Annotated in this window: 44 protein-coding genes; 7 read left to right on the top strand and 37 right to left on the bottom strand. The window is 73.8% G+C overall.

The genetic code is table 11. The features are described from left to right. The 3 genes from ACYVJ4_RS04650 to ACYVJ4_RS04640 all read right to left on the bottom strand — a co-directional run. The coding region (locus ACYVJ4_RS04650; protein WP_460458945.1) for an HNH endonuclease signature motif containing protein at positions 1 to 1149 on the bottom strand (1149 nt) is incomplete at its 3' end. Between the two features lie 102 nt (positions 1150 to 1251). Continuing rightward, entirely contained in the window at positions 1252 to 1551 is a 300-nt protein-coding gene (locus ACYVJ4_RS04645) for a hypothetical protein (RefSeq protein WP_460458944.1), read from the bottom strand. 13 nt (positions 1552 to 1564) lie between these two features. Beyond that, on the bottom strand, positions 1565 to 3343 hold the full coding sequence (locus tag ACYVJ4_RS04640; RefSeq protein WP_460458943.1) for a 3-hydroxyacyl-CoA dehydrogenase family protein: 1779 nt from the start codon (positions 3341 to 3343) through the stop codon (positions 1565 to 1567). A 99-nt stretch (positions 3344 to 3442) separates the two neighbouring features. Between ACYVJ4_RS04640 and ACYVJ4_RS04635 the strand changes: the two genes are divergently transcribed. Together ACYVJ4_RS04635 and nucS are read left to right on the top strand one after the other, a co-directional pair. Next, positions 3443 to 4165, top strand: a complete 723-nt coding sequence (locus ACYVJ4_RS04635) for a hypothetical protein (RefSeq protein ID WP_460458942.1) — start codon at positions 3443 to 3445, stop codon at positions 4163 to 4165. A gap of 16 nt (positions 4166 to 4181) precedes the next feature. Then, a complete protein-coding gene (gene nucS / locus ACYVJ4_RS04630; RefSeq protein ID WP_460458941.1) occupies positions 4182 to 4877 on the top strand; it encodes an endonuclease NucS in 696 nt (231 codons plus the stop codon). 36 nt (positions 4878 to 4913) lie between these two features. Here nucS and ACYVJ4_RS04625 read toward each other — a convergent pair whose 3' ends face one another. Next, on the bottom strand, positions 4914 to 6740 hold the full coding sequence (locus tag ACYVJ4_RS04625; protein ID WP_460458940.1) for an ABC transporter ATP-binding protein: 1827 nt from the start codon (positions 6738 to 6740) through the stop codon (positions 4914 to 4916). Next, the gene (locus ACYVJ4_RS04620; protein WP_460458939.1) at positions 6737 to 8449 is read right to left on the bottom strand and encodes an ABC transporter ATP-binding protein; all 1713 of its coding nucleotides are present in this window, start codon (positions 8447 to 8449) and stop codon (positions 6737 to 6739) included. Before ACYVJ4_RS04620 ends, ACYVJ4_RS04625 begins: the two co-directional genes overlap by 4 nt. Positions 8450 to 8557: 108 nt before the next feature. Here ACYVJ4_RS04620 and ACYVJ4_RS04615 point away from each other — a divergent pair, with 108 nt between their 5' ends. Continuing rightward, positions 8558 to 8995 (top strand): organic hydroperoxide resistance protein, encoded by a 438-nt coding sequence (locus ACYVJ4_RS04615; protein WP_460458938.1) that lies wholly within the window; start codon positions 8558 to 8560, stop codon positions 8993 to 8995. Between the two features lie 4 nt (positions 8996 to 8999). On the opposite strand, the gene ACYVJ4_RS04610 is transcribed toward ACYVJ4_RS04615, so the two are convergent. Next, complete coding sequence (locus ACYVJ4_RS04610; RefSeq protein WP_460458937.1) at positions 9000 to 10334, bottom strand: APC family permease; 1335 nt, start codon at positions 10332 to 10334, stop codon at positions 9000 to 9002. Positions 10335 to 10407: 73 nt separating this feature from the next. Between ACYVJ4_RS04610 and ACYVJ4_RS04605 the strand changes: the two genes are divergently transcribed. Further along, positions 10408 to 10899 carry a DUF6328 family protein gene (locus ACYVJ4_RS04605; RefSeq protein ID WP_460458936.1) on the top strand — a complete coding sequence of 164 codons (492 nt, stop codon included), beginning with the start codon at positions 10408 to 10410 and terminating at the stop codon, positions 10897 to 10899. Positions 10900 to 10923: 24 nt separating this feature from the next. Here ACYVJ4_RS04605 and ACYVJ4_RS04600 read toward each other — a convergent pair whose 3' ends face one another. Beyond that, on the bottom strand, positions 10924 to 11181 hold the full coding sequence (locus tag ACYVJ4_RS04600) for a hypothetical protein (RefSeq protein ID WP_460458935.1): 258 nt from the start codon (positions 11179 to 11181) through the stop codon (positions 10924 to 10926). Positions 11182 to 11296: 115 nt separating this feature from the next. Then, positions 11297 to 12679, bottom strand: a complete 1383-nt coding sequence (locus ACYVJ4_RS04595) for a GNAT family N-acetyltransferase (protein ID WP_460458934.1) — start codon at positions 12677 to 12679, stop codon at positions 11297 to 11299. Positions 12680 to 12712: 33 nt separating this feature from the next. Here ACYVJ4_RS04595 and ACYVJ4_RS04590 point away from each other — a divergent pair, with 33 nt between their 5' ends. Further along, on the top strand, positions 12713 to 13873 hold the full coding sequence (locus tag ACYVJ4_RS04590) for a MalY/PatB family protein (protein ID WP_460458933.1): 1161 nt from the start codon (positions 12713 to 12715) through the stop codon (positions 13871 to 13873). Here ACYVJ4_RS04590 and ACYVJ4_RS04585 read toward each other — a convergent pair. The 4 genes from ACYVJ4_RS04585 to ACYVJ4_RS04570 all read right to left on the bottom strand — a co-directional run bounded on the left by ACYVJ4_RS04585 (position 13860) and on the right by ACYVJ4_RS04570 (position 19697). After that, a complete protein-coding gene (locus ACYVJ4_RS04585; RefSeq protein ID WP_460458932.1) occupies positions 13860 to 15920 on the bottom strand; it encodes a protein meaA in 2061 nt (686 codons plus the stop codon). The genes ACYVJ4_RS04590 and ACYVJ4_RS04585 overlap by 14 nt on opposite strands. Positions 15921 to 15996: 76 nt before the next feature. Beyond that, positions 15997 to 16869 carry a GNAT family N-acetyltransferase gene (locus ACYVJ4_RS04580; protein ID WP_460458931.1) on the bottom strand — a complete coding sequence of 291 codons (873 nt, stop codon included), beginning with the start codon at positions 16867 to 16869 and terminating at the stop codon, positions 15997 to 15999. An 18-nt stretch (positions 16870 to 16887) separates the two neighbouring features. Beyond that, on the bottom strand, positions 16888 to 18762 hold the full coding sequence (locus ACYVJ4_RS04575) for a Na+/H+ antiporter (RefSeq protein WP_460458930.1): 1875 nt from the start codon (positions 18760 to 18762) through the stop codon (positions 16888 to 16890). 65 nt (positions 18763 to 18827) lie between these two features. Next, positions 18828 to 19697: a 3-hydroxyacyl-CoA dehydrogenase family protein gene (locus ACYVJ4_RS04570; RefSeq protein WP_460458929.1), complete on the bottom strand. Its 870-nt coding sequence runs from the start codon at positions 19695 to 19697 to the stop codon at positions 18828 to 18830. A gap of 80 nt (positions 19698 to 19777) precedes the next feature. Between ACYVJ4_RS04570 and ACYVJ4_RS04565 the strand changes: the two genes are divergently transcribed. Then, positions 19778 to 20104, top strand: coding sequence for a hypothetical protein (locus ACYVJ4_RS04565; protein WP_460458928.1), 327 nt, complete (start codon positions 19778 to 19780; stop codon positions 20102 to 20104). Between the two features lie 7 nt (positions 20105 to 20111). Here the strand turns inward: ACYVJ4_RS04565 and murA are convergent, their stop codons facing one another. After that, positions 20112 to 21398 carry a UDP-N-acetylglucosamine 1-carboxyvinyltransferase gene (gene murA, locus ACYVJ4_RS04560; protein WP_460458927.1) on the bottom strand — a complete coding sequence of 429 codons (1287 nt, stop codon included), beginning with the start codon at positions 21396 to 21398 and terminating at the stop codon, positions 20112 to 20114. 25 nt (positions 21399 to 21423) lie between these two features. On the opposite strand from murA, the gene ACYVJ4_RS04555 reads away from it, so the two are divergent. Then, positions 21424 to 22026 carry a cob(I)yrinic acid a,c-diamide adenosyltransferase gene (locus ACYVJ4_RS04555; protein ID WP_460458926.1) on the top strand — a complete coding sequence of 201 codons (603 nt, stop codon included), beginning with the start codon at positions 21424 to 21426 and terminating at the stop codon, positions 22024 to 22026. Between the two features lie 4 nt (positions 22027 to 22030). On the opposite strand, the gene ACYVJ4_RS04550 is transcribed toward ACYVJ4_RS04555, so the two are convergent. The 24 genes from ACYVJ4_RS04550 to ACYVJ4_RS04435 all read right to left on the bottom strand — a co-directional run bounded on the left by ACYVJ4_RS04550 (position 22031) and on the right by ACYVJ4_RS04435 (position 45335). Next, positions 22031 to 22474, bottom strand: a complete 444-nt coding sequence (locus tag ACYVJ4_RS04550; protein WP_460458925.1) for a DUF2550 domain-containing protein — start codon at positions 22472 to 22474, stop codon at positions 22031 to 22033. 13 nt (positions 22475 to 22487) lie between these two features. After that, entirely contained in the window at positions 22488 to 22757 is a 270-nt protein-coding gene (locus tag ACYVJ4_RS04545; RefSeq protein ID WP_460458924.1) for a F0F1 ATP synthase subunit epsilon, read from the bottom strand. Between the two features lie 62 nt (positions 22758 to 22819). Continuing rightward, positions 22820 to 23431, bottom strand: a complete 612-nt coding sequence (locus ACYVJ4_RS04540) for a hypothetical protein (protein ID WP_460458923.1) — start codon at positions 23429 to 23431, stop codon at positions 22820 to 22822. 190 nt (positions 23432 to 23621) lie between these two features. Then, entirely contained in the window at positions 23622 to 25079 is a 1458-nt protein-coding gene (gene atpD, locus ACYVJ4_RS04535; RefSeq protein ID WP_460458922.1) for a F0F1 ATP synthase subunit beta, read from the bottom strand. 11 nt (positions 25080 to 25090) lie between these two features. Beyond that, the gene (locus ACYVJ4_RS04530) at positions 25091 to 25999 is read right to left on the bottom strand and encodes a F0F1 ATP synthase subunit gamma (RefSeq protein ID WP_460458921.1); all 909 of its coding nucleotides are present in this window, start codon (positions 25997 to 25999) and stop codon (positions 25091 to 25093) included. A 2-nt stretch (positions 26000 to 26001) separates the two neighbouring features. Next, positions 26002 to 27639 (bottom strand): F0F1 ATP synthase subunit alpha, encoded by a 1638-nt coding sequence (atpA, locus tag ACYVJ4_RS04525; protein WP_460458920.1) that lies wholly within the window; start codon positions 27637 to 27639, stop codon positions 26002 to 26004. A 64-nt stretch (positions 27640 to 27703) separates the two neighbouring features. Beyond that, positions 27704 to 28519, bottom strand: coding sequence for a F0F1 ATP synthase subunit delta (locus tag ACYVJ4_RS04520; protein ID WP_460458919.1), 816 nt, complete (start codon positions 28517 to 28519; stop codon positions 27704 to 27706). Then, a complete protein-coding gene (locus ACYVJ4_RS04515; RefSeq protein ID WP_460458918.1) occupies positions 28519 to 29106 on the bottom strand; it encodes a F0F1 ATP synthase subunit B in 588 nt (195 codons plus the stop codon). The genes ACYVJ4_RS04520 and ACYVJ4_RS04515 overlap by 1 nt, the downstream gene beginning before the upstream one ends. Before the next feature lie 29 nt (positions 29107 to 29135). Next, positions 29136 to 29345, bottom strand: coding sequence for an ATP synthase F0 subunit C (gene atpE / locus ACYVJ4_RS04510; protein ID WP_056672920.1), 210 nt, complete (start codon positions 29343 to 29345; stop codon positions 29136 to 29138). Between the two features lie 58 nt (positions 29346 to 29403). After that, a complete protein-coding gene (gene atpB, locus ACYVJ4_RS04505) occupies positions 29404 to 30192 on the bottom strand; it encodes a F0F1 ATP synthase subunit A (protein WP_460458917.1) in 789 nt (262 codons plus the stop codon). A 103-nt stretch (positions 30193 to 30295) separates the two neighbouring features. Continuing rightward, positions 30296 to 30547, bottom strand: a complete 252-nt coding sequence (locus ACYVJ4_RS04500) for a hypothetical protein (RefSeq protein ID WP_460458916.1) — start codon at positions 30545 to 30547, stop codon at positions 30296 to 30298. Between the two features lie 24 nt (positions 30548 to 30571). Next, the gene (locus ACYVJ4_RS04495) at positions 30572 to 31135 is read right to left on the bottom strand and encodes a hypothetical protein (RefSeq protein ID WP_460458915.1); all 564 of its coding nucleotides are present in this window, start codon (positions 31133 to 31135) and stop codon (positions 30572 to 30574) included. Between the two features lie 100 nt (positions 31136 to 31235). Beyond that, positions 31236 to 32357 carry a glycosyltransferase family 4 protein gene (locus ACYVJ4_RS04490; protein ID WP_460458914.1) on the bottom strand — a complete coding sequence of 374 codons (1122 nt, stop codon included), beginning with the start codon at positions 32355 to 32357 and terminating at the stop codon, positions 31236 to 31238. 11 nt (positions 32358 to 32368) lie between these two features. Further along, positions 32369 to 33646 (bottom strand): serine hydroxymethyltransferase, encoded by a 1278-nt coding sequence (locus ACYVJ4_RS04485; protein WP_460458913.1) that lies wholly within the window; start codon positions 33644 to 33646, stop codon positions 32369 to 32371. A gap of 53 nt (positions 33647 to 33699) precedes the next feature. Continuing rightward, positions 33700 to 34347, bottom strand: a complete 648-nt coding sequence (locus tag ACYVJ4_RS04480; RefSeq protein ID WP_460458912.1) for an L-threonylcarbamoyladenylate synthase — start codon at positions 34345 to 34347, stop codon at positions 33700 to 33702. Between the two features lie 22 nt (positions 34348 to 34369). Beyond that, positions 34370 to 35233 (bottom strand): peptide chain release factor N(5)-glutamine methyltransferase, encoded by an 864-nt coding sequence (gene prmC / locus ACYVJ4_RS04475; RefSeq protein ID WP_460458911.1) that lies wholly within the window; start codon positions 35231 to 35233, stop codon positions 34370 to 34372. Further along, positions 35230 to 36309 carry a peptide chain release factor 1 gene (prfA, locus tag ACYVJ4_RS04470; protein WP_460458910.1) on the bottom strand — a complete coding sequence of 360 codons (1080 nt, stop codon included), beginning with the start codon at positions 36307 to 36309 and terminating at the stop codon, positions 35230 to 35232. Before prfA ends, prmC begins: the two co-directional genes overlap by 4 nt. Before the next feature lie 90 nt (positions 36310 to 36399). Then, positions 36400 to 36627 (bottom strand): 50S ribosomal protein L31, encoded by a 228-nt coding sequence (gene rpmE, locus ACYVJ4_RS04465; protein ID WP_460458909.1) that lies wholly within the window; start codon positions 36625 to 36627, stop codon positions 36400 to 36402. Between the two features lie 134 nt (positions 36628 to 36761). Next, positions 36762 to 38852: an ATP-binding protein gene (locus ACYVJ4_RS04460; protein ID WP_460458908.1), complete on the bottom strand. Its 2091-nt coding sequence runs from the start codon at positions 38850 to 38852 to the stop codon at positions 36762 to 36764. Next, positions 38849 to 40345 (bottom strand): glycosyltransferase family 2 protein, encoded by a 1497-nt coding sequence (locus tag ACYVJ4_RS04455; RefSeq protein ID WP_460458907.1) that lies wholly within the window; start codon positions 40343 to 40345, stop codon positions 38849 to 38851. The genes ACYVJ4_RS04460 and ACYVJ4_RS04455 overlap by 4 nt, the downstream gene beginning before the upstream one ends. Continuing rightward, entirely contained in the window at positions 40342 to 41427 is a 1086-nt protein-coding gene (locus tag ACYVJ4_RS04450; protein ID WP_460458906.1) for a HEAT repeat domain-containing protein, read from the bottom strand. Before ACYVJ4_RS04450 ends, ACYVJ4_RS04455 begins: the two co-directional genes overlap by 4 nt. After that, positions 41424 to 41798, bottom strand: a complete 375-nt coding sequence (locus ACYVJ4_RS04445; RefSeq protein ID WP_460458905.1) for a response regulator transcription factor — start codon at positions 41796 to 41798, stop codon at positions 41424 to 41426. Before ACYVJ4_RS04445 ends, ACYVJ4_RS04450 begins: the two co-directional genes overlap by 4 nt. Before the next feature lie 153 nt (positions 41799 to 41951). Continuing rightward, a complete protein-coding gene (gene rho / locus ACYVJ4_RS04440; RefSeq protein ID WP_460458904.1) occupies positions 41952 to 43832 on the bottom strand; it encodes a transcription termination factor Rho in 1881 nt (626 codons plus the stop codon). A gap of 324 nt (positions 43833 to 44156) precedes the next feature. Beyond that, a complete protein-coding gene (locus ACYVJ4_RS04435; protein ID WP_460458903.1) occupies positions 44157 to 45335 on the bottom strand; it encodes a potassium channel family protein in 1179 nt (392 codons plus the stop codon). Positions 45336 to 45543 lie beyond the last annotated feature (208 nt).

The raw sequence follows: 45543 nt of genomic DNA, 5'->3' as shown, positions 1-45543 counted from the left end.
GACGTGGCGGTGGTGGCGCCCGCACACCAGGGTCCCGGTGGACACGGACGTCTTCCCGCCTCGCGAGAAGGGTGTCGTGTGGTGGACGTCGCACCAGGCCGGTGGAGCGGTGCAGCCGGGGAAGGTGCAGTGCTGGTCCCGGACGGCGATCGCGAGGCGCTGCTTGGCCGGGAAGGGGTACTGGGTGCGGCCGACGTCGAGGGGGTTGCCGACCTGATCGAGCAGGATCGGGACCATCTCGGCGGTGCAGCTGATCTCGGCCAGCGCCGCTGACGAGAGGTGCTGGCCGTCGGGCAGCTCGGCCGGCAGCAGCCCCTGTTGTGCCTCGCCGCTCAGGGCGGCGGCGAACGTCTCGCTCGAGACGGTCACGACGACCCGGTAGGCGGAGCCGTGCGAAGTCGGCAGCAGCCCTGGCTGGGCGACCGCTTCCTCAGCCAGGCGGTGCAGGGCGTCGTGGCGGCGCTGCGCGCCGGTGCGCGGGTCGGGCGTCCCGTCCGCGGCAGGCTGCGGCGCGGACCAGGCGTCGACCGCGGCCTTCAACGCGGCCCCGGCTCGCTTGGTCAGCAGTGCTTCCAGGTGCCACATCCCGGAGTCCATCGGCACCAGGGTCACCCCACGCACCTGCTCCTGACGGTGCTCGTCGCAGGCGAGCCGGTCGTCGGCATCCGGGTCCATCGAGGCGCGCACCTTCGCCGCGATCTTGGCCAATGCCTTCGGGTCGAGCCGGTCGGTCTCGCCCAGGAGCAGGGCCTGGACCTGCTCGACCGCCTCGTCCGGAACCACGCCGGCCGGTACCTGCGGCGGCAGAAGCGCTGCGACGGTGGAGGCGATGACATCCGCCTGCTCGCCGCTGATCACCCCGGCCATCAGGGCCTCGCGGGTCGGCGCCAGCTCCGGCGCGGCGGGCGAGCGGTAGAACGCCTCGGCCCGCGCGGCGATCCGCGCCGCTTCACCCGGGCTCGCTGTCGGCAGCTCCCGGCGCAGCCACGCCGCCAGGTCACGACACCCGGCCTGCCGCGGCAGCCCGCGCTGCTGGGCTTCCGCCGCGAGCTGGATCTTGGCGACGTGCGCCATCCGCTCGACGTGGTCGTGACGGCGCAGCTCGGCCCCCAGCGCGTCCCCCGCGAGCTGCCACGTCGCCGTCGTCATGCATCACAACCTACCGACGGCCACCGACAGAACCGTTGCCCCGCAACGGATCTGTGGAGAAACAGCCATACGGATCACTGATGCCCCGGCGGGTGCCACGCCTCAGCGCGGACGTCGGCGCGACCGCGCGGCCCAGCACGGCGTGTGCCAGTGCCGGCGGTCGGTCAGCGAGTCGGCGTCGCTGCGAGCGCCGTCCGCCGGCCAGGCGACGACGTGCGCCTGCCCCGGCTGCACCTCCTGCGCGCAGCCCGGGCACCGGTAGGTCTTGGTGGCCAGCGGTCCGGCGACGGCGCGGACGAACCACTCGCCGTCCGGCCCCTGCTCGCGCCGCGCGCCACCGCCGAGCGCGCGGCCGAGGTCGAGCTCGGCCTCGTCGCGGCGGCGACGGTTGGCGCGGGGCACGGACGGTCCGCCGTCAGGAGTAGGTGCGGAAGCCGCGCCCGGTCTTGCGTCCCAGGTACCCCGCCGTGACGAGCTGCTCGAGCAGCGGCGCGGGCGAGAAGCCCCGCTCGCGGAACTCGAGGTACAGCTCGCGCTGGATCGCCAGCGACACGTCGAGCCCGACGACGTCCAGCAGCTCGAACGGCCCCATCGGGTACCCGCAGCCGGTCTTCATCGCGGTGTCGATGTCGTCGGTGGTGGCGTAGTGCGCCTCGAGCATCTTCACCGCGTCGTTGAGGTACGGGAACAGCAGCGCGTTGACGATGAACCCGGCGCGGTCGCCGCACGTCACGGGGTGCTTGCCGACCGTGCGGCAGACGTCGACCACGGTGGCGACGACGTCCTCGGACGTCGACACCGTGTGCACGACCTCGACCAGCTTCATGATCGGGGCGGGGTTGAAGAAGTGCATGCCCACGACGTCGCGCGGTCGGGACGTCGCCGCCGCGCACTCGACGACGGGCAGCGACGAGGTGGTGGTCGCCAGGACAGCGCCGGGCTTGCAGATCTCGTCGAGGTTCTCGAACAGCGCCTGCTTGACGCTGAGCTCCTCCACGACGGCCTCGACGACGAGGTCGGCGCCGGCGAGGTCCTCGAGCCGGGTCGAGCCGGTGACCCGGGCCAGCGCGGCGTCGCGGTCGGCGGCCTCGAGCTTGCCGCGCTGCACGGCCTTCTCCAAGCTCTTGCCGATCGTCGCCTGCACGGCCGCGACCTTCTCGCTGCCGCGCGCCACGAACGTCACGTCGTAGCCGCCCTTGGCGAACACCTCGACGATCCCGGTGGCCATGGTGCCGCTGCCGACGACGCCGACGGTGCGCACCGGGCGCAGCGCCTCGTGCCCGCCGGCCGTCTCGCGCGGCGTCAGCAGGTCGTCGACGACGGCGCTCGAGCCGGCCTCGGCGTAGGTGTAGAAGCCGCGGCCGGTCTTGCGGCCCTTCAGACCCGCCGTGACCATCTGCTTGAGCACCGGGCTCGGCGCGTGCAGGCGGTCGCGGCCCTGCTTGTACATCGTGTCGAGGATCTCGTACGCGGTGTCCAGACCGATCAGGTCCATCAGCGCCAGCGGGCCCATGGGCAGGCCGCAGCCGAGCTGCATCGCGGCGTCGATGTCCTCGCGGGTGGCGTAGCGCGACTCGAACATCGAGACCGCGTGGTTCAGGTAGCCGAAGAGCAGCGCGTTCGCGATGAAGCCCGCCTTGTCGCCGACGACGACCGGCATCTTGCCCAGCCGCGCGGCCAGCGCCTTGACGTCGTCGACCACGTCGTCCTCGGTGACCACGGTGCGGATCACCTCGACGAACTTCAGCACCGGCGCCGGGTTGAAGAAGTGCATGCCGACGACGCGGCGCGGGTTGGCCGTGGCGACCGAGATCTCGGTGACCGACAGCGAGGACGTGTTGGTGGCCAGGATCGCGTCCGGCCGCACGACGGTGTCGAGCTTGCCGAAGATCTCACGCTTGAGGTCGAGGTGCTCGGGCACCGCCTCGACAACCAGGTCGCAGCCCGCCAGGTCGTCCAGCGACCCGGCGAAACGCACCCGCCCGACGAGCTCGGCCTGCTCGGCCTCGGTGAGCTTGCCACGGGCGACCGCGCGCCCGGTCGAGTGCTCGAGGTGGCCGCGGCCGCGCTCCAGCCCGTCCGCGTCGGCCTCGACCGCGACGACGTCCAGCCCGTTGCGGGCGAACACCTCGACGATCCCGGCACCCATCGTGCCCAGGCCCACCACACCGATCGTGCTCAGCTCACGCGCCATCGCGTCGTTCCTCCTCGCTCGCCTGCGTCGCCGTGCATCCTCCCATCCCTGAGTACGCGTGCTCAGGCCGGACGACGAGAGGTCGGACACACTGGCAGGGTGTCGACGCCCGTCCAGGTCCTCCAGGACCGCTACGCGAAGCGGCGCCGCCTGCCCGGGTGGGCCAAGGTGGTGATCGTGCTCGCCGTCGTGCTCGTCCTGGCCTTCCTGGCCGTCGTCGGCCTGTTCGTCTGGGCCATGTCGGGGGGGTGGGACGGCCTGCGCCCCGGCGCGAGCGCCGACAGCCGCAAGGTCGTCAAGGCCCGGCAGAGCGCGGGCGGTCAGCTCGACGTGCTCGCGGCAGGCACCGTCCAGCTGGTCGGCGCCGGCGAGCCGGTCGCCCGGCTGCGCTACGACCACTGCTACGAGGGCCAGAACAACTGGAAGGTGCACGACGGGTACACGCTGCGGTGCGAGCTGGTCGAGCTGGTCGTCGTCCAGGCCCCCGGCGGCGACGTCACCGCCACCGCCGCCCACCTCGCGCGCACGGTCACGGCAGCCGGCTGGACGTCGTACGGCGTGGCCGACGACATGACCAGCCCGCCCGACCCCGACCGCAGCTACCAGCAGCAGACCCGCTCGGCCCACTACCAGCGCGAGGGCGAACGCCACCAGCTCGACCTCGTCGTCACCAGCAGGGGGGACACCCCCTTCCTAGCCACGAACCCCCTGGTGTCGGACCACGTCGTCAGCGGCGACCCGGACGCCCTGCAGGCGGCGCTCGCGGCCGACGGGCTGAAGGTCGTGGCCACCACGTCCCTGCGCTACTTCGACGACAGCTGAGGTTAGGCTCTCGCGCGTGCGTCTCGTCATCGCCCGCTGCTCGGTCGACTACGTCGGCCGGCTCACCGCCCACCTCCCGCTCGCGACGCGGCTGCTGCTCGTCAAGGCCGACGGCAGCGTGCTGGTGCACTCGGACGGCGGGTCCTACAAGCCGCTGAACTGGATGAGCCCGCCGTGCGCGCTGTCGGTCGGCCCGGCGTCCGAGGTCGACGCGGCCGAGGGCGTCACCGAGGTGTGGACGGTGCAGCACGCCAAGTCCGACGACGCCCTGACGGTGCGGGTGCACGAGGTGCTGCACGACTCCGCGCACGAGCTCGGCGTCGACCCCGGGCTGGTCAAGGACGGCGTCGAGGCGCACCTGCAGCACTTGCTGGCCGAGCAGATCGAGACCCTCGGCGACGGGTACACCCTGGTGCGCCGCGAGTACATGACGGCGATCGGGCCGGTCGACATCCTGTGCCGCGACGCGGCCGGCGCCTCGGTGGCGGTCGAGATCAAGCGGCGCGGCGAGATCGACGGCGTCGAGCAGCTGACCCGCTACCTCGAGCTGATGAACCGCGACCCCTTGCTGGCGCCGGTCAGCGGCGTCTTCGCGGCGCAGGAGATCAAGCCGCAGGCCCGCACGCTGGCGCAGGACCGCGGCATCCGTTGCGTCACGCTGGACTACACCGCGCTGCGCGGCCTGGACGACGTCGAGTCGCGCCTGTTCTGACCCGCGCGCCCGAGCCGTCGGCCCGGTGCCGCGGGCTCAGACCAGCGAGTCGGCCCACTGGCGGTGCAGCGTGGCGTAGCGGCCGCCGGACCCGATCAGGTCGTCCGGCGCGCCGTCCTCGACCACCCGCCCCGCCTCGAGCACCAGGACGCGGTCGGCGATCTCGACGGTCGAGAGCCGGTGGGCGATGATCACCGCCGTGCGGTCGGCCAGGATCGTGCGCAGCGCCTGCTGCACCAGCCGCTCGCTCGGGATGTCGAGCGAGGACGTCGCCTCGTCGAGCACCAGCACCGCGGGGTCGGCCAGGAACGCGCGGGCGAACGACACCAGCTGGCGCTGCCCGGCCGAGAGCCGGCCGCCCCGCTTGCGCACCGGGGTGTCGTAGCCCTGCGGCAGCGCCGAGATGAAGGCGTGCGCGCCGATCTCGCGGGCGGCCTCCTCGACCTCCGCGCGGGTGGCGCCCGGGCGGCCGAACGCGATGTTGTCGGCGACCGTGCCGGTGAACAGGAAGCTCTCCTGCGTCACGGTGACCACGGCACGGTGCAGGTCGCGGTCGTCGAGGTCGTGCAGGTCGACGTCGTCGAGCGAGACGGTGCCGCGCACGGGGTCCCAGACCCGGCCGACCAGCCGGGCGATGGTGGTCTTGCCGGCGCCCGTGCGACCGACGAGCGCGACGGTCTGGCCCGCGGGGACGTGCAGGTCGAGGTGCGGCAGCACCACCTGCTCGCCGTAGGCGAACTCGACGCCGCGCAGCCGCAGGTCGCCGCGCGCGTGCTCGAGCCGCCGGGGCTCGCCCGCCTCGGCCACCGACAGGGGCTCGTCGAGGACGCCCGACAGCTTCTCGAGCGCGGCCGTCGCGGACTGGAACGAGTTGAAGAACTGCGAGAGGTCCTGCAGCGGGTCGAAGAACCGGCGCAGGTAGAGCAGGAACGAGGTCAGCACGCCGACCTGCAGGTGCCCACCCAGCACCCGGTGCCCGCCGTACAGCAGCACCAGGCCCACCGTGACGTTGCCGACCAGCTTGATGCCCGGCGTGTAGATCGCGATGAGGTCGAACGAGCGCTTGGTGGTGACGCGGTAGCGCTCGTTGAGACCGACGAAGATCTCGTCGTTGCGGGGCTCGCGGCGGAACGCCTGCACGGCCCGCAGCCCGTTGAACGTCTCGACGAACTGCACGATCACCTGGGCGACTGCCTCGCGCGAGGCGCGGTAGGCCTTGCCCGACTCGCGCCGGAACCACTGGGTCAGCCACAGCAGCGGCACGAAGGACGCCAGCCCGACCAGCGCCAGCGGCACGTCGAGCAGCAGCATCGTCACGCCGATGGTCAGGATCGACAGCCCCGCCACGACCACCGACTGCACGCCGTTCTCGAGGAACTCCGAGATGGCGTCGACGTCCGAGGTCTGGCGCGAGATGACCCGGCCCGAGGTGTACGTCTCGTGGAACGCCTGCGACAGCCGCTGGAAGTGGTCGAAGACGCGCCGCCGCAGGTCGAGGACGACGTCCTGCCCGATCCGCGCGGTGAGCACCAGGAAGGCGCGCTCGGTGACCACCTGGACGACGGCCGCCACCGCGAGCACCACGACGACCGTGACCAGCGGCCCGGCGTCGCGCCCGTGCAGCAGCGGCGGCACGCCGCGGTCGATGCCCAGGCCGACGAGGTACGGGCCGGCCAGCGACGCGAGGTTCTGCACCACGATGAGGACGACGAGCCAGCCGATGGCGCGCCGGTGCGGTCGCAGCACGCTGCGCAGCAGGCGCCCGGTGCGGGCCTGCAGCAGCGCGGACACGCTGGCGCTGACGTCCTCGGTGCGCTCGGCGGCCACGCCGCGCCAGGCGGTGGTCTGGTCGGTACCGCTCACGACGCCCGCACCTCCTGCTCCTGGCCCAGCAGGTCGGCGTACTCGGGCACGGTGGCCATCAGGTGCGAGTGGGTGCCGACGGCGTGCACGCGCCCCTCGTGCAGCAGCGCCACGCGGTCGGCGAGCGCCACGGTGCTCGGCCGGTGCACGACGACGATCGCGGTGGTGGTGGCCAGGACCCGCGCGAGGGCCTGCTCGACGAGGTGCTCGGTCTCGACGTCCAGGGCCGAGAGCGGGTCGTCGAGCACCAGCACGGATGGCCGGCCGATGACGGCGCGGGCGAGGGCGAGCCGCTGGCGCTGCCCGCCGGACAGCGACATGCCCTGCTCGCCCACCCGGGTGTCGAGCCCCCACGGCAGGTCGTGCACGAAGCCTGCCTGGGCGAGCTCGAGCGCCTGCTCCACGTCGGCGTCGGTGGCGTCGGGGTGCCCGAGCGTGACGTTCTCGCGCACGCTGGCGGAGAACAGGATCGGCTCCTCGAACGCCGTCGCCACGGCTCGGCGCAGCGAGCTCAGGGTGAGGTCGCGGACGTCGTCCCCGTCGACCGTCACACGCCCGGACGTGACGTCGGCCAGCCGCGGCACCAGCATCGCGAGCGTGGTCTTGCCCGACCCGCTCGCGCCCACCAGCGCGAGGGTCTCGCCGGGCCGCACCTCGAGGTCGACGTCGACGAGCACGGGCGAGTCGCTGCCCGGGTGGGTGAAGCCGACGCCCTCGAACCGCACCAGCCCGCGCGGGGCGGCGAGCTCGTGGGCACCGGGGCGGTCGGCGATGTCGGAAGCGGTGTCGAGCACCTCGTACACGCGCTGGGCGGCGGTGGCGGCCTCCTGCGCGGCCGCGAGGATGAACCCGAGCGACTCGACCGGCCAGACCAGCTGCAGCACCAGGGTGATGAACGCGACCAGGCCGCCGAGCGTGAGCCGGCCCGAGCCCACCGCCAGCGCACCGAGCAGCAGCACGACCACGAGGGCCGCGTTGGGGATGAGGTCGAGGAAGGCGACGAACCCGCCGCGCAGCCGGGCCTTGTCGAGCTGGCTCTCGCGCACCGCGAGGGCTCCCTCGTCGAACTGCTCGACCACGAGCTCGCGCCGGCCGAAGGCCTTGATCACCCGCAGGCCGGTGGCCGCCTCCTCGATCGTCGTGGCCAGGTCGCCCTGCTGGTCCTGCACCCGGCGCGACACGGCGCGGTAGCGGCGCTCGAACCGCGCGCACAGCGGCACCACCGGCAGCAGGCAGACCGCGACCACGGCACCGAGCAGCGGGTCCATGCGCACCAGCAGCACGATGATCGTGGCGAAGGTGGCGATGTTGACGATGAGGAACACCAGGCCGAAGCCGGTGAAGCGCCGGATCGCCGCCAGGTCGGACGTCGCGCGCGAGAGCAGCTGGCCGGACTGCCAGCGGTCGTGGAACGACGGCGGCAGCTGCTGCAGGTGCCGGTAGAGGTCGTCGCGCATCTGCTTCTCGATGCCGAGCGTCGCGGTGTTCTGCACCCAGCGGCGCACGAAGATCAGCACCGCCTCGGCCACGCCCAGGGCCAGGGCCAGCAGGCCGAGCGGCGTGATGCCGGACCGGTCGCCGTGCGCGATCGGCCCGTCGACCACGCGCTGGGTGACCAGCGGCACCACGATGCTGGCGCCGACCCCGACGAGCGCGGCACCCACCATGACCACGAGCCGGGCGAGGTACGGCCGGACGTAGGGCCGCATCCGCCACAAGGATGCAGTGGCCCCGGGCGATCGGGGCGGGGCGGCGGGATTCACTTAGCCTGACGATACACCGGGAACAATCCGGACGGCCGGGCTGCTGACGCGATCATGACGACGACTCCCGAGAAGATCCTGTACACGGCCCGTGCGACGGCGAAGGGCGGGCGCCGCGGCCACGCCGCCACGGACGACGGGGAGGTCGACGTGCAGCTCACCGCGCCCGTCGAGCTGGGCGGACCCGGCACCGGCACCAACCCGGAGCAGCTGTTCGCCGTGGGGTACGCCGCGTGCTTCAACGGCGCGCTCGCCCTGGTGGCCAAGGCTGCCGGCGTCGACGCGAGCGAGTCGCGGGTGCGCGCGAACGTCGGCTTCGGCCCGGAGGGCGGCGGGTACGTCATCACGGTCGACCTCGAGGCCGAGGTGCCCGGCGTCGACCTGGTGACCGCGCAGCAGCTCGTCGACAAGGCCCACGAGGTCTGCCCGTACTCGCGCGCGACGGCCGGCAACGTGCCGGTGAGCGTCACGGCGGTCGAGTCGCTGGGCTGACCCGTCACGGCGTCGCACCGCCGCCCAGCTCGCAGGCCGCGAGCCCGGGCGGCGGTGCCGCGTCGGCGGCCGGACGCGCCCGACGCGCGCGCGACCCCGCCCACGACGCGTACCCCAGCGCCACGAGGGCGACCCCGAGCGCCCAGACCACGCGCGGCCCGGTCAGCAGCAGCAGGCCCGAGGTGGCCACGACCGAGACGCACGCCGCGACGTGGGCCCGGCTGCGCCGTGGCAGCAGCCGCACCGCCGCCGCGGTGCTGAGCACGTACACCAGCGAGAACTGGCCGGTGACCAGCAGCACCGAGGTGTGCAGGTCGAGCCAGCCCAGCGCCGTGGCGGCCAGCGACGCCATCGCCAGCACCGTCACGACCAGCAGCGAGCGCCGCGGCACCTCGCCCGTGGCGCTCCCCCGGGCCAGCCACGACGGCAGTGCGCCGTCGCGACCGAGCGCGGCCCCCAACCTCGACGCGCCGGCGAGGTAGGCGTTCATCGCGCCCAGCGTCAGCAGCAGGGCGATGACGGTCATGACGACGCGGGCCGACGGCCCGAGCGCGACCGCCAGCAGGTCGGCGAGCGGCGCCGGGCTGGTGCTCGCCGCCGGCCCGAGCACCGCCAAGCTCGCCGCGACCACCCCGAGGTAGAGCACGCCCACCACGACCACCGCCGCCGCCGTGGCGCGCGGGATGTCGCGCGCGGGGCGCCGGTACTCGCCGGACAGCGACGTCACGGCCTCCCAGCCGGCGAAGCCCCACACCACCAGCGCCGCGGCCGGGCCGACCGCCGTCCAGCCGTGCGGGGCGAACGGCCTCAGGTGGGCCAGGCTCGCGTGCGGCAGCGCGACCAGCGTGGTGACGAGCAGCACCGCCGCGAGGGTGCCGGACATCACGAGCGAGGCCCGCCCAGAGACCCGCAGCCCGAACGCGTTGCCGACCGCCACCACGACGATGATCGCCCCCGCCGTGACCAGGGTCGTCGTCCGGCCACCGCCCCACACCCCGGCCACGTAGCCGCCGGCGAAGGCGGCAGCCGGCGGCGCGGCCAGCGGCACCGCGAGGTAGAACGACCAGCCCACGACGGCAGCCGCGCGGCCGCCGAACGCCGCGCGCACGTAGGTGGAGACGCCGCCCGCGTCCGGCGAGCGGGTGCCCAGGGCGGCGAACGTGGCGGCGAGCGGCACCGAGACCAGCACCATGAGCACCCAGGCCACGAGTGACGCCGGCCCGGCCACCTGGGCCGCCAGCGCCGGCAGCGAGATCACCCCGGTGCCCAGCACCGCACCGACGGTCAGGGCCGCCCCCTGCACCGCCGTCAACCGACCGCTGACCTCGTCGTCCGCCACCTGCCGGACGCTACGGACGACCACCGACAACGACCGCTGGCCCGGTCCGGCGCGCGTCGCTACCGTCGGCGGGATGGGCGAGGAGCAGCCGCCGGGTGACGACCGCGGCGAGTCGCGCGACCAGAAGCTCGACCGCAACTGGATGGAGCTGCTGCAGGAGCTGCGGGTGAGCCAGACCGGCGTGCAGATCCTCGCCGGGTTCCTGCTGACCCTGCCGTTCCAGGCCCGGTTCGCCGGCATCGGCGGCTACGAGCGGGCCCTGTACCTCGTCACCGTCGTCGTGGCCTGCACGGCGACCGTGCTGCTCATCACGCCGGTGGCGATCCACCGCGCGCTCTTCCGCCGGCACGAGAAGGACCGTCTCGTCGAGGCGGGCGACCGGCTGGCGCGCGCCGGCCTCGCCGCCCTGGGTCTGGCGGTGAGCGGCGTCGTGGCGCTGGTGTTCACCGTCGTGGTCGGCGACGTGCCCGGCGCGATCGCCGGGCTGGTGCTGCTCACGGCCATCACGACGTTCTGGTGGTTCGTGCCCCGTCGGTTGCGGCACACCAGGATCGACGGCCGCTGACGGCCTGCCGAGCGCGCTCCCGCGTCAGCCCAGGTACGTCGTGGGGTCGGGCCGCGGCGTCGTGCGCAGGGCGTCGTCGCGGACGTCGACGACGACCCCGCGCCCGGTGCGCTGGTGCTGGCGCTCGAGCGCCGCGATCAGCGAGGCGCTCTCGGCGAGCTCGTCGTCGTCGGCGCCGACGCGCAGCAGGGACAGCCGCTCGGCGTAGGCGCTGGCGAGCCGCTGCACGACCGTGCGCGGGCGCTCGGCGCTGGCCGGGGGGCGAGGATCGAGGGTGGTCATGGCGGGCCTCCGTCCGCAGGGGGAACGGTGGCGCGCTGGCTGGACCACGTGCCGCCAGTTGACCACAGGGCCCGGATCGGGCGCAATGCCCGGCCCGCGCGCCCGCACGCGACGATCAGGCGGGCACGAGGTGCACGTGCGTGGTGACGCGCCGGTACCCCAGCCGCGCGTACAACCCGCTCACGGTGTCGTCGCAGTGCAGCCAGGCCACGGGCGAGCGCTGCAGCGCGCGGCGCGTCGCGAGCGCCGACACCGCCAGGCCCCACCCCTCGCCGCGGCGCTCGGGGCGCACCGTGATGCCGCCGACGTAGGTCGTGCCGGCCAGGTCGCGCAGCCGGGCGCAGGCGATCGGCGCGCCCCGCTGGCGGACGACGACGAACTCGCGGTCGGGCAGGCCGAGCTGGCCGTCGACGACCGGTCCCAGCTCGGTCCCGAACACCTCGAGGAACTCCGCCACGTCGCGCGCCGGCACCAGCTCGACGGTGCCCTCGGCCGTCGTGGGCACGACGACCTCCGGCGGCTGCTCGCACACCCACGCGCCGTGCCGCATCGCCTCGGCCAGGCCGGCGCGCGTCGCGACCTCGTCGGCCCACGCCTCCCCCACCACCAGGTGCCAGGACCCCGGCGACCGCGAGCCGAGCCACCCGGTGACGGCGTCGAGCAGCGCGGGCGACGGCGCGACGCCGAGCCCGGTGAGCGAGGCCTGGGTGGCCCAGGCGAACGGCATCGGCAGGTGCGCGCAGGCGATGCCGTCGACGTCCGCGTAGGCGGCGCCGGGCAACGGCTCGACGCCGGACGGCGGGCGGTTGCGCTCGGCGTCCGCGCGGTCGACGAGCTCGGCGAGGTCGCCGGGGTAGGCGTCGTGGCCGAGCTGCGGCGCGCGGCGGGGCCAGCTCAGCAGCCGCCAGCCGTCGGCGTCCGCCTCGAGCTCGACGACGCCGCAGTTCGGCACGCCCGAGGCGCGCGAGCGGTCGTCGCGGACGTTGCTCGCCAGCCACGGCAGGGCGAGCGACATGACGCCGCCGTGGCTGACGACGACCACGGTCTCGCCGCGGTGCAGGTCGGCCAGGTGGTCGAGCGCGGCGCGCACCCGGTGGACGACGTCGCGGCCGGACTCGGCGCCGGGCAGCGCCGCGTCCAGCGTGCCGTCGAGCCACTCGCCGAACACGCCGTCGACGCGGGCCCAGTCCTCGTCGGTGCCGCTGCCCTCGCAGTCGCCCAGCTCGAACTCGCGGACGTCGTCGAGCGTGGTGACCGGCCCGGCGTCGAGCGCGTCGGCCAGCACCTCGGCCGTCTGCTGCGCGCGCAGCAGCGGGCTGGCGTACACGCGGGCCACGCGGCGCTCGGCCAGCAGGGCGGCGGCCTGCGCGGCCTGCTCGCGCCCCGCGGCGGTCAGCGGTCCGCCCGGCGCGGCCGACGAGAGCCGCCGCGAGACGTTGCCCTCGCTCTGCCCGTGGCGCACCACGAGGACGGTCGCCGGGCACTGGAGGTCGCTCACGCCGTCCACGCTAGCGACTGGCACGATCGGCGGATGGACCCGCGCACCGAGCTCGTGGACCTCACCGACGACGAGCTGCGCCGGCGGGGCGGGCTGAAGTGGACCTACCCGCCGGACGACGTGCTGCCGGCCTGGGTGGCCGAGATCGACGTCGCGCCCGACCCGGTGGTGGTCGGCGCGGTGGTCGAGGCCCTGGCCGGCGGTCTCACCGGGTACCCGCCCACCGACGCGACGAGCGGCGTGCCGGACGCCCTGGCTGCGTACGCCGAGCGGCAGTGGGGCTGGGGGCTCGAGCCGTCCCGGGTGGTGCTGACGCAGGACGTCATGCACGGCGTCCACCTCGCCCTGACGACGCTGTGCGAGGACGCGCCCGTCGTCGTCCCGACGCCGACCTACCCGCCCTTCCTGGACGTCGTCCCGATGGCCGGCCGCGAGCTGGTGCCCGTGCCGCTCGACCCCGACGCCGAGGTGGCGGCCCTCGACCTCGACCGGGTGGACGCCGCCCTGTCCGCCGGAGCGCGCACCGTGCTGCTCTGCAACCCGCACAACCCTTGGGGGAGAGCCTTTCCCGCGGCCGAGCTGACCGCGCTGCTCGAGGTCGTGCGACGCCACGGCGCCCGCGTGGTGAGCGACGAGATCCACGCCGGACTGGTGCACCCCGGCTTCGAGCACGTGCCGTTCGCGACGCTGCCCGGGGCCGACGAGGTCACGACGACGGTGCTGTCGGCCAGCAAGGCCTGGAACCTGCCGGCGCTGAAGTGCGCCCAGCTCGTGACCGGCAGCGCGGCCGACACGGCGGCGCTGCGCGGCGTGCCGATGGTCGCGAACCACGGGACGTCGTCGCTCGGCATCGTCGCGGCCGTGGCCGCGTACACCGGCGGCCAGCCCTGGCTCGACGCCTGGGTCGAGCGGCTGGCCGAGACCCGCGACGCGTTCGCCGCCGCCGTCGCCGAGCAGCTGCCCCTGGCCCGGCTGCGCCCGATGGAGGCCACCTACCTGGCCTGGCTCGACGTCCGGGCGTACGGGCACGACGACCCCGCCGCCGCCGCGCTGCGCGAGGGCCGGGTCATGGTCAACGACGGGCGCACGTTCGGCCCCGGCGGCGAGGGCCACGTGCGGGTCAACCTCGCGACGTCGGTCGAGCGCGTCGGCCGGCTGGTCGACCGGCTGGCGGAGGGCCTCAGGCCGGCGTGAGCTCCAGCGGGGCGAGGCCTCGCGCGCGCCGCACCACGCCGACGATCTCTCCCATCATGCCGGTGAGCCCGAAGTCCTTGGGGGTGAACACCGCCGCGACGCCGAGCTCGCGGAGCGCCCGCTCGTCGGACTCCGGGATGATGCCGCCGACGACCACCGGCACGTCGCCGGCACCCGCGTCGCGCAAGCCGTCGAGCACCGTCGGCACGAGCTCCATGTGCGAGCCCGACAGCACCGAGAGCCCGACGCAGTGCACGTCCTCGGCCACGGCCGCCGCGACGATCTGCGAGGGCGTCAGCCGGATGCCCTGGTAGACCACCTCGAACCCGGCGTCGCGCGCCCGCACCGCGACCTGCTCGGCGCCGTTGCTGTGGCCGTCCAGCCCGGGCTTGCCGACCAGCAGCCGCAACCGCTCGCCCAGCTCGTCGGACGTCGTCCGCACCGCCGCGCGCACCCGGGCCAGCTCGTCGCTCACCTCGGCCACGCCGACCGAGCCGCTCACCCCGGTGGGCGCGCGGTACTCGCCGAACTGCTCGCGCAGCGCACCCGCCCACTCCCCCGTGGTGATGCCGGCGCGCGCGCACTCGAGCGTCACGTCGTAGAGGTTTCCGTCAGTGGCGGCGGCGTCGCGAAGTCGTTGCAGCGCAACGCTCGCGGCTTTCGCTCGCTCAGGGTCGGCGTCCCGCTCGTCGCGCCACGCCCGCACCGCCTCGGCCGCGTGCCGCTCGACGTCCTTGTCGACCGTCTGGATCGCGGTGCCCAGGTCGGCCGTGAGCGGGTTGGGCTCGGTCGAGGTGAACTTGTTGACGCCGACGACGACGTCCTCGCCCGACTCGATCCGGCTGCGGCGCACCGCGTGCGAGGCCACGAGCGCGGACTTCATGTACCCGCTCTCGACCGCCGCGACGGCGCCGCCGAGCTCGGCGACGCGGGCCATCTCGGCGCGCGCGCCCTCGACGATCTCGGCCACCTTGGCCTCGACCACCGTGCTGCCGGCGAACAGGTCGTCGTGCTCGAGCAGGTCGGACTCGTAGGCCAGCACCTGCTGGATGCGCAGCGACCACTGCTGGTCCCAGGGACGGGGCAGGCCGAGCGCCTCGTTCCAGGCCGGCAGCTGCACGGCGCGGGCGCGCGCGTCCTTGCTCAGGGTGACCGCGAGCATCTCGAGCACGATGCGCTGCACGTTGTTCTCGGGCTGGGCCTCGGTGAGCCCCAAGGAGTTCACCTGCACGCCGTACCGGAACCGCCGCGCCTTGGCGTCGTCGACGCCGTACCGCTCGCGGGTCAGCTCGTCCCACAGCTGCACGAAGGCGCGCATCTTGCACATCTCCTCGACGAACCGCACGCCGGCGTTGACGAAGAACGAGATGCGCGCGACGACGTCCGCGAACCGGTCCGGCGGCACTTGGCCGCTGTCGCGCACGGCGTCGAGGACGGCGATGGCCGTCGACAGCGCGAACGCGACCTCCTGCACGGGCGTCGCGCCGGCCTCCTGCAGGTGGTAGCTGCAGATGTTGATCGGGTTCCAGCGCGGCACGTGCTGCACCGTCGAGGCGATCATGTCGGTGATCAGCCGCAGGCTCGGCGCCGGCGGGAAGGCGTACGTGCCGCGCGACAGGTACTCCTTGATGATGTCGTTCTGCGTGGTGCCGGACAGCTGCCGGACGACGTCCGCCGGGTCCTCGCCAGCCGCGAGCGCCTGCTCCTCGGCCGTCACCTGGTACAGCGCGAGCAACCACATCGCGGTGGCGTTGATGGTCATCGAGGTGTTCATGGTCGCCAGCGGGATGCCGTCGAAGAGCTGGCGCATGTCGCCGAGGTGGCTGATCGGCACGCCCACCTTGCCGACCTCGCCGCGGGCGAGCTCGTGGTCGGGGTCGTAGCCGGTCTGCGTGGGCAGGTCGAAGGCGACCGACAGCCCGGTCTGGCCCTTCTCCAGGTTGCGCCGGTACAGCGCGTTGGACGCGGCGGCGCTGGAGTGGCCGGCGTACGTGCGCATCACCCAGGGCCGGTCGCGCTCCGGTCGTGCTGGCTGCTGCTCGGGCACGGCTCCTCCTCAGGACTCGCCTGGAACCGTACCCGCGGGTAACCGCCCGCGGAACGCCCGCGGACGGTGAGGGTCGTCACGTCGCGGTGGCGGGCCCGTCGTCCGGCGCTGGGGGCTCGGCGATGCCGGACGTCGCCACCCGGCGGAACCCGACCCGCTCGTACACCCGGGCCACGTCGTCGTCCTGGGCCGACAGGAACACCGTGCGGTGACCGCGGTCCAACGCCTCGCGGGCGAGCACCGCGGCCATCGCCGCGCCGATGCCCCGGCGGCGCACGGTGGGCAGGGTGGCGATCCCGACGAGCTCGGCCACGCCGAGCGCGTGCTGGTAGCCGCCGACGCCGACCGGGCCGTCGGCGGTCCGCGCGACCGACCGCCCCTGGTCGCCGGTGCGCAGCGCCTCGCGCACCCGCTCGACGCGGGCCGGGTCCTGCTCGGCCGCCGCGGCGTCGCGGGCCTCGACGCCCTGCTCGCCGACCCGGGTGCCGATGCCGGCGCCGAAGGCGACGTGGGCCACGGCCTCGGCGAGCGCCAGGTCGTCGTCGTCCGGCTGCCCGACGGCCACGTCGACGCCGTCGACCGGCAGCGGCGTCCAGGCGGCGGGGTCGAGCACCATGAGCGGGCAGCGCTGCACGGCGAGGCCGGCCTGCTCGACCGCGGTGGTCAGCGACGGCGTCAGGTCGTGCACCCACTCGACCTGACGCGGCACGCCGAGCTCGTCCATGCGGGCGAGCACCGCGCGGACGTCGTCGACGCCGACCTCGACGTCCGGCGCGGCCGGCCGGGCGTAGTAGGGCCAGCCGGCGCCCTCGCGGACGAACAGCACGAGCGGACCGAGCACCTCCGCCCGCGCGCCCTTGCGGGGCACGGCGTCGTAGAACGCCTCGATCTGCTGCAGCACGGGGACGTCGGCGCCGGCGTCGGCGTCGGGCTCACGGGTGTCGGTCACGGGCGACGATCCTGCCAGTCAGCCGAGCAGCTCGTCGACGTAGCACCAGCGCCAGTGCTCGTGCGGCTCGAAGCTGCGCATCACCGGGTGGCTGCGGTCCTCGTGGAAGTGCTTCTCGGCGTGCTGCTCGGGCGAGCTGTCGCAGCACCCGACGTGCCCGCAGGTCAGGCACAGCCGCAGGTGCACCCACGTCGTGCCGTCGCGCAGGCACTCCTCGCAGCCCTCGGGCGTGCGGGGCTTGACGAGCGTCGGCGCCTCCATCAGGTGCTCGCAGCCCTGCGCGCTGCGGGCCGGGGCCAGCCGCTCGGCCACCCGCTCGTTCGACAGCTCGGCCCGGTCGAGCAGCGACTCCTCGACGTCCAGCATCGCCGTGACGGCGCGCAGCACCTCGTCGTCGTACCGGCCCTCGTCGCGCGCCTCGATCAGCGCGCTGCGCTCGGAGTCGAGCATCGCGAGCCGCAGCCGCAGGTAGGTGGCCGTGGGCGGCTCGTACTCCTCGTGCGGGCGGCCCAGACGTTCCCAGGCCCGGTCGGCGCGGCCGGTCGACTTGCTGCGCAACGACTCCACGACGTCCTCGGGGTCGTCGTCGGTGCGCTCGTCGTCCAGCCGCTCCACGCCCGCGCGCGCCACCTCGCTGAGCAGCGCGGCCTGGGCCAGCGCGTCCTCGGCCGGGTCGGGACCGGGCAGCCCGAGCCGTCGGGCCAGCCCGGGCAGCGTCAACCCCTGCAGCGCCAGGGTGCCCACCACGACGACGAACGCGACGAGCAGCAGCACCCCGCGCCGCGGCGTCTCGGGCGGCAGCGACAGCACGGCGGCCAGGGTGACCACGCCGCGCATGCCGGCCCACGCGACGAGGGTCGACGACCGCAGGGTCCAGTCGGCGTCGCCCGACACCGGCTTGCTGATCGCCTGCCGGATCCCGTACGACACGAACACCCAGACGAAGCGCGCCACGAGAACGACCACCAGCACGCCCAGGCACACGACGGCCAGCGTGCCGTCGTCCAGCTCGGCCCGCGCCTGCTCGACGACGAACGGCGTCTGCAGGCCGATCAGCAGGAAGACCGCGTTCTCCAGGAGGTACTGCACGGTGCGCCAGTTGCTCGCCTCGGCCAGCCGCGAGGCGCCGGACTGCAGCAGGTGCGACTTGTGGCCCAGCACCAGGCCGGTGACGACCACCGCCAGCACGCCGGACGCGTGGATCTCCTCGGCCGCCAGGTAGGCGACGAAGGGTGCGACCAGGCTGAGCGTGGTGTCGGGCACCGGGTCGTGCACCAGCCGGCGGACCTTGGCGAACACGAAGGCCACGGCCATGCCGGCCAGGAAGCCCCCGAGGCTGGCCACGACGAAGTCCCAGCCCACCTGCCAGACCGTCACCGACGTGACGACGGCCGTGCGCGCGGTGTTCAGCGCGACGAGCGCGGTGGCGTCGTTGACCAGGCTCTCGCCCTCCAGGATCGACACGATCCGGCGCGGCATGCCGACCCGGCGGGCGATCGAGGTGGCGGCGACGGCGTCCGGCGGGGCGACGACGGCGCCGAGCGCGAAGGCCGCCGCGACGCTGAACGGCTCGGGCACCAGCCAGAGCGCGACGAGGGCGACGGCCGCGGTGGTGAACAGCGTGGCGCCCACCGACAGCAGCCCGATCGACGAACGGTTGGCCCGGAAGTCCACCAGCGACGTGCGGATCGCCGCGGCGTACAGCAGCGGTGGCAGCACGCCGACCAGCACCAGCTCGGGCTCGAGCCGCACGTCGGGGACGAACGGCAGGTAGGCGCCCACGACCCCGACGCCGACCAGCACCAGCGGCGGCGAGGCGCCGAACCGCGTGGCGACACCGGCGACGGCGACCACCACGAGGGCGAGGGCGACGAGGGCGAGGGCGGTGTGCACGCGCCCATCATCGCGGTCGGACGACGTCCCTGCCCGCAGCGGGTCAGCGGGCCGTCAGCGGTGCGTCACTCGTAGGAGTAGAAGCCCCGGCCGGACTTGCGGCCGATGTCGCCCGCGGTGACCATGCGGTTCAGCGTCTCGGGCGGGTTGAACTTCTCGTCCTGGGTCTCGGTGTAGATGTTGCGCGCCGCGTTGCGCAGGATGTCGACGCCGGTCAGGTCGGCCGTCGCGAGCGGGCCCATGGCGTGGCCGAAGCCGAGCTTGCAGGCGACGTCGACGTCCTCGGCGGTCGCCACGCCGTTCTCGACCAGCTTCACGGCCTCCACGACGAGCGCGGCCACGAGGCGCGTGGTGACGAAGCCGGCGACGTCGCGGTTGACCACGATGCACGTCTTGCCGACGCCCTCGGCGAACGCGCGGGCGGTGGCCAGCGTCTCGTCGCTGGTCTTGAAGCCGCGCACCAGCTCGCAGAGCTGCATCATCGGCACCGGGGAGAAGAAGTGCGTGCCGACGACGTCCTGCGGCCGCTCGGTGGCGGCGGCGATCTGGGTGATCGGGATGGCCGAGGTGTTCGTCGCGAGCACGGCGCCGTCGCGGCAGATCCGGTCGAGGTCGGCGAAGAGCGCGTTCTTGACGTCGACGGACTCGAACGCGGCCTCGACCACCAGGTCGGCGTCGTGCGCGGCGTCCAGGTCGGTGGTGAGGGTGATCCGCCCGAGGGCGGCCTCGGCGTCCTCGGCGGTCAGCCTGCCCTTGGCCACGAACCGGTCGTACGAGGTCGCGATGGCGGCCCGGCCGCGCTCGAGGGCGGCGTCGGTGACGTCGCGCAGGACGACCTGGTGGCCGGCCTGCGCGCTGACCTGGGCGATGCCCGAGCCCATGAGCCCGGCACCGACGACGGTGATCTTCTGCTGCTGCGACGTGGCCTGCGACATGGCGAGGACTGTAACGGCCAGCGCGTCACCCGCCGGGCACCGGCCTGGCGCTGGCCCGGCACCGGGCGGACACTGGCCCGGTGCCGCAGTGGGGCAGCTACTCCTTCGTCTACGGCCCGCTGGTCGCGTTCGCCGCCATCGGGGTCATCGTGCTGCTGCTGCGCTGGACCTTCCGCCGCGGCTCGTCGCTGGTGGCGGCGCCGCCACGGCCGGGCGCTCCCGACGAGTACGGCCTGCTGGTGCCGGTGGCCTCTCCCCCGACCTTCGCCGAGGCCGAGCTGATCAAGGCCCGGCTGGTCGGGCAGGGCGTGCGGGCCACCCTCGCGCCGACGACCGACGGCCCGCGCGTGCTGGTCTTCCGCGACGAGCTGCGCACCGCCGAGGCGTTGCTGCGCGGCCCTCGCTGACCACGCGCTAGCCGCCGGCGAAGCCGATCTCGACGACCTGCTCGCGCACGACGTCCGCCCCCAGCGCGCGCAGCTGGGCGTCGAACCCCGGGTAGCCGCGGTCGACGTGCCGCACGCCCTCGACGGTGGTGACGCCGTCCGCCGCCAGCCCGGCCAGCACGAGCGCCGCGGCCGCCCGGATGTCGCTGCCCACCACGGGGGCGGCCGACAGCCGCTCGCGGCCGCGCACGAGCGCGTGGTGCCCGTCGACCCGCACGTCCGCGCCGAGCCGGGCCAGCTCGGACGCCGTGTGGAACCGCGCCTCGAACAGGTTCTCGGTGACCATGGCCGAGCCGTCGGCGAGCGCGTCGTACACGAGCGCGAACGGCTGCAGGTCGGTCGGGAAGCCGGGGAACGGCAGGGTCATGACGTCGAACGCGCGCGGGCGGCGGGGGCAGGTCACCTGCACGCCGTCCGGACGCCGGTCGACGACCACGCCGGCGTCGGTGAGCTTGTCGAGCACGAACCCGAGGTGGCGCGGGTCGAAGCCGGTGACCGTGACGTCGCCGCGGGTCAGCGCGGCGGCGAACACCCAGGTGCCCGCGGCGACGCGGTCGCCCACCACCTCGTGCTCGACCGGGTGCAGCGCGTCGACGCCGGTGACGACGAGGGTCGAGCTGCCGATCCCCTCGACCTCGGCGCCCATCGCGACGAGCAGCTGGCACAGGTCGACGATCTCGGGCTCGCGGGCGGCGTTCTCGACCACCGTCGTGCCGCGGGCCAGGACGGCGGCCATCAGCACGTTCTCGGTGGCGCCGACCGACGGGAAGTCCAGCGAGATGGGCGCGCCCACCAGCCCGTGCGGCGCCTGCGCGACGAGGTAGCCGTGGTCGACGTGCACGCTGGCACCCAGCCGGGTCAGGCCGTCCGCGTGCAGGTCCAGTCCCCGCGAGCCGATCGCGTCGCCGCCGGGCACCGCGACGTCCGCGATCCCGCAGCGCACGGTGAGCGGCCCCAGCACGCTGATCGAGGCGCGCATGGCCCGCACCAGCTCGTAGTCGGCGCGGTGGCCGAGCTGCTCCGGGACGTCGATCTCGACCCGGCCGCCGGCGACGTCGTGCTCGACCGTGCAGCCCAGCCGGCGCAGCAGCTCGGCCATGATCGCGACGTCGACGATGTCGGGCACCCGGGTCAAGGTCGTGCGCCCGACGGCCAGCAGCGCCGCCGCCATCAGCTTCAGCGCGCTGTTCTTGGCGCCCGCCACGGCGACCTCGCCGACCAGCGGGGCGCCGCCGACCACCCGGAACCTCTCCACGAGCGGCCAGGCTAGTGTGCCGTGCATGGTCGTGCTTTCGCGCATCTACACCCGCACCGGCGACGACGGGACGACGGCGCTGGGCGACTTCAGCCGCACGCCGAAGACCGACGTCCGGTTGCAGGCGTACGCCGACTGCGACGAGACCGGCGCCGCGGTGGGCCTGGCCGTCACGTGCGGCGAGCTCCCGGAGGCCCTGGTGCCGCTGCTGCAGCGCGTGCAGAACGACCTGTTCGACGTCGGCGCCGACCTGTGCACCCCGCTCGCGGAGTCCTACGAGCACCCACCGCTGCGGGTGCAGGAGGCCTGGGTCGCCGAGCTGGAGCAGGCCTGCGACACCTTCGGCGAGGAGCTCGAGACGTTGCGCTCGTTCGTCCTGGCCGGTGGCACGCCCGGGTCGGCGCACCTGCACGTCGCGCGCACCGTCGCCCGCCGGGCCGAGCGCTCGACCTGGGCCGCGATCGAGGCGTACGGCACCGAGGCGCCGGGGGGCGTGAACCCGCTGACGGCGCAGTACCTCAACCGGCTGTCGGACCTGCTGTTCGTGCTGGCCCGGTACGCCAACCACGGGCGCGGCGGGGACGTGCTGTGGCAGCCCGGCGGCGGCCGCGAGGCCCCGCCCGCCTGAGCCGTCAGGCCACCGAGACGTTCTGGCCGGGAGGCGCGGCCTCGAGCCACGAGGCGAAGCCGGTGTACGACTGCTCGCTCATGGCGAGCTCGACGAACCCCCGACCGCGACGACATCGCACGACGACGAAGCCGCTCATCACCGAGAAGGCCTCGGCACCGTGCGGGATGCGGCGCTCCTGCACCATCAGGTCGCTGCGCTGCAGCACCTGACGCGGGCGCACCGAGACGCCGAAGACCCGGAACCACTCGATCCGGTCGGCCTCGTAGCGGGCGACCCCGAGGGCCCAGCCCTTGCCGTGCGCGCCGGACGCGGTGCGCAGCGAGCAGTCGAAGGCCCCGATGCCCCGCGCGAGCCAGCGGCGGCGCAGGACGACGGCCACCAGGGCCGCCACGACGAGGACCAGGAGCGCGCCGACGACCTCCAGCGGGATGAGGAGGTCGCCCACGAGCCGGCTGCCGTCAGTTGGCGCTGTCGGCGCCGAGACGAGCCGTCTCGGCCACGATCGTCACCCGGTCGTGGTCGACCGAGAGGAACCCGCCGTCGACCTGGGCGACCACGCGCTCGCCCTCGCCGTCGATGCGGACCTCGCCCTCGACGAGCACCCCCAGCAAGGGCGCGTGACCGGGCAGGATGCCGATCTCGCCGTCGGTGGTGCGGGCGACGACGGTGCTGGCCTCGCCCGCCCAGACCTGTCGGTCTGCGGCGACGAGCTCGACGGTGAGCGCCACGGTGGTCCTTCCGTCCGGGGAACCTCCAGCCTACCGGGTGCGCCGCCGTGCTCGTGCACCGGTCAGGCGGCGGTTCCCCCGTACGAGGCCTGCAGCGCAGCGCCCACGCGCGCCGCGTCGGCGGCGACGACGTCCGCCGGCGCGGGCGGCAGCAGGTCGTCCCAGACGACCAGGAACGAGCCGCGCAGCTGGCCGAAGCCCGCCGGGCGGGCGAAGAAGAACACGTGCAGGTGCGCGCCGCCGTCCCCGATCCGCATGACGTGGCAGCGGGCGACGCCGTCCAGCCCCTCGACCGCCCTTGCCACGTGCACCGCGAGGACGCCGAGCTCGGCCGCGAGCGCGTCCGGCAGGTCGACCAGGTCGTGGTGGTCGAACGGCTCGAGGATCATCACCAGCGGCGCCCCGCTGGGCTCGAGCGCCTTGAGCCGCCAGCGGTCGTCGCGCCACACCTCGCGCTCGACGACGTCCCGGCCCTGGGCACAGGCACCGCAGGGTCGCTCGCCCTCGCCGCCGCGGGACGCCTCGGGCAGCTCGGCAGCCTCCAGCCGGCGCACCTGCAGCCCCTCGGTCTCGAACGGGAACGTTCCCCACGACGTCATCGAGGCCATCGCGGCCCGCTGGTGGCCGTCCCACCCCGCCGTCACCCGCGCGTAGAACTCCTGCGTCGTCTCCACAGCCCCGACCCTACCGACGCCGAGCAGACCCGGGCGGCAAGCGGACGGCGGGAGCCACCCGAGCGGGAGGCCAGGAGAAAGGACGAGGCCCGGCCCCCGCAGGTTCGCGTCAAGGAGCTTGCGACAGCGAACCGGAGGGGACCGGGCCTCGTCCGGACCGAGAGCGCGGCAGCGCCCGACCCGGAACCGATCAGAGGTTCTTCTGGATCTCCGCCCAGTTCTTCTCGACGTCCTCGAGCCCACCGCACATGAAGAACGCCTGCTCGGAGATGTGGTCGTACTCGCCGTCGCAGATGCGGGTGAACGCGTCGACCGTCTCGTCGACCGGCACGGTCGAGCCCTCGATGCCGGTGAACTGCTTGGCGACGTAGGTGTTCTGCGAGAGGAAGCGCTGGATGCGACGCGCGCGCTGCACGAGCGTCTTGTCCTCCTCCGACAGCTCGTCGATGCCGAGGATCGCGATGATGTCCTGCAGCTCCTTGTTGCGCTGCAGGATCTGCTTCACGCGCACCGCCGTGTCGTAGTGGGCCTGCGAGATGTAGCGCGGGTCCAGGATGCGCGAGGTCGACGTCAGCGGGTCGACGGCCGGGTAGATGCCGAGCGAGGCGATGTCGCGCGAGAGCTCGGTGGTGGCGTCGAGGTGCGCGAACGTCGTGGCGGGAGCCGGGTCGGTGTAGTCGTCGGCCGGCACGTAGATCGCCTGCAGCGAGGTGATCGAGTGACCGCGGGTCGAGGTGATCCGCTCCTGCAGCACGCCCATCTCGTCGGCCAGCGTCGGCTGGTAGCCGACGGCCGACGGCATGCGGCCGAGCAGGGTCGAGACCTCGGAACCGGCCTGGGTGAACCGGAAGATGTTGTCGATGAACAGCAGCACGTCCTGGTTCTGGACGTCGCGGAAGTACTCGGCCATGGTCAGCGCCGAGAGGGCGACGCGCAGGCGGGTGCCCGGCGGCTCGTCCATCTGGCCGAAGACGAGCGCGGTCTGCGGGAGCACGCCGGCCTCGTCCATCTCGGCGATCAGGTCGTTGCCCTCGCGGGTGCGCTCGCCGACGCCGGCGAACACCGAGACACCGCCGTGGTCGCGGGCGACGCGGGCGATCATCTCCTGGATCAGGACGGTCTTGCCGACGCCGGCGCCGCCGAACAGGCCGATCTTGCCGCCCTGCACGTACGGGGTCAGCAGGTCGATGACCTTGATGCCGGTCTGGAACATCTCGGTCTTGGACTCGAGCTGGTCGAAGGCCGGGGCCTTGCGGTGGATCGGCCAGCGCTCGGTGATCTCGAGGGTCTCGCCCTCCTCGAGGTTCAGCACGTCCCCGGTCGCGTTGAACACGCGGCCCTTGGTGACGTCGCCGACCGGCACCGAGATGCCCTCGCCGGTGTCGCGCACCGCCGCACCGCGGACCAGGCCGTCGGTGGGCTTCATCGCGATGGCGCGCACCATGTTGTCGCCGATGTGCTGCGCGACCTCGAGCACGAGGGTGCGGGACTCGCCCGAGAGCTCGTAGTCGACCTCGAGGGCGTTGTAGATCTCCGGCATCGCGTCCGCGGGGAACTCGATGTCGACGACGGGGCCGATCACCCGGGCGATGCGGCCGACACCCGCGGTGCCGGCGTCGGCGGCGGTCTCGGTGGCAGTGGCAGTCATCTCACTCACTCTCAGTTCTCTGCTCCGGCGGAGGCCAGCGCGTCGGCCCCGCCGACGATCTCGCTGATCTCCTGGGTGATCTCGGCCTGGCGGGCCTGGTTGGCCAGCCGGGTGTACAGACGGATGAGGTCGGACGCGTTGTCCGACGCCGACTTCATGGCGCGCTGGCGGGCCGCCTGCTCGCTGGCGGAGGCCTGCAGCATGCAGTTGAAGATGCGGCTGCCGATGTAGCGCGGCAGCAGCGCGTCGAAGACCGCCTCGGCGTTGGGCTCGAACTCGTACAGCGGCAGGACGTCGTCCTCGGCGGGCTTCTCCTCGCCCTCGACGACCTCGAGCGGCAGCAGCCGGATGACGTCCGGCGTCTGCGTCACCATGTTGACGAACCGCGTGTAGACGACGTGGATCTCGTCGACCCCGCCCTCCTCGGACCCCTTGAGGAACGCGTCGACCAGGACGTCGCCGACCTCCTTGGCGTCGGAGTACTGCGGTGCCTCGCTGAAGCCGGTCCACTCCTGGGCCGTCTCGCGACGACGGAACCGGAAGTACGCCGAGCCCTTGCGGCCCACGACGTACGGCACCGGCTCGACGCCCCGGCCGCGCAGCAGCTCGCCGAGCTGCTCGCCGGCCTTCAGGACGTTGGCGGAGTAGGCGCCGGCCATGCCGCGGTCGCTCGTGATGAGCAGCACCGCGGCCCGCTTGACGTCGTCCTTCTCGGTGATGAGCGGGTGCTCGGTGTTCGAGTACGTCGCGACCGCGGACACCGCGCGGGTGATCGCGCGGGCGTACGGCGACGAGGCCTCGACGGCCGCGCGCGCCTTGGCGATGCGCGAGGTCGCGATGAGCTCCATCGCGCTGAAGATCTTCTTCAGCGACGACGTGGAGCTGATCCGCTGGCGGTAGACCCGCTGCTGGGCTCCCATGCTCAGCCGCGCTTCTGGCGGACGATCTGCTCCTGCTCGACCTCGTCGTCGCCCATGGCGGAGGACTCCTCGTGACCGGCCTCGACCGGCTGGCGGTCGTCGGTCTGGAAGGTCTTCTTGAACGCGTCGGTCTCGGACTTGAGCTTGTCGGCCGTGTCGTCCTCGAACTTGCCCGTCTCGCGGATCGTCGTCAGGACGTCGCTCGAGCGGCGCAGGTGGTCGAGCAGCTCGCTCTCGAACTTGCGGACGTCGTCGACGGCGACGTCGTCGAGCTGGCCGGTGGTGCCGAGCCAGACCGAGACGACCTGCTCCTCGACCGGGTACGGCGAGTACTGGCCCTGCTTGAGCAGCTCCATCAGGCGCTGGCCGCGGGACAGCTGCTGGCGCGAGGCGGCGTCCAGGTCGCTCGCGAACAGCGCGAACGCCTCGAGCGCGCGGTACTGCGCGAGGTCGATCTTCAGGCGGCCGGACACCGACTTCATGGCCTTGATCTGGGCCGAGCCGCCGACGCGCGAGACCGAGACGCCGACGTTGACCGCCGGGCGCTGGTTGGCGTTGAACAGGTCGGACTCCAGGAAGATCTGGCCGTCGGTGATCGAGATGACGTTGGTCGGGATGTAGGCCGACACGTCGTTGGCCTTGGTCTCGATGAGCGGCAGGCCGGTCATCGAGCCGGCGCCCATCTCGTCCGAGAGCTTCGCGCAGCGCTCGAGCAGGCGCGAGTGCAGGTAGAAGACGTCGCCGGGGTAGGCCTCGCGGCCCGGCGGGCGGCGCAGCAGCAGCGACACGGCGCGGTAGGCCTCGGCCTGCTTGCTCAGGTCGTCGAACACGATCAGGACGTGCTTGCCGTCGTACATCCAGTGCTGGCCGATGGCCGAGCCGGTGTACGGCGCGAGGTACTTGAAGCCGGCCGGGTCGGACGCCGGGGCCGCGACGATGGTGGTGTACTCCATCGCGCCGGCCTCCTCGAGCGCGCCGCGCACCGAGGCGATGGTCGAGCCCTTCTGGCCGATCGCGACGTAGATGCACCGGACCTGCTTGGTCGGGTCGCCGCTGTCCCAGAACTCCTTCTGGTTGATGATCGTGTCGATCGCCACCGCGGTCTTGCCGGTCTGGCGGTCGCCGATGATCAGCTGGCGCTGGCCGCGGCCGATCGGCGTCATGGCGTCGATCGCCTTGATGCCGGTCTGCAGGGGCTCGTGCACCGACTTGCGCTGGACGACCGACGGCGCCTGCAGCTCGAGCGCGCGGGTCTCGGTGGTCTCGATGTCGCCGAGGCCGTCGATGGGGGCGCCCAGCGGGTCGACGACCCGGCCGAGGAACGCGTCGCCCACCGGCACCGAGAGGATCTCGCCGGTGCGCTGGACCTCCTGGCCCTCCTCGATGCCCGAGAACTCGCCGAGGACGACGACGCCGATCTCGCGGACGTCGAGGTTCAGCGCCAGGCCGAGGGTGCCGTCCTCGAAGCGCAGCAGCTCGTTGGCCATGACCGAGGGCAGGCCCTCGACGCGCGCGATGCCGTCGCCGGCCTCGCTGACGCGCCCGACCTCCTCGCGCGCGGTCGCGCCGGGCTCGTAGGACTGCACGAAGGTGTCCAGGGCGGCCCGGATCTCCTCCGGGCGGATCGAGAGCTCCGTCATCGTGGTGCCTGCCTTCTGTTCTGTGTGGTGCGGGGTCTGGGAGGTGCGGGGGTGGTGCGGGCGCTCAGCGCGCCATGCGGCGGCGGACGTCGTCGAGCTTGCGGGCGACGGTGCCGTCGAGCACCTCGTCGCCGATCTCGACGCGGATGCCGCCCAGGACGTGCGGGTCGACGTCGACGTTCAGGTGCACGGCCTTGCCGTAGAGCTGGCCGAGCGCGGCGACCAGCCGCGTGCGGTGGTCGTCCGTGAGCGGCAGCGCGACCTTCACGTGCGCCACCAGCTGCTCGCGGCGGGCCGCGGCCAGCTCGACCAGGCCGTCCAGCGCGCGGTCGAGGTTGCGCTCGCGACCGCTGAGCACCACCCGGTGCACCAGCGTGCGGGTCTCGGGCGCGGCCTTCTCGCGCAGCAGGTCGTCGAGCAGCGCGGCCTTGGACGACGCGGGCGCGGCCCGGTCGGCCAGCGCGCGCGCCAGCCGGGGGTCGGCGTCCACGACGCGCTCGAACCGGAACAGCTCGTCCTCGACCCGGTCGGCGCGGTCGGCCTGCTCGGCGCCCGCGACGACCGCCGCACCGGCGAGCTGCTCGAGCGCGTCGGCGAGGTCGCGGGCCCGGGACCAGCGTCCGCGGACCATCTGCCCCAGCAGCTCGACGACGTCGGCCGACGCCTTGCCGTCGAGCAGCCGGCCCACGAGCGCGGCCTTGGCCTCGCCCTGGTGGGAGGGGTCGGTGAGGGCGCGGCGCAGCGAGACGTTGGCGTCGAGCAGGTCGACGACCGCGTGCAGCGCGGTGCCGACCGAGACGCCGTCGGCGCCCGCCCGGGCCAGGAGCGCGTCGAGCTGCTCCCGGGCCGCGGCCAGGCTCTCGCGGCTGGCGCCCTGCATCAGGACTCCTGCCCGGTCGTCGTGGCGACGCGGTCGACGTCGCCGGCCTCGAGGTCGGCCAGGAAGCGCTCGACCACCCGGCGCTGGCGCGCCTCGTCCTCGAGCGACTCGCCCACCACGCGGGAGGCGAGGTCGGTGGCCAGGCCACCCACCTCGGCGCGCAGCGAGATGACCGCCTGCTGGCGCTCGGCCGCGATCTGGGCCTGCGCGGACGTGGTGATCCGCTCGGCCTCGGCCTGCGCCTGCGCCTTGAGCTCGGCGAGGATCTGCGCGCCCTCGGCCCGTGCCTCGTCGCGGATCTTGGAGGCCTCGGCCCGCGACTCGGCCAGCTGCGCCTTGTACTGCTCGAGCAGCTCGGCAGCCTCGGCGTTGGCCTTGTCGGCCTCCTCGATCTGGCCCTCGATGGCGGCGGCGCGCTCGGAGTACATGGCCTCCAGGCGCGGCACGACCTTCTTGGCCACCACGAGGTACAGGACGGCGAAGGCGATGATCCCGAAGACCAGCTCACCGGGGTGAGGGATGATCGGGTAGGCGTTCGCCCAGCCGCCCTCGTCCTTCGTGGCGGCGAGGATGGTTGCGAGGTGCACGGTGTCTCCTCAGGCAGTCAGCGGTCGGGTCAGCCCTTGAAGACGAACGCGAGGGCGAGACCGAAGATGGCGAGCGCCTCGGCGAGGGCGAAGCCGAGGAAGGCGATGGGCTGCAGCATGCCGCGGGCCTCGGGCTGGCGCGCGACGCCGTTGATGTAGGCCGCGAACACCAGGCCGACACCGATGCCGGGGCCGATGGCGGACAGACCGTAGCCGAGGATGGCGATGTCGCCGGTCATGTTCTTTCCATTCTCTCTGCGGTTCCGCAGGGCCGGTCGGCCCCGGGTAGGTCGGACGTCAGTGCTCGTCGGCGAGGGCGCCGGCGATGTAGATGGCGGCGAGCAGCGTGAAGATGTACGCCTGCAGCACCTGGACGAGGATCTCGAAGACCGTCATCACGAAGCCCATGAGCAACGAGCCGCCGCCGGCGATCTTGATGCCGAACGCCCCGTGGCGCAGCATGTACTCGCCGCCGCCGATGAACAGCACCAGCAGCAGGTGGCCCGCGAACATGTTGCCGAACAATCGAAGCGCCAGGGTGACCGGCCGCGTGAACATGTCGGTGACGAGCTCGAGGAAGAAGATCGGCGGGATCAGGCCGCCCGGCAGGCCCGAGGGCACGAGCGACTTGTAGTAGCCGACGAAGCCGTGCTTGCGGATGCCGATCCAGTGGTAGACGACGAACACGACGATCGCGAGCACGGCCGGGAAGGCCACGCGGCTCATCGTCGGGAACTGCACCACCGGGATGATGCTGAACAGGTTGTTGACCAGGATCAGCGTGAAGAGCGTGAACAGCAGCGGCATGAACTTCAGGAAGTCGTGGCTGCCGATGACGTCGCGGCCCAGGCCGTTGCGCACCAGGCCGTAGGCGGCCTCCGTTGCGGCCTGCTTCCGGCTCGGGACGACGGCGAGGCGCTTGGTGCCGGCCAGCAGCAGCCACGAGATGAGCGCGACCGAGAGCAGGATGACGATCGAGGCGCGCGTCACGGCGAAGGCGCCGTCACCGAAGATCGGCTGCCAGAAGTCCTTGACCCCAGGGGTCTCGTAGGTCGAGCCCTCTGCGGCCAGCGCCACGATGCTCACAGGTTCTCCTCAGCAGACGGGGTGTACGAAGTGCTCCGGGTGCTGCGACCCACCACGGCCGACGACGGGCGCGCAACAGCGCCTCGACGTGGTGCGGCCGGGGTCAGTGCGTACCGTACCGGAACCAGATCAGGTACAGCGACAGGGCCATTCCGCCCACCAGCCCGACCGGCAGCAGGAAGCCCGTGCCCAGCCAGCGGTCGGCCAACCAGCCCAGTCCGCCGTACACCAGCGGCCCGGACAGCAGGTACGCGAACGACCGCCAGGCCTGGTCGGCCTCGCGTCCCGGACGCTCCCCCGACGACGGGTCGGGAGGCTCGGACGACTCGGACGGCGATGGCTCGGGGGGCGTCATGAGGGCCTCCACGGTAGCAACGGCTCACGGCGCACCGCCCTGGCCCGGGGTCTGGTCGGCGGCGTCCGTGCCGTCCGCGGCGTCCGCGGCGTCGGCCTCGGGCGCGACGAGGATGCGCAGCCGGGTGAAGGCCCGCATCTCGAAGGCGAGCCAGACCACGGTGCAGCCGATGATCGCCAGCGCGAGCGCCTGGCCGTCCAGCCAGCTCGCGTCGCGCAGCAGGACCATGGCGACGCCGAGGGCGAGGATCTTGCCGGTGTAGGTCGCGAGCACCACCGCCATCGTGGCGGTCGGCTCCATGCGGGCGGTGCGGCGCATCACCAGCAGGCTCAGCGAGAAGAACACCACGACGAGCGCGGCGCCCAGCGCGGCCGACCACGCGGCCTTGCTCCCGCCCAGCACCGCGCCGAGCACGACGGCCAGCACGCCCACGAGCAGCGTCGGGACGACGGCGCCGCGCAGCATCGCCGTGAACGGGGCCTCGGCCGACGAGACCGCGGCGGACGGGACCGCAGGCGGCGCACCGCTGCCCGCCGAGGCCGCTGCAGCGCGGTCGCTCGGGGTGGGCGGACGGTCGTCCTTGGCCATCACGGGGGCCTGCCTCTCGGCGGCTCGGGGGTGGTCTTCGGGCGTTCTTGCGGTGCTTGTGAATGCTATCACAAGCGCTCCGGGCAGTCCCCGGACGACCTCAGGCGCGACGGGCCGCGCGGGCCCGGCTGCGGCGCGCGAGCGGACCGGCCGCGGTCACGGTGACCGCGAGCAGGGCCAGCGCCGCGACGACGACGACCGCCCAGTGCAGCGGCAGCAGCGCGAGCGCGGCCATGCCGAAGGCCACCAGCGCGGCCCACAGGTACAGCACGACGACGGCGCCGGCGTGGGTGTGGCCCAGGGCCAGCATCTGGTGGTGCAGGTGCTGGGCGTCGGGCTGCCACGGCAGCCGCCCCGCGCGCGTGCGCCGCACGATGGCCAGCACCAGGTCGAGCAGCGGCACGACCAGCACCGCCACCGGCATCAGCAGGGGGAAGAGGTAGAGCAGCTCCGGCGGCAGGTCGCCCGCCCGCACGGCCTGCGGGTCGATGTTGCCGGTGAGCGAGATGGTGGCGGCCGACAGCAGCAGCCCGAGCAGCATCGCCCCGGTGTCGCCCATGAAGATCTTGGCCGGGTTGAAGTTGAAGGGCAGGAAGCCCAGGCAGCAGCCGATGAGCACCGCGGCGACCAGCGCCGACACCGAGAACACGTTGGCGGAGTAGTCGCGCGAGATCGAGTAGGCGTAGCTGAAGAAGCCGATCGCCGCGATGCACGTGATGCCCGCGGCCAGCCCGTCGAGACCGTCGACGAAGTTCACCGCGTTCATCGTGGTGACCACCACGAGCATGGTGATCGCGACCAGCACGGTCGTCGGCAGGTAGGTCACGCCGAACACCGGCAGCGAGAGCATCTGCACCCCCTGCGCGGCCATCACGCCCGCGGCGAGCAGCTGGCCGGCGAACTTGGTCCACGCCTCCAGCCCCCAGATGTCGTCGACCACCCCGAGGCCGACGACGAGGGCGGCACCGATCAGCACCGCCCGCAGGTCGGTGGAGTCGCGCGCCACCAGCCCCAGCCGGGGCAGGTGCGCCGCCACCAGCAGCGCGACCGCGAACCCGGCGAACATCGCCAGCCCGCCGAGCCGCGGCATCGGCACGGCGTGCACGTCGCGGTCGCGGACGGCGGTGACCGCGCCCCGCGCGACCGCCACCGAGCGGACGACCGGCGTCAGGACGTAGGTGACCGCCGCGGCGACCAGCAGGACGAAGAGGTACTCGCGCACCTAGCCCCCGCTCAGCCCCGCGGGTACGCCGGGAAGGCCGTCACGAGCTCGTCGACCTCCGCGCGGACCGCGCGGGCCACCTCGTGGTCGGGGTCGCCGTCCGTCTGCGTGACGGCCCGGCCGATCAGCTCCGCGATGCGCGCCATCTCGGGCTCGCCCATGCCCTGCGTCGTGACCGACGGGCTGCCGACCCGGATGCCCGAGGCGATGCTCGGCGGCTGCGGGTCGTTGGGGATGGCGTTCTTGTTGAGCACGATGCCGGCCGCGTCGCAGCGCGCCTCGGCGTCCTTGCCCGTGACGCCCGTGCCCTGCAGGTCGAGCAGCGCCAGGTGGGTGTCGGTGCCGCCGGTGACCGGCCGCATGCCCTGCTCCCCCAGCGCCTTGGTGAGTGCCTGGGCGTTGGCGACGACCTGGCGCGCGTAGGCCTGGTACTCGGGCGTCATGCACTCCTTGAGGTTCACGGCCTTCGCCGCGACCGCGTGCATCAGCGGGCCGCCCTGCATCATCGGGAAGACGGCCTTGTCGAGCTTGGCCGCGTGCTCGGCCTTGCAGACCAGCGCGCCGCCGCGCGGGCCGCGCAGCACCTTGTGCGTCGTGAAGGTGACGACGTCCGCGTAGGGCACGGGGCTGGGGATCGCCTTGCCGGCCACCAGGCCGATGAAGTGCGCGGCGTCGACCATGAGGATCGCGCCGACCTCGTCGGCCACCTCGCGGAACGCCTTGAAGTCGATCAGCCGCGGGATGGCCGAGCCGCCGCAGATGATCATCTTCGGCCGGTGCTCGCGCGCCAGGTCGCGCACCTGGTCGTAGTCGATGTCCTCGGTCTTGGCGTCGACGCCGTAGTGGACGGCGTCGAACCACTTGCCGCTGAACGACACCTTGGTGCCGTGGGTCAGGTGACCGCCGTGCGGCAGGCTCATGGCCAGCACGGTGTCGCCCGGCTGGCAGAACGCGCCGTACGCCGCGATGTTCGCGCTCGCGCCCGAGTGCGGCTGCAGGTTGGCGTGGTCGGCGCCGAACAGCTCCTTGGCGCGCTCGATGCCCAGCGTCTCGGCGCGGTCGACGACCTCGCAGCCGCCGTAGTACCGCTTGCCCGGGTAGCCCTCGGCGTACTTGTTGCTCAGCGTCGAGCCGAGGGCGGCCAGCACCGCGGGCGAGGTGAAGTTCTCGCTGGCGATGAGCTGCAGGCCGCCGCGCAGGCGGTCGAGCTCGTCGGTCACCACCGCGGCGATCTCGGGGTCCTGGGCGGCGAGGGCGTCGAAGTCGGGCCCCCAGTAGGTGTCGCTCATGACGGTGCTCCGGTTCGCTCGGGGTCGCGGCCGCAGGTCACTCTATTGCGTGCTCATCCCAGGTCGCCGTGCACCTCGCCGGCGACCTCGCGCAGCCGTTCGAGCGGGATCGGCCCGGCCCGCAGGACGCGCGGCACGGCGCCGGTGACGTCGACGATCGTCGAGGCGGTGCCCGCTGGGCTCGGCCCACCGTCCAGGTAGACGCTGACGGCGTCGCCGAGCTGCTCGACCGCGTCGTCGACCGTCGTCGCGGCCGGGCGGCCGTGCCGGTTGGCGCTGGTCACGGCCATCGGGCCGGTGAGCTCGAGCAGGGCCAGGGCGACCCGGTGCAGCGGCATGCGCAGCGCCACCGTGCCGTTCGTGTCGCCGAGGTCCCAGTCGAGCGACGGCACCGCTTGGCACACGATCGTCAGCGGACCGGGCCAGAAGGCCGCCACCAGCTCGCGCGCCGCGTCGCTGACGCCGGTGGCCAGGCCGTCCAGGGTGCGCACGCTCGGCACGAGCACCGGGGGCGGGACGTCGCGCCCGCGTCCCTTGGCCGCGAGCACCGCGGCCACGGCCTGGCGGTCGAAGGCGTCGGCCCCCACCCCGTAGACGGTGTCGGTGGGCAGCACCACGACCTCGCCGCGCTGCACGGCGTCGGCGGCGAGCCGGGCACCGGTGGCGCGGCCGGTGTCGGTGCGGGCGTCGATGCGGTTCACGCCCGCCATCCTGCCAGCGCGCTCAGGCGCGCCGGGCGGTGACGTAGCGCGGGCGCCCGGTGAGGTCGGCGTGCCCGGCGGGCTCGCGCCACGCCCCTGACCCCGCGAGCACCCCGAGCAGGGCGACCTGCTGGACGTCGGCGTGCTCGACCACGAGCAGGCCGCCCGGGCGCAGCAGCCGCGCCGCGGCGCCGACGACCGCGCGCGGCACCTGCAGCCCGTCCGAGCCCAGGCCGTACAGCGCGACCTCGGGGTCGTGGTCGCGCACCTCCGGGTCGACCGGCACGGCGTGCGGCGGCACGTACGGCGGGTTGCTCACCACGACGTCGACGGCGGCGTCCAGCTCGGGGAAGGACGTCGCCGCGTCGCCGGTGCGCAGCTCGACGTCCGGCGCGAGCGCCGCGACGTTGCGCGCGGCCCACGCCACGGCGTGCTCGCTCAGCTCGACGGCGTGCACCTGCGAGCCCGGCACCTCGGTGGCGACCGCGAGCGCGATCGCGGCCGACCCGGTGCACAGGTCGACGACCACCGGACGACGTCCGACGGCGACCAGGCGGGCGGCCTCGTCGACCGCGGGCTGGGCGACCACCTCGGTCTCGGGACGCGGCACGAACACCCCCGGCCCGACCGCCAGCTCGAGGTCGCGGAACGGCGCGGTGCCGGTGAGGTGCTGCAGCGGCACCCGCCGGGCCCGCTCGGCCACCAGCTCGTCGTACGCCTCGGGCAGCGCCACCGCGTCGCCGCGCAGCACCGCGAGCGCCACCTGCGAGCGGGGTCGCCCCAGCACGTGGGCGGCGAGCGCCTCGGCGTCGTGGCGCGGGCTGGCCACGCCGGCCTCGGCCAACCGCGCGGTGGCCGCGCGGACGGCCGCCGCGAGGTCGCTCATCCCTCGCCCATGGCGGCCAGCTGGGCCGCCTCGTCGGCGTCGACCGCCGACTGCACGACCGGGTCGAGGTCGCCGTCCAGCACCGCGTCGAGGTTGTACGCCTTGAAGCCGGTGCGGTGGTCGCTGATCCGGTTCTCGGGGAAGTTGTAGGTGCGGATGCGCTCGCTGCGGTCGACCGTGCGCACCTGGCTGCGGCGCGCCGCGGCGGCCTCGGCCTCGGCCTGCTCCTGCTGCAGCGCGTGCAGCCGGGCGCGCAGGATCCGCATCGCCTGCTCGCGGTTCTGCAGCTGGCTCTTCTCGTTCTGGCACTGCACGACGACGCCGGTGGGCAGGTGCGTGATGCGCACGGCGGAGTCGGTGGTGTTGACGCTCTGGCCGCCGGGGCCGCTCGAGCGGTAGACGTCGACCCGCAGGTCGCCCGCGGGGATCTCGAGCTCGACGGTCTCGTCCGGCTCGGGCATGACGAGCACGCCGGCGGCCGAGGTGTGGATGCGCCCCTGGGACTCGGTGACCGGCACGCGCTGCACGCGGTGCACGCCGCCCTCGTACTTCAGCCGCGACCACACGCCGTGACCGGGCTCGGGGGTCCCGCGCGCCTTCACGGCGACCGAGACGTCCTTGTAGCCGCCGAGGTCGGACTCGGTGGCGTCGAGCACCTCGGTCGACCAACCGGCCCGCTCGGCGAAGCGCAGGTACATCCGCAGCAGGTCGCCCGCGAACAGCGCGGACTCCTCGCCGCCCTCCCCCGCCTTGATCTCCAGGATCACGTCGCGGTCGTCGTCCGGGTCGCGCGGGACGAGCAGCCGCCGCAGCATCTCGGCGGCCTGCTCCTCGGCCGCCTGCAGGGCGGGGAGCTCCTCGGCGAACGCGGGGTCGTCGGCGGCCAGCTCGCGCGCGGCCTGGACGTCGTCGCGCGCGGTCAGCCACGCGGCCCGCGCCGCGACCACGGGCGTGAGCTCGGCGTAGCGGCGGGCCAGGCGCCGGGCGAGCGCCTGGTCGGCGTGGACCTCGGGGTCGGCCAGGCGGCGCTCGAGGTCGGCGTGCTCGGCGACGAGGGTGTCGACGGCGTCCTGCACGGTGACCTCCTGGTGGTCGCACGGGGGTGCGGCGGCGGGGCAAACACGACGGTGCCGGCACCCCGAGGGGGTACCGGCACCGCGGACGAGCTACTTGGCCTCGGCCGTGGCGTCCTTCTTGCCGTAGCGGGCCTGGAACCGGGCGACGCGGCCGCCGGTGTCCATGAGCTTCTGCTTGCCCGTGTAGAACGGGTGGCACTGGCTGCAGACGTCGGCGTGGATGCTGCCCGACGTGGCGGTGCTGCGCGTGGTGAACTGCGCGCCGCACGTGCAGGTGACCTGCGTCTCGACGTACTCGGGGTGGATGTTCTGCTTCACGATGCTCCTCGGTGGGGTGTCGGCCGCCGGGTCGTCCGCGCGGAGGGCGGGGACGTGAACCGGAACCAGCGGACCAGTGTGCCATGCACTGCCGCGTCCTTCACAACGCGGAGGCCGGAGGCGGCATTCCGGGCTCAGACCCGCAGGACGCCGCCCGGCTGGCCCGGCACGGCGTCGGGGTCGAAACGGGGCAGGGTCACCGTGAACGTCGTCCCGCTGCCCTCGACCGAGTCGACCTCGACCCGGCCCTCGTGGGCGGCGACGATGCCCGCGATGATCGCCAGCCCCAGGCCGGTGCCGGGGATCTGGCGCTGCGTGGCGTTCGTGGCCCGGTAGAAGCGGGTGAACAGCGAGGGCAGCTCGTCGGCCGGGATGCCGATGCCGGTGTCGGAGACCCGAACCAGCAGCTCGTCGGCGACGACCTCGACGCTGACCGTGACCCGCCCCCGCGCCGGCGTGAACTTCACGGCGTTGCCGACCAGGTTGAGCAGCATCCGGTCCATCTGGCCGGCGTCGCCGAGCAGCACCGCCTCGGGCGGCACCGGGAAGGCGTCGATGCCCACGCCCGCCGCCTCGGCCAGCGGGCGCAGCGAGGTGGCCACGTGGTCGACCACCCCGGCGAGGGCCACCGGCACCCGCTCGCTGCGCACAGCGCCGGACTCGACGCGCGAGATCATCAGCACGTCCTCGATGAGGTCGCGCAGCCGCTGGGTGTTGCGCCCGACGATCTCGAGCATGTTGTCCTGCATGGGCTGCAGCTCGCCGGCGTCGCCGTCGCGCATCATCTCGACGTAGCCCGCGATGCTGGTCAGCGGCGTGCGCAGCTCGTGGCTGATGGTCGACAGGAAGTCGGACTTGGTGCGGTCGAGCTCGCGCAGCTGGCCGACCACGCTGCTCTGCTGCTCGAACAGCCGGGCGTGGTGGACGGCGCGCGCCAGGTCTCCCGCGACGGTCTCGACCAGCCCGGCCTCGGCGGCGTCGAACCGCGCCCGCTCGGCGCTGCGCGCGCACACCAGGACGCCGATCCGCTCGACGCCCACCAGCACCGGCGCCACGACCATCGGGCCGGCCCCGGCGAAGCGGCGCGCCACGGCGATGGCGCTCGTGGTGCGGCTGCCGCCCTGCAGGTAGGCGCTGACGTCCTCGACGACCAGCGACTGGTGGCCGCGCGCGGCGACGGCGCCGGCGGACTCCAGCGGGTCGGTGGGCGCCGGCGGCTCGGGGTCGAGCTGGGGCAGGCCTGCCGTCGTCCACTGCGCGGCCACCGGCCCCATCCGGCCGGCCTCCACGAACCTCACGTGCACGCGGTCGGCGCGCACCATCGCCCCCAGGCCGGCCACGACCTCGTCGGCCACGGCGTCGGCGTGCAGGTGCTGGCGCATGCGGCGGTCGAGGTCGCGGGTCAGGCCGCGGACCTGCGCGCGCGAGAACTCGGCGTCGCGCAGCCGCAGGCTCTGCTCGGCCAGCCGGTTGACGCTCGCCGCGACGGCTCGCAGCTCGGCCGGCCCGTGCGCCTCGACCCGGGCGTCGAGGTCGCCGGCCGTGAGCCGGCGCAGGACGTCGCGCAGCGCGGTGAGCGGCGGCACGACCTGGCGCACCGTGAGCAGGGCCAGCGCCGCCAGGCCGAGGGCGGCCGCGACCGTGCTGATGACGAGCAGGACCAGGGCGACGGTGCGGCGGTGGTCGGCCGACCGCAGCTCGGCGTCGATGCCGTCGTCCAGCGCCGTCGCCGTCCGGTCGTTGAGGTCGAGGAACCCGGTCAGGGCCGCGCGGCTGGCGCCGTACTGCGCGCTGGCCTGCTCGCGGGTGCGCTCGCCGGCGACCACGGGCGCGGCGTACTGCTGGTACCAGGCGTCGAGCGCGGCGTCCTGCTGGGTGACGAGGGCGCAGGTGCCGTCGACGACCGCGCAGCCGGCGCGGGCCGCGTCGAGCGCGGGCTGGTAGCCGACCCACTGCGCGGCGAAGTCCTTGAGCAGCGCGCGGTCGCCCGCGATGAGGAAGCCGCGCAGGTCGGCCGCCGACGCGCTCACCGCGGCCCGCATGTCGTCGTTGGCCCGCTGCACGGGCAGCGCCCGGCTCGAGACGTCGCGCAGCGCGGACGTCGACGTGCGGGCCACCAGCAGGCCGGCCACCGCGGGCGCGACCACGAGCAGGCCGACCGCGACGAACGACACCACCAGCCGGGAGCGCATGCTCCAGGCGTCGCGTCGCTCGGTGGTGGTCACGTCGTGGTCCGGTCCCTGCTGTCGGACGTCGGCTGGGTCGGCTGCGACCCCGGCGTCTCCTGGGTCGCGAAGCCCACCCGCGTCATGGTGCCCCACTCGTAGCCGCTGCGGCGCAGCTCGTCCCACAGCCCGCGCAGCCGCCAGATCGCGGTCAGCTGCCGGTAGCCGACGTTCTCGACCACGGCCGAGGCGACGATCAGCACCAGGTCGCGCCAGCGCCGGTAGCGGTGGAACGAGAACTCCTCGAGCGCGGCCGAGGCGACGGTGAGCAGGAAGGCGTAGCCGAAGGCCACGACCGTGAACAGGATCGCGAACGGCACGTTGACCGCGCCGACGGCGAGCCCTGCCAGCATCGCGACCAGGCCGACGAGCTCGACCACCGGCGCGATCAGCTCGAACACCACGTAGTACGGCAGGGTGATCATCCCGATCCGGCCGTAGCGCGGGTTGAGGATCATGTCGCGGTGCCGCCACAGCGTCTGGGTCAGGCCCCGGTGCCAGCGGCGACGCTGCCGGCCGAGCACGGCGCGGGTGGGCGGCACCTCGGTCCAGACCGCCGGTTCGGGCACGAAGACCACCCGGTAGTCGCGGTGGTCGCGGCGCATCGTGCGGTGGATGCGCGTCACGAGGTCGAAGTCCTCGCCCAGGTTGGTGACGTCGAGCCCCCCCACCTCGACCACGACGTCGCGGCGGAACATGCCGAACGCGCCGGAGATGATGGCGAGCGCGCCGAGGCGCGACCAGCCGGTGCGGCCCATGAGGAAGGCCCGCAGGTACTCGACCGCCTGGATCCGGGGCAGCCAGGTGCGCGGCATCCGGACGTCGACGACCCGGCCGGCCTGCACGGCGCAGTCGTTGACCGCGCGCACCACGCCACCGGTGGCGACGACGCGCGCGGGGTCGTCGGCGAAGGGCTTGCTGACCAGCAGCAGCGCGTCGGTGTCGAGCAGCGAGTCGGCGTCGACGAAGCAGACCAGCGGGTAGCGGGCGACGTTGACGCCCATGTTGAGCGAGTCCGAGCGGCCGCCGTTCTCCTTGCGCACCACCACGAGCGGGGCCGACGCCGAGACGTGCACGTCGACCAGGTCGCCCAGCGTGGTGACGTCGCGCGGCACCTCGCGCGGCACCGGCCGCAGGTCGAACGCGGCGTCCAGCACCGCGAAGGTGTCGTCGGTGCTGCCGTCGTCGACCACGACGACCTCGAACTCGGGGTAGCGCAGCGCGAGCATCCCGCGCACCGACTCGACGATGCCGACGGCCTCGTTCCACGCGGGCACGATCACCGACACCGGAAGGGTCAGCGGGCTGGCGTGCGCCTCGTCGTAGCCGGCGAAGGGCACGCGGCGCAGCTGGCGGGCGAACTCGAGCGAGGCCAGCACGAGCAGCAGGAGGTAGGAGCTGTTGATCGCCAGGAAGTAGACCAGGACGCCGACGTCGAAGATCGCCAGCAGCTGCACGATGCCGGGCCGCATCGTCTCCAGGAAGCCGCTCACGGCGTCACCGTCGAGGGGCGCGGGGCGCTGAGGTCGTTCATGGCGAGCGCCTCGGCCGCGTACGCGGCGGACGGGCCGCCCTCGGCCGCCAGCACCTCGAGGCGCTCGACGGCCCGGGGGCCGAGGCCCGACATCGCGCGGGCCGCGTTGCTCGCCACCCGGTGCTGGGCGTCGACCAGCAGGGGCTCCAGCAGCCGCACCGCCTCGGGACCGCCGACCTCGCCGATGGCGCGGGCCGCCACCGCGCGCAGGGCCGGCGGCTCGTCCGGGCCGAGGCAGCGGTTCAGCACCGCCAGCGCGCTCGGGACGCCGATCCGCCCGAGCGCCCGGGCGCAGCGGATCCGCACGTCCTCGTCGAGGTCGTGCAGCGCGTGGCTGCCGAGCACGCCCACCGCCGTCACCGCACCGCCGAGGCCGAGGATCTCGGCCGCGACGGCCCGCGCCTCGGAGTCCTGCGCCGTCATGGCGTCGACCAGCACCGGCGCGGCGCCCGGCCCGAGCCGGGCCAGGCTGCGCGCCACGATGCGCAGCGGCACGGCGTGCGCGTCGCTCACCGAGTCGACCAGCGGGCCGGCCGAGCGCGGGTCGCCGATCTCGCCCAGCGCGCGGGCCGCGACGATCCGCACCTCGGGGTCGCGGTCGTGCAGCAGCATGTGCTCGAGCTCGTCCCGCGGCGCGTGCTCGCCCAGCAGTCCCAGCAGCTCGGCCGAGCGCGCGCGGCGCACGGCCCCGCGGCCGCGCAGGCGACGGGTGTGGCGCGCGATGGTGCCGCGGCGGTCGAGCAGGTCGACCAGCGACTCGCGGGCGTCGCCGCGCAGCTTGCGCACCATCGAGACGACGATCGGCTCGAGCGCCTGCCAGCTGCGGTCGTCGACCGCGAGCAGCTGCTCGACGTGCGTGGCGTCCGGGTCGTCGTCCACGACCAGCGCGACGAGCAGCGGGCGGTACGGCTCGGCCAGGTCGCGCTCGCGGCGGTCGGCGCGCAGCCGCAGGCTGCGGCGCAGCACGATGGCCAGGCCGAGCACGAGCACCAGCAGCGCGATCGCCAGGCCGCCCGCGGCGAAGGCGGCGCCGATGCTCACGTCGTGCTGCGGGCCAGGACGGCCTGGACCCGGCTCAGCAGCTCGCGCGGGCTGAAGGGCTTGACCACGTAGTCGTCGGCGCCGAGCGAGAAGCCGGACTCGACGTCCGCCTCCTGGGCCTTGGCGGTGAGCAGGATGACGCGCGTCGCGCCGACCTCGGCGTGGGCCCGGATCTCCTGCAGCACCTGGGTGCCGCTGCGCCCCGGCATCATCACGTCGAGCACCGCGAGGTCGGGACGGTGCTCGAGCACCTGCGCGAGCGCGCCGTCGCCGTCCCCGGCGGTCAGCACGGTGTACCCGGCGGCCTCGAGCTTGAACACCACGAGGTCGCGGATGTCACGGTCGTCGTCGGCGACGAGCACCGTGGTCACGGAGGGCCTCCAGGGGTGCGCGGACGTGCGGACGGACGACCCACCCTCGTCCGGTGTGGATCAGTATGCCCGTCGACGCAGCGCGATCGCGGCAGCGGACGCGCCGACGGGCCCGACCGCCGCGCGGTGACCGGGCCCGTCGGGCGGTACGGCTCAGTCCTCGTCGTTGCTGCTGCTCTTGCCGGGGACCGGCGTGGTCTTCTGCACCTGCATGAGGAACTCGGTGTTGCTGCGGGTCTCCTTCAGCTTGGAGATCAGCAGCTCGAGCGCCTGCTGGGAGTCCAGGCCCGACAGCACGCGCCGCAGCTTCCACGAGACCTGCAGCTCCTCGCGGCCGAGCAGGATCTCCTCGCGCCGGGTGCTCGACGGGTTGACGTCGACCGCCGGGAAGAGCCGCTTGTCGGCCAGGCGGCGGTCGAGCCGCAGCTCCATGTTCCCGGTGCCCTTGAACTCCTCGAAGATCACCTCGTCCATCTTCGAGCCGGTCTCGACGAGCGCGGTGGCCAGGATCGTCAGCGAGCCGCCGTTCTCGATGTTGCGCGCCGCGCCGAAGAACCGCTTCGGCGGGTAGAGCGCGCTCGAGTCGACGCCGCCGGACAGGATCCGGCCGCTGGCGGGCGCGGCCAGGTTGTACGCGCGGCCCAGGCGGGTGATCGAGTCGAGCAGGACGACGACGTCGTTGCCCATCTCGACCAGGCGCTTGGCCCGCTCGATGGCCAGCTCGGCCACCGTCGTGTGGTCCTCGGCCGGCCGGTCGAAGGTCGAGGCGATGACCTCGCCCTTCACCGTGCGCTGCATGTCCGTGACCTCCTCGGGGCGCTCGTCGACGAGCACGACCATGAGGTGGGCCTCGGGGTTGTTGGTGGCGACGGCGTTGGCGATGGCCTGCAGGATCAGCGTCTTGCCGGCCTTGGGCGGCGAGACGATCAGGCCGCGCTGGCCCTTCCCGATCGGCGAGACCAGGTCGATGATCCGCGTGGTCAGCGTGGTCGCGTCGGTCTCCAGGCGCAGGCGCTCCTGCGGGTACAGCGGCGTGAGCTTGCCGAACTCGACGCGCTTCTTGGCGTCCTCGGGGCTCATGCCGTTGACGGTGTCGAGCCGCACCAGCGCGTTGAACTTCGCGCCGCGGCCGCCGCCACCGCTCTGCTCGCCCTCGCGCGGCTGGCGCACGGCGCCGGTCACCGCGTCGCCCTTGCGCAGGCCGTTCTTCTTGACCTGGCCGAGCGAGACGTAGACGTCGTTCGGGCCGGGCAGGTAGCCGGACGTGCGCACGAAGGCGTAGCTGTCGAGGACGTCGAGGATGCCGGCGACCGGCAGCAGGACGTCGTCCTCGCTGATCTCGGGCTCGTCGTTCAGGCCCTGGCCGGGCTCGCCGGTGCGACCGCCGCGCCGCTTGCGGTCGCGGTAGCGGCCGCGGCGACGGCGACCGCCGCCGTCCTCGTCGTCGAACCGGTCGCCCTGCTGGTTCTGGTTCTGGTTCTGGTTCTGGTTCTGGTTCTGGTTCTGGCCCTGGTTCTCGTTCTGGCCCTGCTGGCGGTTCGGCTGGTTCTGCTGCTGGCCGCCCTGGGCCTGGCCCTGCTGGCGGTCGCGCTGCGGACGGTCCTGCGGCTCGCGCTGCGGACGGTCCTGCTGCCGGTCCTGCTGCCGGTCCTGCTGCCGGTCCTGCTGCCGGTCCTGCTGGCGGTCCTGCTGCGGACGCTCCTGCTGGCGGTCCTGCTGCTCGCGCTGCGGGCGCTCCTGCTGCGGCTCGCGCGCCGCGGGGGCGTCGTCCGCCGCCGGCTTCTCGGCCCGGGCCGGGCGGGTGGTGCTGGCGGTGCTGGCGGTCTTGCCGCCGCCGCCCCGGCGCTCGCCGATGGCGGCGATCAGGTCGCTCTTGCGCATGCGGCCGGTGCCGGTGATGCCCAGGTCGGCGGCCAGGGCCTGCAGCTCGGGGAGCCGCTTGCCGCTCAGGCCGCCGCTCGCCGGGCGGGACGCGCCGCCGCTCGCCGCGTCCGAGGACGCCGGGGCAGCAGCGCGTTCGGTGGTGTCGGTCACGAAGGATCCTTCTCCCCTCGTCGCGGCCGGTCTGCGGCCGCGAGGTCTGCGCACCCGGGCGATGTCGCGGGGTGCGGTGTCGTCATCCGTGCGAGAGGGCAGGCCCGTCCAGAAGGGCGGGTCGGCCCGTGGTTCGGATTCGCCGGGTCGAGCCCTGGTGGGCCGGGACCGAGATGGCGACTGCGTCGGCTTCCGGATCGCGGGGGGCGCGCCGGAGCGAGGACGCGTGATCACGATAACACCACCGCCCGACCGGTGCTCCCGTCACCACGCCGGGCCGCACGGTCGGCTCAGCGGCACGGTCGGCTCAGCGGCACGGACGGCTCAGGCCAGCCGCACCTGCGGTTCCGTGCCGGCCGCGACGTCGTCCAGCGACACCGCGCGGTCGGGGACGCCGGTCTCCACCCGCAGCGGCGCGAGCGTCCCGAGCGACTCGGCCACGACCACCGCGTCGTCGCCCGGCAGCAGCCGGAAGTCCGCGGGCGGGTTGACCTCGGTGCGCCCGCCCCGGGTCACGGCCAGCAGGGTCGCGCGGTGGTCGCCGCGCAGCCGCTGCGACAGCTCGTCGACCGACAGCCCGACGTACTCGGCAGGCAGGTCGACCCGGTACAGCTCGGAGCCCTCGCCGCCGCTGACGATGTCGGCGACCACGTTGGTCAGCCCGGGGTAGAGAGCCGAGCGGGCGAGCAGGTGCGAGGCCAGCCGCGAGCTGACCAGGATCTCGTCGGCGTGCGCGCGCTCGAGGTGCGGCACGTGCGCCGGGTTGTTGACCTCGACCACGGTGCGCACCTGCGGCGCCATCGACTCGATCGCCATCACGGTGAGGATCGAGCGCATGTCGGCCTCGTTGCTGCCGTCGGCCGGGAACACCACGGCCGCGCGGGCCTCGGCGATGCCCGCCCGGGCCAGCTCGCCGGCGTCCGTCGCGTCGCCGCGGACGAAGTAGACGTCGGGCCCGGCCGGGTTCTTCTCGACGTCGTGCACCAGCACGACGCGCACGTCGTAGTCGTCGCCGCGCATCTCGGCGACCAGCTCGCGCGCGGTGGCGTTCCACCCGCACACGACCACGTGGTCGCGGTACCCCGCTGCGCCCATGCCCTGGCCCTCCTTGAGCAGGATGTCGATGACGACGCCGACCAGGGCGCCGGTGAGGGTCGCGACGATCGCGACGCCGAACAGCACCATCAGCCAGCTGATGACGCCCGAGACCGGGTTGGTCACGTAGCTGGCGTCGCCCGACCCCAGCACCGAGGTGACGGCCCAGTAGAAGCTGGCCCACAGGCTGGACGCGAAGTGCGCGGGCGAGTCCTTGGGCTTCTCGACCAGGGTGACGAGCAGCGCCGCTACCAGCAGCACGACGAGCAGCCCGAGCAGGGCACGCCGGACGAAGCCGCGCTGCGCTCCCCCGGTGATCCGCCGCGCGTGCCACAGCAGGCGGCGCGCGAGCGGGACGTCGACGAGCGCGGCGAGGCGGGCCCGCACCCGCGGACGTGGTCGCTGCACGCTGGCTCCGCTCTCCCCCCGCGGCGGATCGTCCCGTGCGCGCGACGGGCGCGGCAACCGGTTCGACGGAACGTCCGGTTCGTCCCGACGTCCGCGCTCGGCCGGGCGCTCGCGCTCAGGCCAGCGGCGTGGCGAGCGCTCCGGCCGTCTCGACGTCCGGCGCGAGGGCGCGCCACCCCGGGCCGGCCGCGGCGGCGCAGGCCGGGCG

The organism is Angustibacter peucedani, assembly GCF_054779595.1.
Note: the sequence above shows the minus strand (reverse complement) of the source record. Positions and strands in the feature narration are given on the sequence as shown.

Coding starts and splice junctions, on each gene's coding strand:
- ACYVJ4_RS04485 (WP_460458913.1), bottom strand. CDS start 33,646: ATGAGCGACACCTACTGGGGGCCCGACTTCGACGCCCTCGCCGCCCAG.
- prmC (WP_460458911.1), bottom strand. CDS start 35,233: ATGAGCGACCTCGCGGCGGCCGTCCGCGCGGCCACCGCGCGGTTGGCC.
- ACYVJ4_RS04520 (WP_460458919.1), bottom strand. CDS start 28,519: ATGCAGGGCGCCAGCCGCGAGAGCCTGGCCGCGGCCCGGGAGCAGCTC.
- ACYVJ4_RS04530 (WP_460458921.1), bottom strand. CDS start 25,999: ATGGGAGCCCAGCAGCGGGTCTACCGCCAGCGGATCAGCTCCACGTCG.
- atpD (WP_460458922.1), bottom strand. CDS start 25,079: ATGACTGCCACTGCCACCGAGACCGCCGCCGACGCCGGCACCGCGGGT.
- ACYVJ4_RS04600 (WP_460458935.1), bottom strand. CDS start 11,181: ATGACCACCCTCGATCCTCGCCCCCCGGCCAGCGCCGAGCGCCCGCGC.
- ACYVJ4_RS04500 (WP_460458916.1), bottom strand. CDS start 30,547: ATGACGCCCCCCGAGCCATCGCCGTCCGAGTCGTCCGAGCCTCCCGAC.
- ACYVJ4_RS04590 (WP_460458933.1), top strand. CDS start 12,713: ATGGACCCGCGCACCGAGCTCGTGGACCTCACCGACGACGAGCTGCGC.
- atpA (WP_460458920.1), bottom strand. CDS start 27,639: ATGACGGAGCTCTCGATCCGCCCGGAGGAGATCCGGGCCGCCCTGGAC.
- ACYVJ4_RS04495 (WP_460458915.1), bottom strand. CDS start 31,135: ATGGCCAAGGACGACCGTCCGCCCACCCCGAGCGACCGCGCTGCAGCG.
- ACYVJ4_RS04620 (WP_460458939.1), bottom strand. CDS start 8,449: ATGCGGCCCTACGTCCGGCCGTACCTCGCCCGGCTCGTGGTCATGGTG.
- ACYVJ4_RS04555 (WP_460458926.1), top strand. CDS start 21,424: ATGGTCGTGCTTTCGCGCATCTACACCCGCACCGGCGACGACGGGACG.
- ACYVJ4_RS04615 (WP_460458938.1), top strand. CDS start 8,558: ATGACGACGACTCCCGAGAAGATCCTGTACACGGCCCGTGCGACGGCG.
- atpE (WP_056672920.1), bottom strand. CDS start 29,345: ATGACCGGCGACATCGCCATCCTCGGCTACGGTCTGTCCGCCATCGGC.
- ACYVJ4_RS04605 (WP_460458936.1), top strand. CDS start 10,408: ATGGGCGAGGAGCAGCCGCCGGGTGACGACCGCGGCGAGTCGCGCGAC.
- ACYVJ4_RS04570 (WP_460458929.1), bottom strand. CDS start 19,697: ATGTCGCAGGCCACGTCGCAGCAGCAGAAGATCACCGTCGTCGGTGCC.
- ACYVJ4_RS04640 (WP_460458943.1), bottom strand. CDS start 3,343: ATGGCGCGTGAGCTGAGCACGATCGGTGTGGTGGGCCTGGGCACGATG.